48 protein-coding genes (2 of these 48 running past the window's edge) are annotated in these 53,974 nt (G+C 41.7%); 43 read left to right on the forward strand and 5 right to left on the reverse strand.

The features are described 5' to 3' along the window. The 5 genes from glyA to DWW33_RS06795 all read left to right on the forward strand — a co-directional run. Window positions 1–324, forward strand: the 3' portion of a protein-coding gene (gene glyA, locus DWW33_RS06775; RefSeq protein ID WP_117697555.1) for a serine hydroxymethyltransferase. It extends 915 nt beyond the left edge of the window; 324 of the gene's 1,239 nt are visible here — the last part of the coding sequence; its start codon lies beyond the left edge, outside the window; its stop codon occupies window positions 322–324. A gap of 210 nt (window positions 325–534) precedes the next feature. Beyond that, on the forward strand, window positions 535–1,926 hold the full coding sequence (locus DWW33_RS06780) for an efflux RND transporter periplasmic adaptor subunit (RefSeq protein ID WP_118639128.1): 1,392 nt from the start codon (window positions 535–537) through the stop codon (window positions 1,924–1,926). Beyond that, window positions 1,923–2,609, forward strand: a complete 687-nt coding sequence (locus tag DWW33_RS06785; RefSeq protein ID WP_117697558.1) for an ABC transporter ATP-binding protein — start codon at window positions 1,923–1,925, stop codon at window positions 2,607–2,609. The genes DWW33_RS06780 and DWW33_RS06785 overlap by 4 nt, the downstream gene beginning before the upstream one ends. Then, a complete protein-coding gene (locus DWW33_RS06790) occupies window positions 2,606–4,222 on the forward strand; it encodes a biotin/lipoyl-binding protein (protein WP_118639129.1) in 1,617 nt (538 codons plus the stop codon). Before DWW33_RS06785 ends, DWW33_RS06790 begins: the two co-directional genes overlap by 4 nt. A 14-nt stretch (window positions 4,223–4,236) precedes the next feature. Beyond that, on the forward strand, window positions 4,237–5,490 hold the full coding sequence (locus tag DWW33_RS06795; RefSeq protein WP_118639130.1) for an ABC transporter permease: 1,254 nt from the start codon (window positions 4,237–4,239) through the stop codon (window positions 5,488–5,490). A 58-nt stretch (window positions 5,491–5,548) separates the two neighbouring features. On the opposite strand, the gene DWW33_RS06800 is transcribed toward DWW33_RS06795, so the two are convergent. After that, window positions 5,549–5,785: a helix-turn-helix domain-containing protein gene (locus tag DWW33_RS06800; protein ID WP_118639131.1), complete on the reverse strand. Its 237-nt coding sequence runs from the start codon at window positions 5,783–5,785 to the stop codon at window positions 5,549–5,551. Window positions 5,786–6,004: 219 nt separating this feature from the next. Between DWW33_RS06800 and DWW33_RS06805 the strand changes: the two genes are divergently transcribed. From DWW33_RS06805 to DWW33_RS06865, 13 genes are all read left to right on the forward strand, one after another. Then, window positions 6,005–6,469 carry a hypothetical protein gene (locus DWW33_RS06805; RefSeq protein ID WP_118639132.1) on the forward strand — a complete coding sequence of 155 codons (465 nt, stop codon included), beginning with the start codon at window positions 6,005–6,007 and terminating at the stop codon, window positions 6,467–6,469. 280 nt (window positions 6,470–6,749) lie between these two features. Next, on the forward strand, window positions 6,750–7,028 hold the full coding sequence (locus tag DWW33_RS06810; RefSeq protein WP_022243932.1) for a type II toxin-antitoxin system Phd/YefM family antitoxin: 279 nt from the start codon (window positions 6,750–6,752) through the stop codon (window positions 7,026–7,028). A 5-nt stretch (window positions 7,029–7,033) separates the two neighbouring features. After that, a complete protein-coding gene (locus tag DWW33_RS06815) occupies window positions 7,034–7,351 on the forward strand; it encodes a type II toxin-antitoxin system RelE/ParE family toxin (RefSeq protein ID WP_117840596.1) in 318 nt (105 codons plus the stop codon). A gap of 405 nt (window positions 7,352–7,756) precedes the next feature. Then, on the forward strand, window positions 7,757–9,046 hold the full coding sequence (gene serS, locus DWW33_RS06820; RefSeq protein WP_022243934.1) for a serine--tRNA ligase: 1,290 nt from the start codon (window positions 7,757–7,759) through the stop codon (window positions 9,044–9,046). Between the two features lie 259 nt (window positions 9,047–9,305). Further along, a complete protein-coding gene (locus DWW33_RS06825) occupies window positions 9,306–12,005 on the forward strand; it encodes an FAD-dependent oxidoreductase (protein WP_118639133.1) in 2,700 nt (899 codons plus the stop codon). Window positions 12,006–12,023: 18 nt separating this feature from the next. Beyond that, window positions 12,024–12,368, forward strand: a complete 345-nt coding sequence (locus tag DWW33_RS06830) for a hydrogenase maturation nickel metallochaperone HypA (protein WP_117697576.1) — start codon at window positions 12,024–12,026, stop codon at window positions 12,366–12,368. 47 nt (window positions 12,369–12,415) lie between these two features. Beyond that, window positions 12,416–13,465, forward strand: a complete 1,050-nt coding sequence (locus DWW33_RS06835; RefSeq protein WP_117840600.1) for a DUF5692 family protein — start codon at window positions 12,416–12,418, stop codon at window positions 13,463–13,465. 21 nt (window positions 13,466–13,486) lie between these two features. Continuing rightward, a complete protein-coding gene (hypB, locus tag DWW33_RS06840) occupies window positions 13,487–14,149 on the forward strand; it encodes a hydrogenase nickel incorporation protein HypB (protein ID WP_117840602.1) in 663 nt (220 codons plus the stop codon). Between the two features lie 355 nt (window positions 14,150–14,504). Next, complete coding sequence (locus DWW33_RS06845; RefSeq protein ID WP_118639134.1) at window positions 14,505–15,746, forward strand: ammonium transporter; 1,242 nt, start codon at window positions 14,505–14,507, stop codon at window positions 15,744–15,746. A 23-nt stretch (window positions 15,747–15,769) separates the two neighbouring features. Further along, window positions 15,770–16,126, forward strand: coding sequence for a P-II family nitrogen regulator (locus DWW33_RS06850; RefSeq protein WP_022243940.1), 357 nt, complete (start codon window positions 15,770–15,772; stop codon window positions 16,124–16,126). A 114-nt stretch (window positions 16,127–16,240) separates the two neighbouring features. After that, window positions 16,241–17,938 carry a carbon starvation CstA family protein gene (locus DWW33_RS06855; RefSeq protein WP_118639135.1) on the forward strand — a complete coding sequence of 566 codons (1,698 nt, stop codon included), beginning with the start codon at window positions 16,241–16,243 and terminating at the stop codon, window positions 17,936–17,938. A gap of 113 nt (window positions 17,939–18,051) precedes the next feature. Next, window positions 18,052–19,371 carry an aspartate kinase gene (locus DWW33_RS06860; protein WP_118639136.1) on the forward strand — a complete coding sequence of 440 codons (1,320 nt, stop codon included), beginning with the start codon at window positions 18,052–18,054 and terminating at the stop codon, window positions 19,369–19,371. Window positions 19,372–19,646: 275 nt separating this feature from the next. Next, on the forward strand, window positions 19,647–21,545 hold the full coding sequence (locus tag DWW33_RS06865) for a diguanylate cyclase (protein WP_118639137.1): 1,899 nt from the start codon (window positions 19,647–19,649) through the stop codon (window positions 21,543–21,545). An 87-nt stretch (window positions 21,546–21,632) separates the two neighbouring features. Here the strand turns inward: DWW33_RS06865 and DWW33_RS06870 are convergent, their stop codons facing one another. Next, window positions 21,633–22,085 carry a ferritin-like domain-containing protein gene (locus DWW33_RS06870; RefSeq protein WP_117840611.1) on the reverse strand — a complete coding sequence of 151 codons (453 nt, stop codon included), beginning with the start codon at window positions 22,083–22,085 and terminating at the stop codon, window positions 21,633–21,635. A 159-nt stretch (window positions 22,086–22,244) separates the two neighbouring features. Here DWW33_RS06870 and DWW33_RS06875 point away from each other — a divergent pair, with 159 nt between their 5' ends. The 3 genes from DWW33_RS06875 to DWW33_RS06885 are packed head-to-tail and all read left to right on the forward strand — an operon-like array spanning window position 22,245 to window position 27,198. Further along, entirely contained in the window at window positions 22,245–23,666 is a 1,422-nt protein-coding gene (locus tag DWW33_RS06875; protein WP_117840613.1) for an alanine/glycine:cation symporter family protein, read from the forward strand. Between the two features lie 51 nt (window positions 23,667–23,717). Further along, the gene (locus tag DWW33_RS06880) at window positions 23,718–25,445 is read left to right on the forward strand and encodes an ABC transporter ATP-binding protein (RefSeq protein ID WP_022243946.1); all 1,728 of its coding nucleotides are present in this window, start codon (window positions 23,718–23,720) and stop codon (window positions 25,443–25,445) included. 1 nt (window position 25,446) lies between these two features. After that, window positions 25,447–27,198 (forward strand): ABC transporter ATP-binding protein, encoded by a 1,752-nt coding sequence (locus tag DWW33_RS06885; protein ID WP_117697594.1) that lies wholly within the window; start codon window positions 25,447–25,449, stop codon window positions 27,196–27,198. Between the two features lie 7 nt (window positions 27,199–27,205). On the opposite strand, the gene DWW33_RS06890 is transcribed toward DWW33_RS06885, so the two are convergent. Then, on the reverse strand, window positions 27,206–28,027 hold the full coding sequence (locus DWW33_RS06890) for a hypothetical protein (protein ID WP_118639138.1): 822 nt from the start codon (window positions 28,025–28,027) through the stop codon (window positions 27,206–27,208). 103 nt (window positions 28,028–28,130) lie between these two features. Beyond that, window positions 28,131–28,307 (reverse strand): DUF4250 domain-containing protein, encoded by a 177-nt coding sequence (locus DWW33_RS06895; RefSeq protein ID WP_117840619.1) that lies wholly within the window; start codon window positions 28,305–28,307, stop codon window positions 28,131–28,133. Between the two features lie 724 nt (window positions 28,308–29,031). On the opposite strand from DWW33_RS06895, the gene DWW33_RS06905 reads away from it, so the two are divergent. From DWW33_RS06905 to DWW33_RS06950, 10 genes are all read left to right on the forward strand, one after another. Next, complete coding sequence (locus DWW33_RS06905) at window positions 29,032–29,895, forward strand: amino acid ABC transporter substrate-binding protein (RefSeq protein WP_022243951.1); 864 nt, start codon at window positions 29,032–29,034, stop codon at window positions 29,893–29,895. A gap of 2 nt (window positions 29,896–29,897) precedes the next feature. Beyond that, window positions 29,898–30,548 carry an amino acid ABC transporter permease gene (locus DWW33_RS06910; protein ID WP_022243952.1) on the forward strand — a complete coding sequence of 217 codons (651 nt, stop codon included), beginning with the start codon at window positions 29,898–29,900 and terminating at the stop codon, window positions 30,546–30,548. A gap of 13 nt (window positions 30,549–30,561) precedes the next feature. Further along, window positions 30,562–31,326 carry an amino acid ABC transporter ATP-binding protein gene (locus DWW33_RS06915; RefSeq protein WP_022243953.1) on the forward strand — a complete coding sequence of 255 codons (765 nt, stop codon included), beginning with the start codon at window positions 30,562–30,564 and terminating at the stop codon, window positions 31,324–31,326. A gap of 108 nt (window positions 31,327–31,434) precedes the next feature. After that, window positions 31,435–32,790 carry a Trk system potassium transporter TrkA gene (gene trkA, locus DWW33_RS06920; protein ID WP_118639140.1) on the forward strand — a complete coding sequence of 452 codons (1,356 nt, stop codon included), beginning with the start codon at window positions 31,435–31,437 and terminating at the stop codon, window positions 32,788–32,790. A 10-nt stretch (window positions 32,791–32,800) separates the two neighbouring features. Beyond that, window positions 32,801–34,267: a TrkH family potassium uptake protein gene (locus DWW33_RS06925; protein ID WP_118639141.1), complete on the forward strand. Its 1,467-nt coding sequence runs from the start codon at window positions 32,801–32,803 to the stop codon at window positions 34,265–34,267. An 82-nt stretch (window positions 34,268–34,349) separates the two neighbouring features. After that, a complete protein-coding gene (locus DWW33_RS15950; protein WP_117840626.1) occupies window positions 34,350–35,153 on the forward strand; it encodes a response regulator transcription factor in 804 nt (267 codons plus the stop codon). Next, on the forward strand, window positions 35,143–36,291 hold the full coding sequence (locus DWW33_RS06935) for a sensor histidine kinase (RefSeq protein WP_242994317.1): 1,149 nt from the start codon (window positions 35,143–35,145) through the stop codon (window positions 36,289–36,291). The genes DWW33_RS15950 and DWW33_RS06935 overlap by 11 nt, the downstream gene beginning before the upstream one ends. A gap of 45 nt (window positions 36,292–36,336) precedes the next feature. Beyond that, on the forward strand, window positions 36,337–37,830 hold the full coding sequence (locus tag DWW33_RS06940) for a cell envelope integrity protein TolA (RefSeq protein ID WP_243088574.1): 1,494 nt from the start codon (window positions 36,337–36,339) through the stop codon (window positions 37,828–37,830). After that, the gene (locus DWW33_RS06945) at window positions 37,823–38,488 is read left to right on the forward strand and encodes a DUF6320 domain-containing protein (RefSeq protein WP_117841230.1); all 666 of its coding nucleotides are present in this window, start codon (window positions 37,823–37,825) and stop codon (window positions 38,486–38,488) included. The genes DWW33_RS06940 and DWW33_RS06945 overlap by 8 nt, the downstream gene beginning before the upstream one ends. A gap of 2 nt (window positions 38,489–38,490) precedes the next feature. After that, window positions 38,491–39,408 carry an alpha/beta hydrolase gene (locus DWW33_RS06950; protein WP_117840628.1) on the forward strand — a complete coding sequence of 306 codons (918 nt, stop codon included), beginning with the start codon at window positions 38,491–38,493 and terminating at the stop codon, window positions 39,406–39,408. Between the two features lie 71 nt (window positions 39,409–39,479). Here DWW33_RS06950 and DWW33_RS06955 read toward each other — a convergent pair whose 3' ends face one another. Then, window positions 39,480–40,721: a 6-phosphofructokinase gene (locus DWW33_RS06955; RefSeq protein WP_118088284.1), complete on the reverse strand. Its 1,242-nt coding sequence runs from the start codon at window positions 40,719–40,721 to the stop codon at window positions 39,480–39,482. 173 nt (window positions 40,722–40,894) lie between these two features. Here DWW33_RS06955 and DWW33_RS06960 point away from each other — a divergent pair, with 173 nt between their 5' ends. From DWW33_RS06960 to DWW33_RS07015, 12 genes are all read left to right on the forward strand, one after another. Then, the gene (locus DWW33_RS06960; protein ID WP_118639162.1) at window positions 40,895–41,932 is read left to right on the forward strand and encodes a radical SAM protein; all 1,038 of its coding nucleotides are present in this window, start codon (window positions 40,895–40,897) and stop codon (window positions 41,930–41,932) included. A gap of 561 nt (window positions 41,933–42,493) precedes the next feature. Then, complete coding sequence (locus DWW33_RS06965; protein ID WP_158565964.1) at window positions 42,494–43,519, forward strand: acyltransferase family protein; 1,026 nt, start codon at window positions 42,494–42,496, stop codon at window positions 43,517–43,519. A 50-nt stretch (window positions 43,520–43,569) separates the two neighbouring features. Then, a complete protein-coding gene (locus tag DWW33_RS06970) occupies window positions 43,570–43,854 on the forward strand; it encodes an acylphosphatase (RefSeq protein ID WP_118639163.1) in 285 nt (94 codons plus the stop codon). A 214-nt stretch (window positions 43,855–44,068) separates the two neighbouring features. After that, window positions 44,069–44,839, forward strand: coding sequence for a lysophospholipid acyltransferase family protein (locus tag DWW33_RS06975; RefSeq protein ID WP_117697619.1), 771 nt, complete (start codon window positions 44,069–44,071; stop codon window positions 44,837–44,839). Beyond that, window positions 44,836–45,672, forward strand: coding sequence for a glycosyltransferase (locus tag DWW33_RS06980; RefSeq protein ID WP_118639143.1), 837 nt, complete (start codon window positions 44,836–44,838; stop codon window positions 45,670–45,672). Before DWW33_RS06975 ends, DWW33_RS06980 begins: the two co-directional genes overlap by 4 nt. An 11-nt stretch (window positions 45,673–45,683) precedes the next feature. Beyond that, complete coding sequence (locus DWW33_RS06985) at window positions 45,684–47,504, forward strand: glycosyltransferase (RefSeq protein ID WP_118639144.1); 1,821 nt, start codon at window positions 45,684–45,686, stop codon at window positions 47,502–47,504. A 52-nt stretch (window positions 47,505–47,556) separates the two neighbouring features. Next, window positions 47,557–48,147: a hypothetical protein gene (locus tag DWW33_RS06990; protein ID WP_118639145.1), complete on the forward strand. Its 591-nt coding sequence runs from the start codon at window positions 47,557–47,559 to the stop codon at window positions 48,145–48,147. A 16-nt stretch (window positions 48,148–48,163) separates the two neighbouring features. After that, window positions 48,164–48,889 (forward strand): prolipoprotein diacylglyceryl transferase family protein, encoded by a 726-nt coding sequence (locus tag DWW33_RS06995; protein ID WP_118088287.1) that lies wholly within the window; start codon window positions 48,164–48,166, stop codon window positions 48,887–48,889. Between the two features lie 306 nt (window positions 48,890–49,195). After that, complete coding sequence (locus DWW33_RS07000) at window positions 49,196–49,423, forward strand: hypothetical protein (protein WP_022243971.1); 228 nt, start codon at window positions 49,196–49,198, stop codon at window positions 49,421–49,423. Between the two features lie 153 nt (window positions 49,424–49,576). Next, window positions 49,577–51,127, forward strand: coding sequence for a cadherin-like beta sandwich domain-containing protein (locus tag DWW33_RS07005; protein ID WP_118639146.1), 1,551 nt, complete (start codon window positions 49,577–49,579; stop codon window positions 51,125–51,127). A 31-nt stretch (window positions 51,128–51,158) separates the two neighbouring features. Beyond that, the gene (locus tag DWW33_RS07010; RefSeq protein WP_118173716.1) at window positions 51,159–53,618 is read left to right on the forward strand and encodes an ATP-dependent Clp protease ATP-binding subunit; all 2,460 of its coding nucleotides are present in this window, start codon (window positions 51,159–51,161) and stop codon (window positions 53,616–53,618) included. Between the two features lie 89 nt (window positions 53,619–53,707). Next, window positions 53,708–53,974: the 5' portion of an endosialidase gene (locus DWW33_RS07015; protein ID WP_117697630.1), read on the forward strand. It continues 147 nt past the right edge of the window; the window shows 267 of its 414 coding nt (coding positions 1–267); it begins with the start codon at window positions 53,708–53,710; the stop codon falls past the right edge of the window.

Here is a 53,974-nt window from a genome sequence, read left to right on the forward strand (position 1 = left end):
AGGATTGTATCCGGTGGAACCGACAATCATCTGATGTTAGTAGATCTTACCAACTATGATCTGACAGGTAAGGCAGTAGAGAAATTATTAGACTCTGTAAATATCACCTGTAATAAGAATACCATTCCGAATGATCCGAAGTCTCCATTTGTAACCAGTGGCGTCCGTCTCGGTACTGCAGCTGTTACATCAAGAGGCATGAATACAGAGGATATGGATAAGATTGCAGAAGCAATTGCCATGATGATTAAAGAGGGTGAAACAGCTTCTGAAAAAGCAAGAGCAATCGTATCAGAGTTAACTGCAAAATATCCTTTGAAATAAATCACAAAAAATTTCGTCAGGAAATTAATGATTTCTTAAGAAATCTTAGGAATTATCCACGCTGTATTTCGAATAAGAAAATGATAAAATAGTCGTAAAGTATGAAAGCTTTACGGCTATTTTTTTCGAAGTCAGGCACCCATAAAAAGCTGCCAACGGCAGTTTCTACAGGTAAAAGGCAGGAAAAAGGAATTATTCAGGAGGAGACAGATGAGCAAAAAGAAGGTAGGCATTATTATTGGAGTTATTGCAGCGGCAGTAGTTGCAGCCGGAGTAGGATTCTATTTCCTAAAGGGAAGAAGCAGCGGTGGAAATTCGGCAGACAAGGTATATGTAGAAAAAGTATCTGCAATCATGAATCAGTCAGCAGGAGTCAATAACCGTTACAGTGGTGTGGTAGAACCACAGGAGACCTTAGAGATAAATAGGGATTCCGAACGTAAGGTAAAGGAAGTATACGTTTCCGTTGGCGATGAAGTAGAAGAGGGAACCGTATTATTTTCCTATGATACAGAAGATTTGCAGATGCAGATAGACCAGGCAAAGCTTGAGATGGAAGGCATTGCAAATGACATTTCTAATTCAAATGCACAGATTGCCGAATTACAGAAAGAAAAAGCAAGTGCACCGGAAGACCAGCAGTTTGAATATACCACACAGATTCAGACACTGCAGACTTCCATTAAGCAGTCAGAATATAATAAGAAAAGCAAACAGGCAGAGATTGACAAATACCAGAAATCCATCGACAACTCAGAAGTAACCAGTAAGATGGCTGGTGTTGTAAAAGAAATCAATGAAAACGGGGTGGATTCCAATGGAAATACTGCAGCATATATGAAAATATTAGCTACAGGCGAGTACCGTGTAAAAGGAACGATTGATGAGACTTCTGTAGGAACAATATCCGAGGGAACACCGGTTATTTTACGTTCCAGATTAGACGATACGCAGACCTGGACAGGAAGTATTTCCAAGATTGATACTGAAAGCACTCAGACAGACAGTAATTCTGCTTATATGTATGATGGAAGCAGCTCCGGAGATTCTGCGTCCAAGTATTCATTCTATGTTACTTTGGACAGTACAGATGGACTGATGTTAGGACAGCATTTATATATAGAGCCGGATTACGGACAGGGTACAGCAGAGGAAAAAGAAGGACTCTGGCTGTATGACTATTATATTGTGCAGGATGATGGAGATCCATATGTGTGGGCAGCAGATAAGAAGAACCGTCTAGAAAAACGTAAAGTGGAATTAGGCGAGTATGATGAAAATCTGGGTGAATATGAGATTAAATCCGGACTTTCTGAAGATGACCTGATTGCATTCCCAATGCAGGGACTGTATGAGGGTGTAGCTGCAGTTACCAATATGGAAGAAGTAGATTATTCTTCTCCATTATATAATCAGGAATCTACAGATGATTCCGGTATGGATGAGGGAATGTATGATGAAGCCGGAACTGAGTACATGGATGAAGGTATGTATAATACTGACGGAACCGAATACATGGACGAAGGAATGTATGATGAAGCCGGAACTGAATTTACAGATAGCGGCGAGTCAGGTGCGACAGATTCGGAGGTGGTTGAATGATTCTGAATCTGCAGCATATCTATAAAGATTACAATCAGGATAAACTGGTAGTTCCGGTATTGAAGGATGTATCTTTACAGGTAGAAGAAGGAGAATATGTTGCTATCATGGGACCGTCCGGTTCCGGAAAGACAACATTGATGAATATTATCGGATGTCTGGACAGACCGACTTCCGGAACCTATGAACTGGCAGAAAAGGATGTCTTAAACTTAAAAGACCGTGAGATGTCGGCTGTCCGACTGAACAGTATTGGATTTGTATTCCAGAGTTTTCAGCTGATGCCAAGGGAAAGTGCACTGGATAACGTATCACTTCCGCTGAGCTATGCCGGTGTAAAGAAGAAAGAACGGAAAGAAAGAGCACAGAAGGCATTGGAGCGTGTAGGCTTAGGAGACCGTTCCGGATTCCGCCCGACACAGCTTTCCGGTGGACAGAAGCAGAGAGTGGCAATTGCCCGTGCCATGGTAAATAATCCGAAGATTTTACTGGCGGATGAGCCGACCGGAGCATTGGACCAGAAATCCGGTAAACAGATTATGGAACTGTTCCAGAGCCTGAATGATGAGGGCGTTACCATTGTCATGATTACCCACGATATTAATATTGCAAAGCAGGCAAAGAGAATCCTCCATATAGTAGACGGAGAAATATTTACAGACGATGAGGAGGGCAAGGCATGAAAAAGAAAGTTATAATTGCAATTCTAATCGTAGTTTTAACCGGAGGTGGAATCACCGGAGGAGTAGTAGGATACCGGGCATACCAGAACAGTAAGCTGGTAGCAGAGGTACAGTCAGTATCCATGTTAAATACCGGTTTCTGGGGTGACAGCATGGAAAGTGACGGAACCGTGACCAATGGACAGCAGCAGGATGTTTATGTCAGCACAGAGCAGACCGTTCAGAAAGTATTTGTAACAGAAGGACAGGAAGTATCCGAAGGTGACCCACTGTTACAGTATGATATGACCAATATTGACCTTGCAATTGAGATGAAGAAATTAGACATCCAGACGACCGAAAATAATATTGCTGTAGCACAGAAGGAATTGGAAAAGCTTAAAAATACCAAGCCGGTCAGCAATACCACAACAAGTACACCGTCTGTAGACAGTGTGACACCATCAGCACCGGAAACACCATCTACGGATACTTCTGTAACCACACCGGATACGGTAGAAGAGAAGAACGGAGATGCCTATAATTATATTTCAACAACGGCGCAGCCATATACCGGAGATGGAAGCCAGGAGAATCCATACCGCTTCTTATGTACAAAGGAAGCATATGTCTATGGAAGCTATCTGAATACATTGAAAAGTGAGGGGAAGGTTGCGGTATTTGAAATTCATGACGGAAATACCGTAGCCGGAACCTTAATCAGTGCATGGACAAAAGTCGGTGCAGCTTTAGAGGAAGCAGACCCGGATGCAAAATGGTATGTTATTGATGGAAGTAAAGTAATTAATGAGCCGGATATCCCGGATACCCCGGTCGAACCGGTTGTACCGGATACACCATCTGTACCGGATGATAACCAGCAGAGCGGATATACGGCAGATGAACTGGCAAAAGAGATTGCGGATAAAGAAAAAGAACTGACTAAGCTTGATCTGGATAAAAGAAAAGCGGAGCTTGCGTTGAAACAGATGGAAAGCCAGTCAGAAGATGGAATGGTTTATGCTGAGTTTAATGGTACCGTAAAGAAAGCAGGAGATCCGGATAATCTTCCAAATGATGGAAATGCATTTTTGACACTTTCCGGTTCAGATGGTCTATATGTAAAAGGAATACTAAATGAGCTTGCATTGGAACAGGTGAAGGTGGGACAGAGTGTTACAGCAACCTCCTGGAGCACCGGAATGGTATTTGATGCAACGATAACAGAGATTAATGATTACCCGGAAGATGCAAATGGATATTATGGCAGTGGTAATCCAAATGCTTCCTATTATGGCTATACTGCATATATTGAAGACAGTACCGGACTTAGCAATGGAGATAACTTAAGTCTTTCCATCAATCTTGGCGGAGATGAAGATGCTTCTGATAAGATTTATCTGGATAAAGCGTATGTGCGTAAGGAAGATGGTAAGAGCTATGTCATGAAGGATGATGGAACCGGTCATCTGGTAAAGCAGTATGTGAAGACAGGAAAGACCATATACGGATATGCAGTAGAAATCAAATCCGGAGTTACAATGGATGATTATCTTGCTTTTCCATATGGCAAGACAGCAAAAGAAGGAGTCAAAACCAATAAGGATGAAGATTCCGGAACTGTAATGTATTAGTAGGAGGGACGAACATGTTAGAAAATTTAAGATTATCTTTTCAGGGTATCTGGTCACACAAGATGCGTTCCTTCTTAACTATGCTGGGTATTATTATTGGTATTGCAGCAATTATTGCAATTGTATCTACGATTAAAGGAACGAATGAACAGATTGAGCAGAACCTGATTGGCGCAGGCGATAACAATGTTACAGTGCAGTTGTACCAGGGAGATTATTCCATGGATTTTTCCTATGAAAGTGTACCGGGTGGAATTCCGGTAATTACAAATGAAGCACTGGAGCAGATTAAAGATCTGGATGAAGTAGAGGATGCATCTTTATTCCTTTCCAGACAGGATTATGATGGAGCATACTATAAAAATACTTCTCTTTCCGGCGGTTATATTATGGGAGTAGACAATGGCTACTTTAATACTGCGGGAATGATTATGAAGAGCGGACGCTGCTTTACCGAAGAGGACTATAGTGATTTTGCAAAGGTCGCAATCTTAGATGAAGATTCTGCAGAAGCATTATTTCAGGGTGAGAATCCAATTGGAAAGACCATTGAGATTAAGCAGCAGCCATATATTGTTGTAGGAATTGCAACCAAGAGCGAGCAGTTCGAGCCGGTTATCAATTCCATTGATGATTATTATACTTATTCCCAGGACAGCAGTGGTAAGATTTATGTACCATCTGTAACCTGGCCGATTATCTATCGTTATGACGAACCACAGCAGGTTCTCATTAAAGCAAAGAGCACCAGCGATATGACCAATGCAGGAAAGAAGAGTGCCGATATTTTAAATGGCTATCTTGCAACATCGGATGATACCATTAAGTACAAATCCGAAGACTTACTGGAGCAGGCAAAACAAATTCAGCAGTTGAGCCAGTCCACCAATACCATGTTAATCTGGATTGCTGGAATTTCCCTTCTGGTTGGCGGTATCGGTGTAATGAATATCATGCTGGTATCCGTAACGGAGCGTACCAGTGAGATTGGTCTGAAGAAAGCAATCGGAGCAAGAAAGTCTGTTATCTTAGGACAGTTCTTAACCGAGGCAGCAGTACTTACCAGTTTAGGCGGATTGATTGGAGTTCTGGTGGGAATCATATTAGCTGAGATTATCTCAAAACTTAGTACCACACCGGTTGCCATCAGTGCACCGGCAGCCGTAGGCGGCGTGGTATTCTCCATGATTATCGGAATTATTTTCGGTCTTCTGCCATCCTATAAGGCAGCAAACTTAGACCCAATCGAGGCATTGCGTCACGAGTAAAAAATAGAAAACGTGTAAAATAAGAGGAAAATTCAGATTTCATTGAATTTTCCTCTTTTTAGGTTTTACTGTCATGGTGTAAATGAGCTGTTTTTATATCAGAAAGACCAAGAAAATAATCGGAAGAAACACTATAGTAATGGCAAAGCTTCAGAAGATGACGGATAGGAAGCTCGTTAGCACCACGTTCGTAACGGGCATACATGGTCTGGGAAGTTCCGAGAACGTCGGCAATTTCCTGCTGGGTTTTGTCATGGTCTTCGCGTAAATTACGCATTCGCTGTATATAATCCATATAATCTCCAAATCTAAAAATAAATCCGGAATTTTTCAAAAATAAATTTATATAATTCTCAAAAAATCCAGAATATATCCTAAAAATAGTATGTCTTGCAGAGGACTTTTTTAATTTATCATAATAAAGATGTTTACTATTGATTTTAGTAAATATATGTACTAAAATAGAGAGCAGTTCAAATGATAAAAGGAAGATAAACAGGAAAGGCGGACATTTATGAAAAACAGAAAGATTTCAACAGCAATAGCGGAAAAAGTTATGACAGGAGTATTAACGATACTTATGGCAATATCAGTTACAGCCTGTGGCAGCACGAAAGAGCAGGCAAATCCAGCTGCCACAGAAGTGACCGAAGCAGTTGTCACAACTGAGACAGAGAGCGAGGCAGCAACGGAGGCAAAGGTAGAAAATGAGGACGTGACAGAGACCGAGGCTATGACGGAGACAGAAACAGAGGAGCCGGTGCTGTTTCGGGTGAAGGTTACGAATTCAAATGGAGCATATTTAACAGACCAGCCAAGTGACAAAGAGTATCACGATTTTATTTTGACGGATTATGGAACCGAGTTTGATGTATTAGAAGTTTTTAATAATGAGGCAGAAGGATATACCTTTTATAGGGTTAATTGGAATGGACATAGAGAGTTTTTGTGGGATAGAGATGCAACAGTTATCGACTAACCATACATTCATCACATTTTTCAGCAACACAGTATTTTAGATATAAAGAACTGCAAAAATTTTGTTAAAAGAAAAATCGCTTAGACCGTGAATGTGCCAAGGCACATTCTTTTTCCAGAAATGAACATGGATATAGTAAAAAGTAACAAAAATCCCTTCCGAATTTTGTTATGGGTTTTATGGTTTTACGATGGTTTACGATGGGTTTACGAATGGAAAACTTGATAACATAGTCAAATCATGATATGATGTGACTATAATATAGGCGGAGGTGTTTTTTATGCATGCATTACAGGAAACAATACGACCATCTGCAGATTTAAGAAATCATTATAGTGAAATTTCAAAACAATGCAGAGAAGAAAATGAAGCGGTTATAATCACAGTAAACGGTCGGGGTGATACAGTCTCTCTTTCGTATGAGGAATATAAAAGAATGAAGTCAAGAATAGAACTTTTGGAAATTCTTACAGAAGCGGAAGATGATGTAAAGAATGGTAGAGTAGCACCGGTTCGTGAAACATTTGATGATTTAAGACAAATGCTTGGGGAGGAATAGAATTATTGAAATATGAAGTTGTTCGTACAGAAACGGCAGATGCGCAGATTAGAAAAATCGTATTGTATATAGCCGAAAATTTTGGTAATAAGGTTGCACTGGAAAAATTAGAAGAACTGGAACAGAATATTCTTGATTTGGCGGTTCATCCATTAAAGGGGGGAGAACCGCATTATCTTGTATTGAAAAGACAAGGGCATCGGGTGTTGATATTGGAAAAAAATCTGGTTTTCTATAAGATAAATGAAGAAAATAAAAGAGTTATAATCTATGCTGTTGTTGATCAGCGCCAGGATTACTTAAATATAATCAGAGGATTGTAGAATCCCCTTGCGTAAATCCAATCCCCGCGCTATAATAGGGAACAGAGTAAAAACAGCGTTTGACGAAAGCTAAGATTGACGGAATAATTCAGAGAGCCGGCGGCTGGTGTGAGCCGGTATTAGGAAGCAATTGGTCCACTTTCGGAGGCTGGTGGTGAAAGCCACGGGTTCGTACCCCTTATGATACGCAATGAAGTGGTCGCAGGCAAAGAAGAGAAGACGTAAAAAGAGATGCGGCAAAATGGGTGGCAACGCGGAACGGTAGATAAGCCTTTCGTCCCATGTATGAAAATGCATGGGATGGAAGGCATTTTTTATGCGAGTAGCGAGAAAAATCGCATGCTTACGAATCAATCCTATAAAATTTTCAAAAAAAGCACATGATATCAAAGAAGGAGAACAAAGATGATTGATTTAAAATTCTTACGGGAAAATCCGGACATCGTAAAAGAGAACATTAAGAAGAAATTCCAGGATCACAAATTGCCACTGGTAGACGAGGTAATTGAGTTAGATGAGCAGGCAAGAAGTGCACAGCAGGAAGCAGATGCATTACGTGCAAACCGTAACAGTATTTCCAAGCAGATTGGTGCATTGATGGGACAGGGCAAGAAAGACGAAGCTATGGCATTAAAAGAGCAGGTAAGCAAAGATGCAGCCCGCCTTGCAGAGTTAGAAGAGCAGGAAAAAGATTTACAGGAAAAGATTACCAGGATTATGATGACAATTCCAAACATCATAGACCCATCCGTTCCGATTGGAAAAGATGATTCCTGTAACGTAGAAATTGAAAAATTTGGTGAGCCGGTTGTTCCGGATTTTGAAATCCCATATCATACCGATATCATGGATCGTTTCCATGGTATTGATTTGGACGCAGCAGGAAAAGTTGCGGGAAATGGCTTCTACTATCTGATGGGAGACATTGCAAGAGTACATTCTGCAGTTATTTCTTATGCAAGAGATTTTATGATTGACCGTGGATTCACATACTGTGTACCACCATTTATGATTCGGAGCAATGTTGTAACCGGTGTTATGAGTTTTGATGAAATGGATGCCATGATGTATAAAATCGAAGGCGAGGATTTGTATCTGATTGGTACTTCTGAGCATTCCATGATTGGTAAATTCATTGATACCATCAATGATGAAGAAAAACTTCCATATACCCTGACCAGCTACTCTCCATGTTTCCGTAAAGAAAAAGGAGCACATGGTATTGAAGAACGTGGTGTATATCGTATCCACCAGTTTGAGAAGCAGGAAATGATTGTTGTATGTAAGCCAGAAGAGTCCAAAGAGTGGTATGACAAGCTCTGGAAGAATACCGTAGATTTGTTCCGCAGCTTAGATATTCCGGTACGTACCCTTGAGTGCTGTTCCGGAGACTTAGCAGACTTGAAAGTGAAATCCTGTGACGTAGAAGCATGGTCTCCACGTCAGAAGAAATACTTCGAAGTAGGAAGCTGCTCTAACTTAGGCGATGCACAGGCAAGAAGACTGAAAATCCGTGTCAAAGGCAAGGATGGAAATAAATATTTCGCACATACCTTAAATAATACTGTAGTTGCACCACCTCGTATGCTGATTGCGTTCTTAGAGAACAACCTCAATGCGGACGGAAGCGTAAATATTCCAAAGGCATTGCAGCCATATATGGGTGGAAAAGAAAAACTGATTCCACTGGATTAATAGAAAATAAGAATTTTGGAAACTGATTTTAGAAAATGAGTTTCAAACAGTGAGAAAATCAAAAGAAACAGGAAACTGTGTTTTGTGTATAAAATTCACAAGACACAGTTTCTTTTTTATGAAGAACTATTGTGAAAAGTGTGATAATTATTGATAAAAATAACCGGATATTGTATAATATATACAAATACTGTGATGAATCACGACAAAAAACAACCTGTGAGGGGAGCAATACAGGTATCATACAAAGGAGGGGCACATGGCAGAACCAAGAGAATTGATTCTGAAACTCGGTCAGAAAATTACAGACCGAATCGGAGTGAAAGTTACGGAAAATGACCCGGAATACTGGGGACTTGCCGGAGTGGTAACGGATGAGATGGCAGAAGTTGCACTGGCAATGAAAGTCAGAGTACCGGCTACCGCAGCAGAAGTAGCAAAGAAATGTAAGAAGAGCGTAGAACGGACCGAAGAACTGTTAGAGCAGATGAGTGTCATCGGACTGATTGAATACAACCGGGAAAATGAAGACCATCATAAGCAGTACATACTGCCAATGTTTGTTCCGGGCTGTGCAGAATTCATGGTAATGAATAAAGAGCAGGTGGAAACACATCCGGAGATTGCAGATTTCTTTGAACAGATGTCAAAACTTCCGCTGGAGAAAGTTACACCTATGGTTCCGCTGGGTGGAGCAGGAATCGGAATGCATGTTATTCCGGTAGAAAAAGCAATCCCGGCAAACCAGCAGTCGGCAAGCGTGGAGCATATTTCCCACTGGCTCAATAAATATGATAAATATTCCGTTGGTGCATGTTCCTGCAGACGTCAGCAGCGAATCCGTGGGGAGGGAACCGGAGACTTAGAGGATGATTTATGTATTGGTGTCGGTGACATGGCAGATTACTGTGTAGAGACCGGAAAGGGCCGTTACATTGATTATGATGAGGTAATGGAGATTCTGCAGCGTGCAGAGGATAATGGCTATGTCCATCAGATTACGAATATTGACGGAGAAGATAAAATCTTTGCAATCTGTAACTGTGCAGTTGGTGTATGTAATGCACTGCGAACATCCCAGCTTTTTAACACACCAAACATGTCACGGTCCGCATACCGTGCCAGTGTAGAACCGGAGAAATGTGTAGCCTGCGGAAGATGCGTAGAGTACTGTCCGGCCGGAGCAGCAAAGCTTGGACAGAAATTATGTACCAGAGATGGCGGACATATCACTTATCCACAGCAGGAACTTCCGGATACTACGAAGTGGGGACCGGAGAAATGGAATCCGAATTATAAGGATGATAACCAGATTAACTGCTATGATACCGGTACTGCACCATGTAAGACAGCATGTCCGGCACATCTTCCGGTACAGGGCTATATTAAGATGGCATCCCAGGGAAGATATCTGGATGCATTAAAGCTGATTAAGACGGAGAATCCGTTCCCGGCAGTCTGTGGTGCAATCTGTAACCGCCGGTGCGAGGACGCCTGCACCAGAGGAACTATTGACCAGGCAGTTGCTATTGATGAAATCAAGAAATTTATTGCGGAACAGGAACTTCATGCTGAAAAACGCTATATTCCGCCAATGTTAAATTATTCCGGCAAGCCTTTTGAGGAGAAGGTAGCGGTAATCGGGGCAGGTCCGGCAGGAATGTCAGCAGCCTTTTATTTAAAGAAGATGGGATATCCGGTAACTGTATTTGAAAAAGAAAAGAGACCGGGTGGTATGCTGATGAATGGTATTCCGTCTTTCCGTCTGGAAAAAGATGTGATCAATGCAGAAATCGATGTGCTGCGCGAGATGGGGGTAGAATTCAGGTGCGGCGTAGAAGTTGGCGAGGACATTACCATAGCACAGCTGCGTGAACAGGGGTATAAAGCATTTTACATAGCAATTGGTGCACAGGGTGGACGTATGACCGGAGTACCGGGAGAAGACGCAGTAGGCGTAGAAACCGGAGTAGACTTCTTACGTCGTGTCAACTTAAATGAAGAAGGCGTGAAATTATCCGGCAAGACCGTAGTAATCGGTGGAGGAAATGTAGCAGTAGATGTTGCAAGAACAGCACTCCGTACAGGCTCTTCTGAAGTATCCATGTTCTGCCTGGAATCCAGGGATATCATGCCGGCAGCAGATGATGAAGTGGCAGAAGCAGAAGAGGAAGGCATTACAGTTAATAATTCCTGGGGACCAAAGGAAATCCTTACCGAGAATGGCAAAGTAACCGCAGTGGTATTCAAAAAATGTATCTCTGTACTGGATGAGAATAAACGGTTTGCACCAAAATATGACGAAGAAGAATTATTAACGGTTCCTTGTGACCAGGTATTATTATCCATTGGACAGTCTATTAAGTGGGGGGCTTTATTAGAAGGAACCAGAGTGGAGTTTAATCCGAACGGAACCTTAAAGGCAGACCCGGTAACATATCAGACCGCAGAACCGGATATTTTTACCGGTGGAGATAACTATACCGGACCAAGATTTGCCATTGATGCCATTGCAGCAGGAAAAGAAGGCTGTGTATCTATTCACCGTTTTGTTCATGAAGGACAGAGCCTTACTTTGGGACGTAACAGAAGACAGTTCATTGAGCTGGATAAAGACAATATTAAAGTTGAGACCTTTGACAATGCAAAACGTCAGGTGCCGGGACATAAGGCTGGAGATGCAAAGCATACTTTCCGTGATTTACGAAGCACCTTTACCGAGGAGCAGGTACAGAAGGAAGCAAACCGCTGCCTGGGCTGTGGTGCTACCGTAGTAGACCCGAATAAGTGTATCGGCTGTGGAATCTGTACAACGAAGTGCGAATTTGACGCCATCCACTTAAGCCGTGACCTGCCGGATGCAAGCCGCATGGTAAAATCAGAAGACAAGTTAAAGGCAATCTTCCCATATATGTTAAAGCGTGAGATTAAGATTAAATTCAAAGGCAGGAAGAAATAAAAAGCAGGATGTGAGTGTATGCATGAACTGGGAATTATCATTCATATTTCCAAAACATTAAAGGAAGTAGCAGAAGAAAATGAAGTGACGAAGATAGGTTCTGTTACTTTGGAAATTGGAGAAGTCAGCGGAATTGTCCCGGAATACCTTTTAGACTGCTGGGACTATTACCGGAAGAAATCGGACCTGTTATCGGAATCGGAACTGCGTATCGAGACGCTTCCGGCGGTAACCATGTGCGAGAATTGCAAAAAGACTTATCCGACTGTAAAATTCGGCAGACAATGTCCGTACTGTAAGAGTGATGACACCTATCTGCTGACGGGAAATGAATGCAGTATCAAAGAAATGGAGGCCTGCTGAGGCAGGCTTTCGGATAAAATATTTATCAAAGAAAGAAGGGGTTAAAAATGTTGTTTCATGTTTATGGAGGAAATGGAATTTATCAGTGGATTGCCATGCTGGCAGTCTTAGCCGGACTTATTTTATTAAATGAGTTTGCAAGAAGAACCAAGTTTGGTGGACTTATGATGTTTGGAATTATTCCGCTGGCACTTACCGTTTACTTTGTTGTAATTGCAGTATGCGCAGGACAGGGCGTAGAATGGGCAGTAAATAACCAGACACATCTTTATATGAATGGATGGTTCCATTACGCAAAACTGTATGCAGCACTTGCCGGATGTATCGGCTTTATGATGATTAAGTATGAATGGGGTATTGGAAAGAAACAGTGGTTCCGCGCATTCCCGTTTGTAATTGTAGCAATTAATATTTTGATTGCAGTAGCCAGCGATTTCGAATCCGCAATCAACGGCTGGTATTCCTGGTGGTTATCTTCCGAAGATGTATGGCTCTATGGTGGCTGGCACAACGTAATGAACGGAATCGCAGGAATCTTAAATATCCTTTGCATGACAGGCTGGTGGAAAGTATATTCCTCCAAAGACAAGAAGGATATGATCTGGCCGGATATGATCTGGGTTTACATTGTAGTATATGATATCTGGAACTTTGCTTATACCTACAATTGTCTGCCAACCCACTCCTGGTTCTGTGGTGTAGCACTGCTTTTAGCACCTACTATTGCAGCATTAATCTGGAACAAGGGTGGCTGGATTATGAACCGTGCAAATACACTGGCAATTTGGTGTATGTTTGCCCAGATTTTTCCACTGTTTCAGGAGACTGCTGCCGATGGAACAACCTATTATCCATGGGCAACCATTTCCAGACAGTATGCAGACGGAACGGTAAATGGCATTGTAGCAGGAACTTCGAACAATGCAGATCCGACCGCAATGACAATCGTCAGCGCACTGGCACTGATTGTAAATGCCATTGCTTTAGGATACATCATTTACAAATCTGTAAAGAATAAGAAGAATCCGTATACCAACGAAGTATTTACAGACTTCAAGTATTATAAAGATGCACTGGCAAGAGCAGATGTAAAATAGGGTATAATTGAGGAACTGGAAATGAAAGTAATTGAAGTAAAAAGAAGTATATTTGAAAATAATGATAAGGATGCTGCCAGCTTAAGAGAACGGTTAAAGGGAGAGAAAACATTTCTCTTAAATCTGATGTCTTCACCGGGAAGTGGCAAGACTTCTACCCTGGTGCCAACGGTCAATGAACTATTAAAGGACTACCGGGTAGGAGTCATGGAAGCGGATATTGATTCCGATGTAGATGCATGGACGATTGCTGATAAGACAAAGGCAAAGGTTGTGCAGCTTCATACCGGCGGTATGTGCCATCTGGATGCAGACATGACCAGACAGGGCTTGAAGGAACTTGGCACTGAGGATGTAGATATTGCTATCCTTGAAAATGTGGGGAACCTTGTCTGCCCGGCAGAATTTGATACCGGAGCAGTGAAGAATGCAATGATTTTATCCGTACCGGAAGGACACGACAAGCCATTGAAATATCCATTAATCTTTACCGTATGCGATGCACTTATTATTAATAAAATTGATGTGCTGCCATATTTTGACTTTGATATGGATAAGGTAAAGGAGTATGCATGGAAACGGAATCCGAATCTTAAGATATTCCCAATCTCCGCAAAGACCGGAGAGGGAATGGAAGTATGGTACTCCTGGCTGAAAGAAGAAGCAGATAAATGGATGAAATAAAGTATCCTTTTGGGTGAGAAAACAGCCGGAAATATCGCAAAAAAACTAATAAAAGAACAAAAAATAATTAATTGATTAAAAAATGCCCTTGCAATAGGGATAGAAAAGTGCTATAGTCCTAGCTGTAGACGAAGATGTCAAAAACACGAAAACGTGTTTTTGGCATCTTTTTTTTACTTTACAGGAAATTGCTTTCCTGTAAAGTAAAAAACGCTCCGCGAGGATGCACACTGCGGCGTATAAGGCAGATATCGCAAGCGACCGCCGCAGGCACGAGAATGTGCCAAGGCACATGCTTTGCTCCGTGCGCTACTCGCATAAAGAGTTTCTCAAGTGAAAAGAAGGAGGATTAGATATGAATACTGGAGATACAGCCTTTATGCTGATTGCAACAGCACTTGTGTTTTTTATGACACCGGGACTTGCATTTTTCTATGGAGGTCTTGTACGAAGAAAGAATGTATGTAACACGATGATGGCATGTGTGGCAATCATGGGATTGTCAGTAGTGCTCTGGACACTGTTTGGTTATTCCCTTGCATTTGGTGGCAATCACGGAGGTATCATCGGAGATTTCCGTTGGATAGCCTTGAATGGTGTAGACTGGGAAGCAGGTCCTTATGCAGATACCATTCCACATCTTGTATTCTGTGCATTTCAGATGATGTTTGCCATGATTACACCGGCACTGATTACCGGTTCCTTAGTAGGAAGAATGAAGTTTAAGGCACTGTTTCTCTTTGTGACATTATGGTCCTTTGTTGTATATTATCCACTGGCACATATGGTCTGGGGAGAAGGTGGACTTTTAGCAGCCATTGGTTCTGTTGATTTCGCCGGAGGAGATGTGGTACATATCAGCTCCGGAGTCAGTGCATTGGTTCTGGCAATCATACTTGGTAGAAGACGTGGTTATGAGCAGGTAACTTATCGGATTCATAATATCCCGTTTGTTGTATTAGGAGCATCTCTTTTATGGTTTGGCTGGTTTGGATTTAATGCAGGAAGTGCACTGGCAGCCGATGGACTGGCAGCCCATGCATTTATGACATCTGCAATTTCTGCAGCAGCAGCCTTATTATCCTGGATGCTTATTGATGTTGTAAAAGAAGGAAAGCCAACTCTGGTAGGTGCATCCACCGGGCTTGTGGTAGGGCTTGTGGCAATTACACCGGGTGCAGGATTTGTTCCAATCTGGTCAGCATTTATTATCGGAGCTTTGGTCAGCCCGATTTGCTACTTCGGAGTTGCACTTATTAAGAAGAAACTGAAAATTGATGATGCGCTGGATGCATTTGGATGCCATGGAATCGGCGGTATCTGGGGTGGAATTGCTACCGGAATTTTTGCACAGAAATCCATTAACAGTACTGCAAAATGGGATGGTCTGGTGTTTGGAGATTACCGTCTTTTCCTGGCACAGATGGAAGGAATTTTAATTACCATTGTAATTGCAGTGGTTGGTACCCTGTTTTGTGTAGCAGTGGTAAGAATCTTTACTCCGCTTCGTGTGAGCTTAAAAGAAGAACAGCTTGGACTGGATATAACACAGCATGGAGAAAATGCTTACCCAAGCTTCAACGGATTAGACCAGTAGGATAGAAAAGGAGATAATCAGATATGATGATTAAAATAGATGCAATTGTGCGGGAAGAAAAATTCGAAGATGTAAAAGCAGCATTAAATGCCATCGGAGTCAACGGTATTACAGTATCGCAGGTTATGGGATGCGGTGTGCAGAGAGGATATAAAGAAATTGTCCGGGGCATGGAAGTGGCAGTGCAGATGCTTCCGAAAATCAAATTTGAAATCGTAGTATCTTCCGAAGAATGGGAACAAAAAACCATCGAAGCCATACAGAAGGCAGCCTTTACCGGGGAGGTCGGCGATGGCAAAATCTTCAGCTATGAGATTCGCTCCGCCCAGAAAATTCGTACCGGGGAGACCGGCTATGACGCATTGCAGAGCAACGATTGAAGGAAGGATAGATTAAAAAAGTAATATAAAATTGATTAAATTTAGACCTTGACATTAAATTTAAAAGGGAGTAAAAACAATAATTAAATAATTCATATGAGGAGGAATTTGAAAATGAATGGTTTAGTTATTGTATTAATAGCCATCGTATTGTTGGCTGCCGGTTATTTACTTTATGGACGCTGGCTGGCTAACAAATGGGGAATCGACCCGAAAGCTGAAACCCCTGCAGTAAAATATGAAGACGGAGAGGACTTTGTTCCTTCATCCAGATTTACCGTATTCTCACATCAGTTCTCATCTATTGCTGGTGCAGGCCCTGTTACGGGACCAATCCTTGCCAGTGTATTCGGATGGGTACCTGTATTCTTATGGATAGTAGTTGGTGGATTGTTCTTCGGAGCAGTACAGGACTTTGGTGCTCTGTATGCATCTGTTAAGAATGAAGGAAAATCCATGGGTATGATTATTGAAAAGTACATCGGTAAGATGGGAAGAAAGCTTTTCATGTTATTCTGCTGGTTATTTACCCTTTTGGTAATCGCAGCATTTACAGATATGGTTGCCGGAACCTTCAATGCATATCCGGCAGGTGATGGTAATGCTGTATATGCTAACGGTGCAGCAGCAACCGTTTCCATGTTATTTATTGGTGTTGCAGTTATCCTTGGTATTATCTTAAAGAAAGCACCAAAGATGAACGAAATCGTAAAAGGTATCGTTGCAATTGCATTAATCGTAGTAATGTTTGCAGTAGGCATGAAACTTCCAATCTATACCAATAAGACCATGTGGATCTACATTATCATGATTTACTTATTCTTGGCATCGGTACTTCCAATGTGGCTTTTGATGCAGCCAAGAGATTATATGACAACCTTTATGCTTCTTGGTATGATTATCGGCGCAGTTGTTGGTGTAGTAGTTGCACATCCTGCAATGCAGTTAAATGCATTTAACGGATTCGTTTTAACCGGAGCAGACGGAAGTAAATCCTATCTGTTCCCGACCTTATTTGTAACCATTGCCTGCGGTGCTGTTTCCGGATTCCACAGTCTGGTATCTTCTGAGACATCATCTAAGACCATCCGCAATGAAAAAGATATGCCTATGGTTGGTTATGGCGCAATGGTAGTAGAGTCATTACTTGGAATTATCGTATTGGTCGTTGTTGGTGCAGTAGCTGTAAATGGTACAAAACCAGATGGAACACCATTTGCAATCTTCTCATCCGGTGTTGCAGGCTTCCTTGAGATGTTAGGGGTACCAAATGATGTGGCAACTGTATTTATGACCATGTGTGTATCTGCATTAGCACTTACTTCACTGGATTCTGTAGCACGTATCGGAAGAATGTCCTTTCAGGAATTATTCTATGAGGATACAACAGACCCTGCAAAAATGGGTGGTGTCCGCAGAGTATTAACCAATAAATATTTCGCAACAATCGTGACCTTATTCTTTGGATACTTATTAACACTGGGCGGATACAACAATGTATGGCCGCTGTTTGGTTCTGCAAACCAGTTACTTGCAGCACTTGTTCTGATTGCACTGGCTGTATTCTTAAAGACTACCGGACGTACCGGCTGGACACTGTATGTACCAATGGTAAGCATGCTGGCAGTAACCTTTACTGCACTGGTTCAGAAATTCATTGCACTGGTAAGCAATGTAATGAATGGAACTGCAGTATTCTTAGTAGATGGATTGCAGCTCATTGTTGCAGTACTTCTGATGGTATTAGGTGTTATGGTAGCAGCAAGCTGCTTTACCAAACTGTTAAAGACCAAAAAACAGGAAGAAGCATAAATTGAATAGAAATTAAATTGAAATTTTTAAATGGAAATTACATTTACTTCTTTTCAAATGGGGAAAAATAAGATACAATCTTGAGTTATGAGATAGTAAAGGAGCAAATGACGATGATTAAGGTAGTTAAATTTGGTGGAAGTTCACTTGCAAGTGCAACGCAGTTTGCAAAAGTAGGCAGGATTATCACATCAGACCCGGAACGCCGCTATGTTGTACCAAGTGCACCGGGAAAACGAAATTCCAAAGATACCAAGGTAACAGATATGTTATATGCATGTTATGCTCTGGCGGAAAATGATGAGGATTTCGATAAGGATTTAAAAAAGATTGCAGAACGTTATGATTCCATTATTAACGGATTGAACTTAAAGCTTTCTCTGAAAGATGAGTTTGAAGTAATTGAGAAGAACTTTGCAGCTAAGGCAGGTTCTGATTACGCAGCTTCCAGAGGCGAATATTTAAATGGTATTGTAATGGCGAACTATTTAGGCTATGAATTTGTGGATGCAGCAGAAGTAATTTTCTTTGATAAAGATGGTAACTTTGATGCAGACAAGACAGATAAAGTGTTGAGCAAACGTCTTTCCAAGGTTGAACGTGCTGTAGTTCCTGGATTTTATGGTTCCATGCCGGACGGAAGTGTTAAGACCTTCTCCAGAGGCGGCTCTGACATTACAGGATCTATTGTTGCAAAGGCTGTTCATGCTACAGCATATGAGAACTGGACTGATGTTTCCGGTTTCCTGATTGCAGACCCAAGAATTATTGACAATCCGGAACCAATTAAAGTAATTACATACCGTGAGTTAAGAGAGCTTTCCTACATGGGAGCAAGCGTATTACATGAAGATGCAGTATTCCCGGTTCGTAAAGCCGGTATTCCAATCAACATCCGTAATACCAATGCACCGGAAGATGAGGGAACATGGATTGTGGAAACAACCTGTCACCAGTCCAAATATACCATTACCGGTATTGCCGGAAAGAAAGGCTTCGTATCTGTAAATATTGATAAAGATATGATGAATTCAGAAGTTGGTTTTGGACGTAAAGTGCTTTCTGCATTTGAAGAAAACGGTATTAATTTTGAACATATGCCATCTGGTATTGATACCATGACCGTATTTGTACATCAGCCGGAATTTGAAGGCAAGGAACAGGCAGTTGTATCTGCAATTCACCGCCTTGCAAAGCCGGACAGCGTAGAATTAGAGTCTAACATCGCCCTGATTGCAGTTGTAGGACGCGGTATGCGTTCCACCAGAGGAACATCCGGAAGAATCTTCTCAGCACTGGCACATGCAAATGTCAATGTAAAGATGATTGACCAGGGGTCATCTGAGTTAAATATTATCATTGGAGTAAGTAATTCTGATTTTGAAAATGCCATCAAGGCAATTTACGATATTTTCGTAACAACGCAGTTATAAGAAAACTGAAGAAAATATATAAAGAAGATGTAGAAAAAGAGACCTGTTATTTTGCAGGTCTTTTTTGCTTTACAGGAAATTGCTTTCCTGTAAAGTAAAAAACGCTCCGTGAGGATGCACACTGCGGCGTATAAGGTAGATGCCGCAAGCGACCGTCGCAGGCACGAGAATGTGGGATAAATGTCTGGTAAATAAATTTAAAGAGTTTCATAAAAAGCAGGTGGAAAGTCGGAATATTTGTGGTAAAATAAAAGAAATATGCTGGAGGGAACATAATGGAAGAACTGGGTAATATTGCAGTCTTTTTAGCTGGATGGAATAGTGAATATCAGACCAGATTAATTAATGGTATTATTCGTAAGGCAAAGGAAGCAAACTATGCAATCTCTATTTTTACCTGTCAGGCAGGAAGTGAGATTTCGGACAAGCATGTGCTTGGAGAAAATAAAATATATTCGCTGGCTAATCTTTCACGTTTTGATGGCGTAATTTTTGCGACAAATACAATTTGGGAGAAACCAACAAAAGAGGAAATTATTCGAAGAATACGTCACGCTGGCATTCCTGCAGTAAGCTTTGAGGAAAAGGTAGAAGGCTTAAGCCTGATTGGAATAGATAATTATAAGGCAATGCGGGAGATGGTAGAACATGTTGACAGTCATGGCTATCATCCGATTCATTTTGTAGCTGCAAATGCAACAAATGAAGAGAGTAATATCCGCCAGAAGGCATTTGAAGATTTTGTGAAAGAAAAGAACTATTCTGCAGAAGATTATGCGGTATGGCATGGGGATTTTTCCTTTGACAGTGGCGTACAGGTAGTGGATGCCATGGAAGAGGCTGGAAGGATGCCACGGGCACTTTGCTGTGCCAATGATGAGATGGCATTAGGTGCCTGCAACCGTTTGAAACAGTTGGGATATCAGGTGCCACAGGACATAGCAGTAACAGGATTTGATGGCTCTTATGATACCCGGCGCTATATTCCGGGAATTACTACGGTAGACAGACCAAAGGAGACACTGGGATATACCGCTATGCAGTTGCTTTTGCAGGAAATTGAGACAGGGAAGAAACAGGAACTGATTTTGACATCCCGTGTTGCAGTGGATGAAAGCTGTGGCTGTGTTTTAGAGGATAAAAAGCGCGTGGTATCTGCGATAGAAACGTTATACCTTGAAAAAAAAGAAAATGAAAAATATACTTATCAGATACACAATATGGAAGATGAGATGATGGAGTGCGAATCATTGGAAGAATTAATCTTCTGTATCCGCCAGAATATTGGAAAGTTTACGACAGAGGATGTATATCTGTGCCTGAATAAGAGTATTTATTATGAGATGACCGGCCGTGGTAACAGCATTTTACGCAACCGCACAATTACCCGGGATTATGAAAACAAGATATACATAACCAAATTAAATAATGAGGACGGCATGCCGGAATTTTATTCTTTTACCAGTGAGCAGATGTTCCCGGCAATGTGGAATGGCAGAGGTTCAGGGGAATATCTCTATATGCCGGTTCATTTCAGGGATAATTGCCTGGGATATATGATACTGACCGGTACATTGGATACAAAACATATTCCGAATTATTATGTCTGGATTCGTAATATCAGTAATGCATTGGAAAAGTTAAAGAATGTATCAGAACTTCGGAATGCTGCCCGTAACATTGATAATATGGCAGTCCGCGACAGCCTGACAGGAGTTTATAACCGGATGGGAATCAACCGTTTTGTGGTAGATATGGTAAAACAGGCAAATACCAGCAGACGTCGATTGTTATTTATCTTTGCTGATATGGACGGGTTAAAGAAAATCAATGATGAGTTTGGTCATGAAGCGGGTGACCAGGCAATCTGCCTTGCAGCAGAGGCATTGCAGGAGGCGTTCTGTGAAAAGGAACTGATTATCCGTTATGGAGGGGACGAATTCTTAGTGGTTTCTGATGCTTTAAGCTGGGAACAGGCTGAAGAAAAGAAAGCTCAGATAACAGCCTTGTTAAAGCAGTGGCAGAGGGATGAGAAGCTGCCGTACCGTCTGTCTATGAGTATCGGTTATTACCAGAAGGAGCCGGATACCGAGGCATCCATGGAACAGTATATTAACTGGGCAGATGAGCGAATGTATGAGATGAAATGTAAGAACCGTGAGCAGCGAAAATAAATAATAAGTATAAAAAGCATGAAAGGCATTGGAACAGTAAAATTTCCTGTTCCGATGCCTTTTTGACAGTTGCAATGCATCTGCAGGTTAAGCCATCTGATTTGCAGTTTTATAACGGTAAATCATTTCTGCATGCTGCTGCTCCTCTGTCTGGATATGGTTTAAAATCTGACGGACTTTTGGAGAAGCAAAGCTGAATAAATCGTTGTTGTATGCGGAAGATACATACTTTTCACTGGAAATGGAATCGCTGCACAATAATGCATCGTGCTTCTTGTCGGCATTTTCGCTGGATGCATGGTAGGCAGCGTTTGGCTGATAGTTCTTCGGGGCAGCTATACCAACATCAGGCGTATCACCGGAAAGCAGACTGCTGATGGTGTCATAGTGTTCCGCTTCTTCTTTCTGAATGACCTCGAATAACTGTTTTAATTCAGGGTCTTTTGCTTCACTGCTGTAAAAGGCATATTTGTCGCGGCAAAGCTCTTCCTGCTGCTTTAAATCATTTAACAGCATAGTCTCTTGTTCGGTTAAAATCATTTTGTCATCACCTCATCCGTAATATAACCCGAAAGGAGTATTTTTATACAAATTATGCGAAAAAAAGATAGAATTATTGATTGCACTTGATAACTATGCTATGCTAAAGTGTATTTAACCATTTAAATTGGAATCAAAAGAGAATAGGAGCGAACAAAAATGTTAGACCAGATTAACAGCATTCTTGGTAAAATTGATAATTTTGTCTGGGGTGTACCACTTATTGTATTGATCCTTCTGGTGGGAATTTTTCTTACCATCCGCCTGAAGGGACTTCAGATTAGAAAATTACCATTAGCAGTAAAATATTTGTTTGAAAATGAAAAGAGTGGCGAATCCGGCGAAGTATCCAGTTTTGCAGCACTTTGCACTGCATTATCAGCAACCATAGGAACCGGAAATATTGTCGGAGTAGCAACTGCATTGGTAGAAGGTGGTCCGGGTGCGTTATTCTGGATGTGGATAGCAGCACTGGTTGGAACTGCCACAAAATATAGTGAGTGTCTACTGGCAATCAAGTACCGTGTGGTGGCAGAAGATGGTCATATCATCGGCGGACCATTCTATTATATTGAAAATGGAATGGGATCAAAGTGGAAATGGCTTGGAAAATTATTTGCCTTCTTTGGTGTAGGTGTAGGCTTATTTGGAATCGGAACCTTTACACAGATTAATGGTATTACCAGTGCAGTAAAGGGTTTCTTTGACCCGGATACCACCTGGACAGTTGACCTCTTTGGAAGAACTTATTCCTGGACTGTAATTATTGCAGGTATTATTCTTACCATCTGTGTGGCGCTTGTTATCATCGGTGGAATTAAGAGAATCTCTACAGTATCACAGGTCATTGTACCATTTATGGCACTGACTTATGTGGTTGTTGTATTAATTATTATTGTGATGCATATTACAGAGGTTCCAGCAGCATTTGCAACCATTATAAAGAGTGCCTTTGGATTTAAGGCGGTAGCCGGTGGTGCAATGGGAAGTATTATTGTAGCAATGCAGAAAGGTATTGCCCGTGGTATTTTCTCAAATGAAGCAGGACTTGGTAGTGCACCAATCGCGGCTGCAGCAGCCCAGACCGATTATCCGGTAAAACAGGGACTGGTTTCCATGCTTGGAACTGTAATTGATACACTGATTATCTGTACCATGACAGGTCTTGCAATCGTACTTACCGGTGCATGGGACATGGGCTTGGAAGGTGTTGCTGTTACAACCAAGGCATTCCAGCTCGGACTTCCGTTCCCAAATCAGGTAGCATCCTTTATCCTGATGGTATGTCTGGTATTCTTTGCATTTACCACAATCTTAGGATGGGATTATTACAGTGAGCGCTGTCTGGAGTATCTGACCGGACATAAGAAGGCTGTTGTAAAAGCATACCGCTGGTTATACATCTTAGCGGTATTTATCGGACCGTTTATGACAGTATCTGCTGTATGGACCATTGCAGATATTTTCAACGGACTGATGGCTCTGCCGAACCTGATTGCAGTTACTGCATTGAGCGGTGTGGTTGTGGCTGAAACCAAAGTTTATATGGATGGATTAAAAAAAGATAAGATTCAACCATAGAAAGATAGGAAAAAGGGAATATTAGATGATCACTAATTAGGAGCAGGTACAGTGAGAAAGTTATTGCGTTTTTTAAAGGATTACAAAAAAGAGAGCATTTTAAGTCCATTATTTAAATTATTAGAGGCATCCTTTGAATTGTTTGTGCCTTTGGTTATGGCAGCAATCATTGATACCGGTATTGGCAATAAAGATGGCGGATTCATCTTGAAAATGTGTGGAATCTTGATTTTGCTGGCATTAGTGGGACTGACCTGTTCCATTACTGCACAGTATTTTGCAGCAAAAGCGGCAGTAGGTTTTGCAACTAAGGTACGTCATGCATTATTTGACCATATTCAGAAATTGTCCTATACAGAGATGGATACCGCAGGAACGGATACCATGATTACCAGAATGACCAGTGATATCAATCAGGCACAGTCCGGTGTCAATATGGTACTCCGTCTGTTTTTGCGTTCTCCTTTTATTGTATTTGGTGCCATGATTATGGCATTTACCATTGACGTAAAGGCAGCGCTTATCTTTGTGGTAACGATTCCTGTTTTATCCGTTGTGGTATTTGGAATTATGATAATTACAATTCCGTTGTTCCGCCGGGTGCAGGCATCTTTAGATAAAGTCCTTGGAGTAACAAGGGAGAATCTGACCGGAAGCCGTGTTATCCGTGCCTTTAATAAAGAGCAGGAAGAAATTGCAGATTTTGATGAGAGTAATGAGAGGCTGACGGATGTACAGCTCTTCGTAGGAAAAATTTCAGCATTGATGAATCCGCTTACCTATATTATCATCAACGTGGCACTGGTTATTCTTATCTGGACAGGTGCAATTCAGGTAAATATCGGAAAGATTTCACAGGGTGAAGTAGTAGCACTGGTAAACTATATGTCCCAGATTCTGGTGGAATTAGTAAAGCTTGCAAACCTGATTATTACGGTAACCAAGGCAATTGCCTGTGGAAACCGTGTGCAGAGTATTTTTGAGATGGAGACTTCCATGGTGGATGGAAATGGAAGCAAAAAGGAAGATACCGGATATACCGTAGAATTCCGCAATGTTTCCATGCGTTATAAAGGTGCCGGAGCAGATACCTTAACCGGCATTGATTTTAAAGCAAAGCCAGGAGATACCATTGGTATTATCGGTGGAACCGGTTCCGGGAAGTCCTCTGTGGTCAATCTGATTCCTCGTTTCTATGATGTCACGGAGGGACAGGTTATGGTAGATGGCATGGATGTCCGGGAATATAAGATTACGGATTTAAGAGATAAGATTGGTATTGTGCCGCAGAAAGCAGTGCTGTTTGCGGGAACCGTCCGAAGCAATCTTGCCTGGGGCAAAGAGGATGCGACGGAAGAAGAGATGCAGCAGGCACTTTCCGTTGCACAGGCAGCAGAAGTTGTAGATAAGAAAGACGGTAAGCTGGATGCGGAAGTAGAACAGGGTGGAAAGAATTTCTCCGGTGGACAAAAGCAGCGTCTTACAATTGCCAGAGCACTGGTAAAACAGCCGGAAATCCTTATCATGGACGACAGCTCATCTGCACTGGATTATGCTACCGATGCTAAACTGCGTCAGGCAATTCATAATATGCCAAACCGTCCGACCGTATTTATCGTATCACAGCGTGCCGCATCCATTATGTATGCTGATAAGATTATCGTATTAGATGATGGAACTGTTGCAGGAACCGGCACCCATGAAGAATTGTTAAAGGATTGCAGCGTATATCAGGAAATCTATTATTCGCAGTTTAAGAGGACGGAAGGAGGACACTGATATGAAAAAGGAATCAAGACAGAAGGAAACCCTTGGAAGAATCCTTAAGTATATGAAAAAGTACTGGTTATTCTTAGGTTTGTCCATTGCATTAGCGGTGCTCAGTGTAATTTTAACCTTATACATTCCGATTCTTACCGGAGATGCCATTGATTATATCGTAGACAAAGGAAAAGTGGATTTTACTTATATTACACCGATCCTTAAGAAAATGGTGGTAGTCATTCTGATTACGGCAGCTGCCCAGTGGATTATGAATGTCTGCAACAATAAGATGACTTATAATATTGTCCGGGATATCCGTAAGGATGCTATCCGCAAAATAGAGATTCTTCCACTGAAATATTTAGACGCTCATTCCTACGGTGAAATAGTCAGCCGCGTAATTGCGGATGTAGACCAGTTCGCAGACGGACTTCTGATGGGTTTTACCCAGTTGTTTACCGGTGTGGTAACAATTGTCGGAACATTAGGCTTTATGTTGAGCGTCAATGTAAAGATTACGGCAGTGGTAGTATTTTTAACACCGTTGTCTTTTGTGGTAGCAGGATTCATTGCAAAGAAAACATTCTCCATGTTTAAGCTGCAGTCGGAAACAAGAGGAGAGCAGACTGCTTTAATCGATGAAATGATTGGAAACCAGAAAATTGTCCAGGCATTTTCCCATGAAGATGAGGCGTTGGAAAGTTTCGATGAAATTAATGGAAGACTGGAAAAATATTCCCTTCGTGCCTTATTCTTTTCCAGCATTACCAATCCGAGTACCCGTTTTATCAATGCGTTAGTTTATGCAGGTGTTGGCGTGTTTGGCGCAGTTTCAGCTATCCATGGTGGAATCAGTGTTGGGCAGTTATCCTGTTTCTTAAGTTATGCAAATCAGTATACGAAGCCTTTTAATGAGATTTCCGGTGTCGTAACTGAGTTACAGAATGCACTGGCTTGTGCAGCAAGAGTATTTGAGCTGATTGATGAAGAGGCACAGGTACCGGATGCAGAAGATGCAGTGGTATTAGAGGAAGTAAAGGGAGATGTGGATTTAGAGCATGTTTACTTCTCTTATGAGCCGGGGCAGAAGCTGATTGAGGATTTTAATCTCCATGTCAATCCGGGTGAGCGTGTGGCAATTGTCGGACCGACCGGATGCGGTAAGACAACATTGATTAATCTTCTGATGCGGTTCTATGATGTCAACAGCGGAATCATCCGTGTCAGCGGCGTGCCGGTTAAAGATATGACAAGAAGCAGCCTGCGCAGCAGCTATGGTATGGTATTGCAGGAAACCTGGTTAAAGGAGGGAACCATTCGTGAGAACATCTGTATGGGAAAACCGGATGCTACCGATGAAGAAATCATGGAGGCAGCAAAAGCTTCCCATGCCCATAATTTTATCAAACGTCTGCCCAAGGGCTATGATACGGTAATTGCAGAGGACGGTGGCAATCTTTCCCAGGGACAGAAACAGCTTCTTTGCATTGCCAGAGTTATGCTTTGCCTGCCGCCAATGCTGATTTTGGATGAAGCAACTTCATCGATTGACACACGAACTGAGATGAAGATTCAGGAAGCTTTTGGCCGGATGATGAAGGGAAGAACCAGTTTTATCGTTGCCCATCGTCTGTCTACCATTGAAGAGGCAGACATTATTCTGGTTATGAAAGACGGACATATTATCGAACAGGGCAATCATGAAGAACTGCTTCGGAAGAACGGCTTCTATGCAGCCCTTTATAACAGCCAGTTCGTACAGTCATAGAATTGATTTATAGTGTTACATGTTGTAACAGCATTTCGTACGTTACCCCAAGTTCCGGATTAAAATTCCATGGAACGAGAGCTGCCTGGCAGCCGGGGTAACGTTTTTTGATGTCTAAAATGCATTCCATGGCGCCGCTTACGGGAGAATCGTTAAGGGAAGAAGTCCGTTCATTTCCAAAGAAAGCATTTTTCCCGGTAGAAAGCAAAATGGTATCATTAACCCGTTTTACAATCTCATCGGTCTGGGAGGCAATATATTCCGTTACCCGTTCGTCCTGCCAGTGACAGGCTTCTGCAATGGTATCCCAGATCCACGCAGCCATATTATTAAGCTGGCTGTGAAGACCAAAAGCCACAGAATAATCAAAAGCATGGCTGCCATAGCGTATGACATGCTTTTTGGCTTTCTCATAAGTCTGATGCAGAAATGCCAGTGCCGTACTGACCGGAAGCTCCGTATCGATGGAAGCACCAAAGAGCTTTTTCTGCTCAAAGAGTGTATCACAGAATTTTTCGTAATCACTGTCGTATAAACCGGTAAGATTGCATTCGTCAAGGTGAATGGTAGGATAAGATTCCAACTGATAGCGTTTAAGAGCCTGTTTCATGGCAGGAAGATTATTATCAATTAAAGTAATCGATGAAAAGTGTCCGGCAAGGAGCGATAAATCCCAGTCGTTACAACCGCCGGCACCAAAGATGGCAAGGGAGCTGTCAGCAGCAGTAGAGGCAATCAGATAATTGCTGATGGCATTGCGATAATCTGTCCAGTCTTCGTAGGCGTGGGGCAGAAACTGTTTTTGCAAGAGGTCTTCGTAAAGTGACATGGGATACTCCTTTCATTATGTGTATCGGAACGGTTGGTATAAATGTGGTTATTTTTGATGCTGAGAGGGAAAATGTCCTCCCTACCGCCACAACAGACCATATTTATACAAACTGGTTTGTCTTCTCGTCATATTCATAGTCGATGGCGGAAAGCTTATTGCAAAGCTCGTTCCTCGAAAGATTTAAGGCAGAGCAGAGTTCATCCAAGGTAGGGTAGAAATCCCGAAGCTGTGTATTGATGTAACTTAATAACATGACTGGGTCATTTGGTATATTCATGGTGTAATATCTCCTTTTATCATTGATTGCATAGGTGCTTGCGAAAGGGGGAGAGGATTTCCTGATAAAAAAAGTTTTAAGGCATTCGCTGCACATTTGATTTTAAGATAATGAAATGCCACAGTTCTAAGTAGTCCATTTTTCTTTTTTGGATAAAAACAGTCTTTTCCATGTTTAACAGAATATTGGTACTGTCCGTCAAAGTACGGATGCCTTTTAAGGGCTGTTAGGGGCACTTGGAATTTCGTCTGGCAACAGGCAACACTGGTGCAGGGATGTACCAGCGAGGCACATTTGAACATGGATGTGAATATGTGCCGGTTGCCAGATGAAATCAGAATTATGCCGAAATTCCTAGTGCCCCTTGCAGACATTATGTGGCATCCGCTTTTGACAGACAGTGCCGATATTCTGTCAAAGCAAGTGAAAAGACAGTTTATAATAAAGAAAAATGGACTACTAAGAACAGTTGGCATTTCACATCCAAAAAAATCAAACGTACATCGAATGCCACAAAATTTCTTTATTCTTAAAAACTCTCCCCATTCGCAAGTACCTATGGATTATTCAGGTATATGCCCAATTTTAGTCTAAAATTTATCGGCTGACAACCTGAAATTAATATAGAAAATGATTTACATTACTGATTTATCATGGTAGTATACTAAAGTGATAGAAAAAGAACTTAATAAAAAGATATTACAAAAAGAGGAGGAACTCTATTATGAAGAAGAAAATGTTGACTGTTTTACTGGCAGCTGCAATGACCGTGTCACTGGCTGGCTGTGGAAGTAAGGATGCAGATAAAAAAGACAATGCATCTGTCCAGAATACTGAAAATGCAAAGAGCGACAATGGTTCAGACCGTACCCAGTTTGTTGTAGGATTTGACGCAGAATTTCCACCATATGGCTATATGGATGAGGATGGAGATTATACCGGATTTGACCTTGAACTGGCACAGGAAGTATGTGACCGTAACGGATGGGAACTGGTAAAGAAACCAATTAACTGGGATTCAAAAGATATGGAATTAGAGTCAGGTTCCATTGACTGTATCTGGAACGGATTTACCATGAATGGAAGAGAAGATGATTATACATTCTCTGATCCATATGTAGACAACAGTATTGTTGTAGTTGTTGCAAAAGATTCGGATATTAATAAATTATCAGATCTGGCAGGAAAAGTAGTAGACGTCCAGGCTGATTCTTCAGGACTTGCAGCATTACAGGGAGATGATGCAACCGATGAAAATAAAGAGCTGACTGCATCTTTTGCTGAACTTCAGCAGGTAGCTGATTACAATACTGCATTTATGAACTTGGAGTCTGGTGCTGTAGATGCAGTAGTATTGGATATCGGAGTAGCAAAATACCAGATGTCATCCAGAGGAGATGCTTTCCGTATGTTGGATGAGCAGGTATCCAGCGAGCAGTATGCAATCGGATTTAAAAAAGGTAATACAGAGTTAAAAGACCAGGTTCAGAAGACCTTGGATGAGATGGTAAAAGATGGAACATTTACTACTATCGTAAATAACTACACAGATTATAATTTACCAGAAATGGTTTGCTTAGGAGAATAGATATGTCATTTATTGCTGTAGCACAGCAGCTGGGTTCCGGTATGCTGGCATCACTTTCTATATTTGTATTAACATTGGTATTTTCACTGCCGTTAGGACTTTTAGTGGCATTTGGAAGAAAGTCACGGATTAAGCCGGTGCAGTGGCTTGTAAAATTATACATATCCATTATGCGTGGAACTCCGCTGATGCTTCAGCTTTTGGTGGTGTATTTCGGACCATATTACTTATTTGGAATCCGAATCTCCAAAGAGTATAGCTTTTATGCAACAATCATTGGTTTCTCCATTAATTATGCGGCATATTTCGCAGAGATTTATCGTGCAGGAATCGAAGGAATCCCGGTAGGACAGTATGAAGCAGCCAAAGTATTAGGATACTCTAAGGCACAGACCTTCTGTAAAATCATTTTCCCGCAGATGGTAAAACGCGTGGTGCCGCCGGTAACCAATGAAGTTATTACACTGGTAAAAGATACTTCCATGGCATTTGTACTGGCTTATGCAGAAATGTTTACCATTGCAAAACAGATTGCAGCCCGTGTCAGCAGCATCATGCCATTGTTTGTAGCAGGACTTTTCTACTACATCTTTAACTTTGTAGTGGCATTTATCATGGAACGAATTGAAAAGAAACTGAGTTATTATAAGTAAGGAGAGGAAAAGAATGAAGCTGTTAGAGATAAAGAATGTAAAGAAAAGCTTTGGGGCTGTAGATGTACTTCATGATATTTCACTCTCCGTGGAACAGGGGGAGGTTGTAGCAATTATCGGTCCTTCCGGTTCCGGTAAATCAACACTGCTGCGTTGTGCCACACTTCTTGAGACAATGGATGAAGGAGAACTGGTTTATCTCGGTGAGCATGCGGTGTCAACCGGTGCGGATGGAAAATCCCAGTATGTGGGAAACGCAGAATTAAAAAAGATTCAGGGATATTTCGGACTGGTATTTCAGAACTTTAATCTGTTTCCACATTATTCCGTGTTAAAGAATCTGATGGATGCACCGGTACATGTGCAGAAGCGGAATAAAGAAGAAGTAAAGAAAGAAGCAATGGAGCTTCTTGAAAAAATGGGGTTATCCGATAAGGCAGACTGCTATCCATGCCAGCTTTCTGGTGGACAGCAGCAGAGAGTTGCCATTGCAAGAGCGTTAGCACTTCATCCACAGATTTTATTCTTCGATGAGCCGACCTCCGCATTAGATCCGGAGCTTACCGGAGAAATCTTAAAAGTAATCCGTCAGCTGGCAAGTGAGCATATGACCATGGTAATTGTAACTCATGAGATGGCATTTGCCAGAGATGTGGCTGACCGTGTCATTTTTATGGATGGCGGTTATATTATTGAACAGGGTGACCCGAAGGAAGTAATCGAGCATCCGAAAGAAGAGAGAACAAAGCAGTTCCTGGCAAGATTTGCCCAGAATTAGGATTGGGTAAAGCCGGGATTGCATTATTTATAAAGTCTGCTATAATTCGTCATAGGTATTTGCTTCAACGACCAATAAATATGTATGAGAACAAGCATAGGAGAAGCTATGAAGATAATTATAGTGGGCTGTGGTAATGTAGGTGCAACACTTGCAGAACAGCTTAGTAAAGAAAAACATGATATTACAGTAATTGATACCAGACAGCAGGCTGTAGAGGCGGTGACCAATGTCTGTGATGTAATGGGAATTATTGGAAATGGTGCAAGTTTTAATGCACAGACAGATGCAGGGATTGCAGATGCAGACCTTATGATTGCAGTGACAGGTTCAGATGAACTGAATCTTTTATGCTGTCTGATCGCAAAAAAAGCAGGAGGCTGCCATACGATTGCAAGAGTCAGCAATCCTGTATACAGTAGAGAAATAGGTTTTATTAAAGAGGAATTAGGGTTGTCCATGATTATCAATCCACAGCTTGCAGCAGCACGCGAAATGGCGAGACTGCTGAAATTCCCTTCCGCGCTCAAAGTGGATTCATTTGCCAAGAGCCGGGTGGAATTAGTCAACTACCGGATTGAGGAGGACAACCCTCTTTGTAATATGCAGCTTAAGGATATGGGAAGCAGACTGCATTGTGACGTACTGATAGCAGTGGTTGAGCGTGGAGATGAAGTATATATTCCGGATGGTAATTTTGAGTTGAAAGCCAGGGATGAGATTTCCATTGTAGGAACACAGGCTAAGACGATTGAATTCTTTAAAAAGTTAGGAGTACCTACTTCTTCTGCGAGAGATGCACTGATTGTCGGTGGAGGAAGAACTTCTGTTTATCTTGCAAAGCAGCTTTTGGAAATGGGTATCCGTGTCAAAATTGTAGAACGTGACGAAGAACGCTGCGAAGAATTAAATGAAATGGTTCCAAAGGCGATGATTATCTGTGGCGATGCAACAGATAAAGACCTTTTAATCGAAGAGGGATTGTTAGAGACAGAAGCCTTTGTAGCGACCACTAATTTTGATGAAGAGAATATCATGCTGGCATTGTTTGCAAAGAGTTTATCTTCTGCAAAACTGATTACTAAAGTTCATCGTATTTCTTATGATGATATTATTGACCAGTTAGATGTAGGAAGTATTATTTATCCGAAATTTATTACTTCCGAGAGTATTATCAAGTATGTACGTGCCATGAAAAACTCCATGGGAAGTAATATTGAGACATTGTACAAGCTGAATGATAACCGGGTAGAAGCACTGGAATTTTTAATTAAAGAGGGTTCTCCGGTGGTTGGAATTCCACTGCAGGATCTTCGCTTGAAACCTAAGATGCTGATTGGATGTATCACCCATAAAGGAAAAGTGACCATTCCAAAAGGACAGAGTGTAATTGAAGTGGGAGATACGGTAATTCTTGTTACCACGACGACAGGGTTACATGATATCCGGGATGCATTAAGGTAGGAGGCTTGTCATGAATTATTCCATGATTCGATACATATTAAGCAGTGTTATATGCTTCGAGGGAATCTTTCTTCTGCTTCCGGCAGCAACAGCAGGTATTTATCAGGAAAAGGAAGGCTTTTTATATCTGATTATCGGACTTGCCTGTATGCTGATTGGGTTTTGGGGCAGAAGAAGAAAACCGAAGAGCAGTGTATTTTATTCAAAAGAAGGATTTGCAGCAGTTGCATTAAGCTGGATAATCCTCAGTCTGATTGGCGCATTGCCCATGTATTTAACCGGAGAATTTCCATCTTATATTGATGCGTTATTTGAGACAATTTCCGGCTTTACGACAACAGGTTCAAGTATCTTAAGTGATGTAGAGACACTTTCCCGTGGAACAGCTTTCTGGCGTTGCTTTACCCACTGGATTGGTGGTATGGGTGTGCTGGTATTTATTATGGCAGTCATGCCCCTTTCCGACAGCTCCAGTATGCATCTGATGCGTGCAGAAAGCCCGGGACCATCTGTTGGAAAACTGGTTCCAAAGGTAAAGACTACTGCAATGATTCTCTATGGAATCTATGTAATCTTTACGGTGATTGAGATTATTGCGCTGTTAATAGCAGGAATGCCACTCTTTGATTCCATGACATTGACCTTTGGTACCGTGGGAACCGGTGGATTTGGACTATTGAACAGTAGTATAGCATCTTATAGTACAGCGGTGCAGATTATCATTACGGTATTTATGATTATCTGTTCCATTAATTTTACTGTATATTATATGTTTTTGATTAAGCGGCCGAAGGAAGCACTGATGTGTGAGGAAATGCGTTACTATCTTTTGATCGTATTCGGTTCGGCACTGCTTATTGCATTTAATATCAGAGCCAGCTTTGCTTCTTTTGGAAAAGCATTCCAGCAGGCAATCTTTCAGGTGGCATCTGTTATCAGTACTACAGGATTTGCCACGGCAGATTTTAATCTCTGGCCGGAATTTTCAAGAATGATTCTGGTGCTTTTAATGTTTGTCGGAGCCTGTGCCGGAAGTACCGGCGGTGGATTTAAGGTTTCCCGTCTCATTATTATGGTAAAATCTGTCCGTAATGAAATTATGTCTGTGACCCATCCGAGAAGTGTGCAGAAGGTACATATGGACGGAAGACGAATACCGGATAATGTGGTAAAGACTGTGTTATGCTATCTGGCAGGCTATGTTGTTATTCTTATCGTATCAGTGTTGTTAATCAGTCTTGATAATTTTGATATGACAACGAACTTTACAGCAGTTATGGCAACCTTTAATAATGTCGGACCGGGACTTAACAGGGTAGGACCGACCGGTAACTTTGGTGGGTTCAGTGTTTTATCCAAGCTGGTATTGATGTTTGACATGCTGGTTGGTCGATTGGAATTATACCCGATGTTAGTGATTTTTGCACCGGGTTTATGGCGGATTCATCCTCACCGCCATGTTGGCAAAGTTCAGTAAATCTTAATAAATAATAAGGAATCCCTCCTTTGCCTGTATGCTATAATGTGTTTGGAATAGCAGACAGGCAGGAGGGATTTTTATGAAAAACCGTATTCTTGTGGTGGATGATGAGAAGGAGATTGCAGACTTAGTAGAGATATATCTGGTAAGTGAGAAGTTTGACGTAATCAAGTGTTACGATGGAGATACAGCAATAGATGCAATAGAGCATGAGAAAATTGACCTTGCAATTTTGGATATTATGCTGCCGGGGATTAGTGGACTGGAGCTGTGCCGCCGGATTCGAAAAAAAGAGAATTATCCGGTTATTATGTTAACTGCAAAAGATTCCGAAGTGGATAAAGTAACCGGACTTACCATAGGAGCAGATGATTATGTGACAAAACCGTTTCTTCCGCTGGAACTGGTTGCAAGAGTGAAGGCACAGTTACGCCGTTATGAGCGCTATGGAGCAAGGACGGACCAGCCGGCAGAGAATATGTCTTTTGACGGTAATATAATAGAAAATACATCTGCAAATGGTTCATATGATGCGGCAGATGGAACGTATGCATCAAATCATGCAGGAACGGAATCGGATGATACTATTATATGCCGTGGAATTTTGTTAAAGAAATGTGCACATGAATGCTATCTGGATGGAGATGAGATTTCACTTACACCGACAGAATTTACGATTTTGCAGGCGTTGTGTGAAGCAAAAGGCAGGGTACTCAGTGCGGAAGAGCTGTTTCATATTATCTGGAAAGACGAATATTATAGCAAAAGCAACAATACCATAACCGTTCACATCCGGCATCTGCGGGAGAAACTTAAGGATACCGGTGAACGTCCAAAATACATTAAGACAATATGGGGAGTGGGATATAAGATTGAAAGATGACAATAATAAGAAAAAACTGGATTTTGCACCGGTAAGACGAAAAATATTTTCCCGGATTGTATTACTGATGGCAGGAGCTTTCTTTGGCATCTGGTTTCTCTACCAGTATGTGCTGCAGGGCAGATTTGCGGATGGAATTGTAAGGTTTCTTTATGATTTTACCAGCATGACTTATGAAGATGCGAGAGATTTCTATTGGCATAATATCGGAAATCACTTCGAACTGATTTTCTTTGGGGCAATTGCACTGGTATTCTGTCTGATGTTTTATTTCTTTTTAAATTCATTTACAAAATATTTTCAGGAAATTGATAATGGAATCAATGCATTGGTGCATCATGATGGCAGACAGATCCGCATGTCGAAGGAAATGGCTGCCATGGAAGAAAAGTTAAACAGCGTGAATGCAACTTTAAACCGGCAGCTTTATGATATTCAGATGGCAGAGAAGAAGAAGGATGAGTTGGTATTGTATCTTGCCCACGATATCCGGACGCCGCTTACCTCTGTGATTGGGTATCTGAAATTATTAGAGGAGATGCCGGATATTTCAAAAGAGCAGCAGGATAAATTTATCCATGTCACCCTGGACAAAGCACTGAGACTGGAAGTTCTGGTGAATGAATTTTTTGACATCACCCGTTTTAACCGGCAGGATATTGAACTAGCAACGACAGAGATAGATCTTTATTATATGCTGATGCAGCTGTCGGATGAAGTGTACCCGCTTCTTGCACCGGAACATAAGAAAGTGGAAATACAGGCTGATGAAAACTGCAAAGTATATGGGGATGCAGATAAGCTGGCGCGTATTTTTAATAACATATTAAAAAATGCCATTGCCTACAGCAACCCGGACAGTACCATTGTCATTTCCGCATGGGAGGAGCCACCGGGAACCGTTATCCTGTTCAGTAATCAGGGGCAGACAATATCACCGGAAGAACAGCAGCGTATTTTTGATAAATTCTATCGGCGGGATGAAGCGAGACAGACCAACAGCGGAGGAGCGGGTCTGGGACTTGCCATCGCAAAAGAACTGGTGGATCTGCATGGAGGAACCATCCGTGTAATGAGTGAAAACGGCCGGACAACATTTAAGGTCTGCCTGCCGAGACGAAAAATGCCGACAGCTTAGAAACGCCGGTTGTATTTTTAGGTGTATTATTTTATAATATTCGTTATGAGTAAAGAAGAAAAAAAGCAGAGACAACAACATAAAGAGAAGATAAAGCAGGAGAAAGCTTTCGCTAAAGCAGAAAGCAAACAGGAGAAAGCCGCTGCCAAAGCAGAAAGCAAACAGGAAAAGCAGGCTGTCAAAGAGCAGAGCCGGCAGCAGAAAGCCGCTTCAAAGGAATTGGAAAAGCAGGAGAAGCAGCAGCGGAAAGCAGAAGATAATAAGCGCCGTCATACCGATATCAAATGGGACCGGCTGGATAATACGGCACATCTTTTTCCGGTCATTGCAGGAGAAGCAATGAGCAATGTGTACCGGATTGCAGTTACTTTAAATGAAGAGGTACAGCCGGAGTATCTGCAGCAGGCACTGGATATCGTACTTCCGAAATTTCCGGGCTTTAACTTGAGACTGCGTCAGGGAATTTTCTGGTATTATTTTGAAGAGAATGGCAAGAGTGCTCCAAGAGTACAGGAAGAAAGACATTTTCCATGCCGTTTTATCAGACAGAATAAGAACCACAGCTATCTTTTCCGGGTAACTTATTATAAATGCCGGATTAACCTTGAGGTCTTTCATGTACTGACAGATGGTATGGGCGGAATCAATTTCTTAAAGGAGCTGACCTATCAGTATTTAAGACTGGTGCATCCGGAACTGAGGGAGAAGCTGGGAGATAAGTTAAGCAGCGACACATCCATGAACCGTGAGGACAGCTTCCTTAAAAATTACAAGCACAGCCATGCCAAGGGATATAAGACAAAGAAAGCATATCTTATCAAAGGGGAAAAATTACGAACCGATGAATTTGGAGTAATTCATGGATTTGTAAAGATTCCGGCATTGAAAGGGGTATGTCATAAATATGGTGTCAGCATCAATGAGTATCTGGTTGCGGCATTTGCTTACAGCGTATACCGGGAATATCTGCATGGTATGCCGGACAAACGTCCGATTCGTGTAGCGGTTCCGGTGAATTTAAGACCATATTTTAATTCCATTACCACCAAGAACTTTTTTACGGTAGTATCTGCAGAGTTTGAACCGGTGGAGGATTCCTATACGTTTGAAGAAGTATTGAAGATTACTACAGAGAGTCTTCATCAACAGATTAATAAAGAGCATTTAGAGGAACTGTTTTCCTATAATGTTTCCAATGAAAAATTATTGGTTGCAAGAGCAGTACCGCTGTTTTTGAAAAATATTGCCATGCGTTATGTGTATACATCGGCAGCACTGGCAAATACATCCACTGTAACCAACATTGGAAATGTGAAAGTGGAAGAGGATTACCAGCCATATATCAAGATGTTTTATGCATTCCTTGCCATGTCAAAGGGACAGAATATCAAGGGAACGATTTGTTCCTATCAGGATACGCTGGCATTTACCTTTAGTTCTGTTTTAAAAGATACATCCCTGCAGCGTGGATTTTTCCGGAAACTGTCAGAGGATGGTCTGAATGTGGAAATAGAAAGTAATGGTGTGTATTATGAGTAAATGTAAGAATTGTAATGTGGAAATCTTAGATGACAGCCAGATCTGTCCGCTGTGCCACAGTGTATTAGAAGAGGGAGAAGAAGGACACAATACCTATCCGGATGCATGGATTCCAACCAGAAGATTAAAATTTGTGACAAATATTATATTCTTTCTGGTGTTATTAGGCAGTGTGGCAGCAGGCTATCTCAATTATATCTGGTATCAGGGAAAGCTCTGGAGCCTGATTGCAATTGCAGGACTTTGGTATCTGTTCCTGATTTTCCGGTTGGATATTTTAAGCAATAATGGATATCGGACGAAAATCATAGCAACCACATTATCCGGAATTTTATATGTGATTCTGATTGACTGGATAGTGGGATTCCATGGCTGGTCGGTTAATTATGTGCTTCCAGCAGGCATTATGCTGTTAGATGCAGGTATTGTTCTGCTCATGATTATCAATTCCAGAAACTGGCAGAGTTATCTGATGTTCCAGTTGTTTGGAATTGTATGCAGCCTGATACCGCTGCTTTTGATAGCACTTCACATCGTGACCCATCCGGGCTTAAGTGAACTGGCATTTGGAATATCGGTATTTTTATTCCTCGGAACGCTGATTATCGGTGACCGCAGAGCCAGACTAGAGTTAAAGAGAAGATTTCATGTAAGGTGATTATGGAAGAAAGTAAGACGAGTGTACAGGGCAGAGTCATCCGTGACCTAATTGCCCGTTTTGCAAGTGATAACTTGATAGGAAGAAAATTAAAGACCGGAGAGCTTCGTAAGAAAATGGTGGAACCGGCGTGGAAATGCCCGGACTGTTTTCTGATGCAGAAAATTAAGATGCCACAGTTTGAAATGGAGCTTTTAACCTCCATGCAGAATCCAAGGGAAGATAAAGTAGTTCTGCAGCTGCATGGTGGCGGGTATATTGGAAAAATGCGAAATGCCTACCGTACCTTTGCCGGACTTTACAGTGAGGTGGGAAAAGGAATCAGTGTGCTGACCATCGATTACCGCGTGGCACCAGAGCATCCTTTCCCGGCAGCATTGGAAGATACGGTGGAAGCCTATGAATGGCTGCTAAGCTGTGGATTTAAGCCGGAACAGATTATTGTGGCAGGTGATTCTGCCGGAGGTGGACTGGCATTGGCACTTTGCATGTACTTAAAGGATCATGGGAAAGCACTTCCCTGCGGACTGATTGCCATGTCTCCCTGGACAGATCTGACTGCCAGCGGTGAATCCTATGATACGAATTATGAGCGTGACCCGTTATTTGGAAATACAAGGGACAGTCTCATTTATAATAAGGATTATGTGGGAGACGCAGACGAAACGAATCCTTATATTTCACCGTTGTTTGGTGACTTCATAGGATTTCCACCAATGCTGATTCAGGTTGGTTCTTATGAGATGCTTTTAAGTGATTCCACATCCGTAGCAGAGAAGGCAAAGAAGCAGGGCGTAAAAGTCCGCTTAAGCATTTACGAAGGAATGTTTCATGTGTTCCAGATGGCAATGCTTATGATGCCGGAATCCAAGCGGGCATGGGCTGAAGTCGGCAAATTCATTGAGATGATTTCGGAGTAAAAATCCGCTGTATCGGAAAAGACTGATTAAAATGTCTTAACCGGGACAGCGGATTTTGAATATGCGGGTAACTAACGTTTGTTAGTCAGGTGTGACACGTTCATATAATTTGGCAGTCCATTTTCGTAGGAAATGGAAGTCTCGCCCTGAATCAGTGGGAGAAGATATTCAACCATTTCTTCAGTAACATCATTTCCGCGCTCGTTAATCCATGCTCTCGGAACGGATTTTGCTTCATTCGCAATGTTCTTGATTTCTGCATAACCATATTCGATGGTATATGGTGCATTGGAAGTACGGTTCATGGTTACCATGGAAGCGGTAATGCCCTGTTTTGCAAACGCAACAGCATGTTCACCGGAAGCAACAGCTTCATTTAAATCGGTGGCAGAAGAAAGGTGGGCAGCGCAGCGCTGTAATACATTTACTTCTACAGAACGGACTTTTACGTTGATATTGTCTTTAATCAGATATTCCAACGCTTTACCGGCACCGCTTAACTGGCTGTGACCGAAGGTATCTTCCATGCTTTCTCCAGCACAGATGTAATTGCCCTCTGCATCATGAATTCCCTCAGATACTGCAATGATAATATTGTTGTGTTCCTCTAAGAGAGCACGCACATCCGTTAAGAACTCCTCTTTATCAAAATTGCATTCCGGAAGATAAATAAGATGCGGCGCATCGCTGTATTCGTTTCTGGCAAGGGCGGAAGCGGCGGTCAGCCAGCCGGCATCGCGTCCCATAATTTCTACGATTGTTACACTCTTTACGGCATAGATAAATGTATCATGTGCAATTTCAAGTAAAGAAGATGCAATATATTTGGCGGCGGAGCCAAATCCCGGAGTGTGGTCTGTTACCATCAGGTCATTATCGATGGTCTTTGGAATACCAATAATGCGGACATTGCTTCCGATACGCTCGGCATATTCGGAAAGCTTTAATACGGTATCCATGGAATCATTTCCGCCGATATAGAAGAATGCACCGATATTCAGCTTTTCAAACTGCTTGAAAATATAGTTATAAGAAGAATCATCATCCATAAAATCCGGCAGCTTAAAACGGCAGGAACCAAGGTACATTGCCGGTGTGTGAATCAGACGCTCTAATGCATTTTCGTCCGCTTCCATAATTTCGGAAAGGTTAAGATAATGTTCATTTAAAATACCTAAGATTCCATTTACGGAACCGTAAACAGTGCCATAGCAGCCGGCAGCACCTTTAATGACACCGGCAAGGCTTGCATTTATTGCAACGGTTGGTCCACCGGACTGGGCAACCATGCAGTTTTGAATCGATGTATTCATAGTCAGACTCCTTTGTGATTTCAAAGATTTGTGTTAGGATATATAAAAAAGTTATAGTTATTATAAGAAAATATCCTACAAGAATAACTATATATGATAGAATCGGAAAAGGCAAGACTAATCCGGCGGGAGTGGGAAGAACCGCAAGAAAAAATAAAGGAAAGGCAAAAGAGATGGAAAATTGTATGCTCTGCCCAAGAGAATGTGGCGTAAATCGTAAAAAAGGTGAAATGGGAGTCTGCGGTCAGACAGCAGTTATAAAGGCTGCAAGAGCAGCACTTCATATGTGGGAAGAACCGTGTATTTCCGGGCAGAATGGCTCCGGAACGGTATTTTTCAGCGGCTGTAATTTAGGCTGTATCTTCTGCCAGAATCACAATATTGCCACAGGAAAAGCTGGAATTGAAATAAGTATAGAGCGGCTGGCAGAAATTTTCCTGGAATTGCAGGAAAAGGGTGCAAATAATATCAATCTGGTAACGGCAGGACATTTTGTGCCACAGGTGGTTGAGGCATTGAAGCAGGCAAAGCAGCAGGGACTTTATCTTCCGATTGTTTATAATACCAGCTCCTATGAAAAGGTGGAAACACTTCGCCTGTTAGAGGGCTATGTGGATATTTATCTTCCTGATTTAAAATATGTTGACAGCGCAATCAGCAGCAGGTATTCCCATGCAGCGGACTATTTTACTTGTGCCAGTGCAGCGATTGCAGAAATGGTGCGGCAGGTAGGCAAACCGGAATTTGTTTTCGAACGGGCAGCAGGCAAAGAAGGCAGCAGTGCGGAATTTCCGGCAGATGAGAAAAAGAAAATTTCGGAACAGCAGAATAATATGATATTTGACGCAGCAGAATATCAGGAGCGCAGCGAAGCCGGGGAGTTCCTTTTGATGAGAAAAGGCGTCATTGTGCGCCATCTTGTTATGCCGGACTGTGTGGAAGATTCCAAGCGTGTGATATCTTATCTTCTTAAGACCTATGGCGGTCAGATTTTTATCAGCATTATGAATCAGTATACGCCGCTGCCACAGTGCAGGGAGTATCCGGAATTAAGCCGCCGGGTAACGGAAGCGGAATATGATGCGGTGGTGGATTATGCGATTGAACTTGGCATTGAAAATGGCTTCATCCAGGAAGGAGATGTGGCAGAGGAGAGCTTTATCCCGGAGTTTGATGGAGAAGGGATTGTACGGAAAGATGAAGATAGATAATTAAAAACAAACTTATTGAACATATGTTCTTCACATGGTATAATATTAATGTATAATTGAAAAAGAAAGCAGGATGTGTTTTCCGATTATTAGATGCCCTCTAGTTGGTAAAGGAGGGTGATGCCCTATGAACACAATAGAAGTTCTTACTTTGTTGCTAGTAATATTCGCGGCGCTATCTTACATAGATAATCATAATAATAAAAAGAAATAGCATCCCACTCGTCCAAAAGTAGATGCTATTTCAAAAATAGTTTTCACTGAGGGCAAATCGGAGCATATCCGATTACCTTTCTAAGTAAATTATACACTAGGGTACTTGGCTTTTCAAGTACCCTTTTTTACTTTACAGGAAATTGCTTTCCTGTAAAGTAAAAAACGCTCCGCGAGGATGCGCACTGCGGCGTATAAGGTAGATGCCGCAAGCGACCGCCGCAGGCGCGAGAATGTGCCAAGGCACATTCTTTATTCTCGGGCAGATTCTCCCTAAATGATAAAAAATCTTGACATCTCCCGCAAAAGTTCTATAATACATTTTCGGTAATGCGAGGATGTAAAAGGATGAATAAAGAAAGAGACTATTTTTTTGATAATTTAAAAGCGGTATTGATATTCTTAGTTGTGCTGGGACATTTCCTGCTCCCTATCCGTGGAGACAATCCATTGGTGGTGGTGAAACGGCTCATCTATGTATTTCATATGCCGCTTTTTGTATTTATCTCCGGCTATTTTGCCAAGAAAATTTATAAAAATGGACAGTATAATTTTAAGAAAATATTGTATCTGCTGAAAGCATATGTTGTGTTCGTTGTGGCAATTCAGATAGTATATGCCATTGCGGGATTTGAAAAATTTACGGAGATAGATTTCTTTTCCCAAAGTGGTGCACCGTGGTATTTATTTGCAATGATTGTATGGTATCTGACGATACCACTTGTCCGTAAATGTAAAGCGGTGCCGGTTCTTTTGCTTACGGTAGTGCTGGCATTAACAGCTGGCTATTTTAAAAATGTGGGGGACTTTTTATGTCTGTCACGAATTCTGGTATTTGGACCGTTTTTCTATCTGGGCTATTTTCTGGAGCAGAAGACACTGGAAAAAGCATTGCAGCCAAAGTTTCAGAGACTGGTGGTTCCATGCGCGGAGGCAATCTGTATCTTTATTCTGGCATATGGAGCAAGGTTGAAAGATTCCCTGGGAATGGTATATGAAAATATATCCTATTATGAACTGGAAGAAGTGTGGAAAGGACCGATGGTCCGCCTTTCCCTGATGATTGCAGCATTTCTTATTTCCTGGGCAATTATGTTTTGCATTCCGAGAGGAAAGACAAGGTTGTCAGCAATCGGACAGAATACCATGCCGGTATATATGCTGCACCGGATTTTACGGGATATTCTGATGTTTGCCGGAATCTATGATTATCTAGGTGACTGGGGCTGGATAGCATTTTTTATCCTGTTAGGATTAAGTGCTGGAATCGTATATGTGTTAAATAATTCACATGTTGTCAATCAGGTCAACCGGATACTGGCATTACATACGCCGCAGTTAATCAGAAACTTAAAAAGGCAACGGGCACGTTAGTCTGGATGGAAGAGATTGATACCATTGGAATGATAAAGAGAGGTGGTCGTATGTCAGAAAATAGAAAAATTCGTGTTTTTTATCAGTTTAACGGATATGTCCAGGGTGTGGGATTCCGCTATCGCATGTCGCATCTGGCGGGGTATTTTGGTGTGACTGGTTGGGTGCGCAATGAATATGACGGCTCGGTACAGGCAGAATTGCAGGGACTGCCGGAAGAAATTGATATGATAATTCAAAGACTCTGCCAGGACCGTTACATCGAAATCTGCAGCATGGACAGAAAAGAACTTCCACTGGATGAGACGGAACGGGGCTTCCATGTAAAATATTAAAATGCAAAAAGCAGCTTCTGGCATACTTTGTCAGGAGCGTTTTTACTTTACAGAAAATTGCTTTCCTGTAAAGTAAAAACGCTCTGCGAGGATGCGCACTGCGGCGTATAAGGTAGATGTCGTAAGCGACCGCCGCAGGCGCGAGAATGTGCCAAGGCACATTCTTTGTTCAGAAAAGTTGCAAAAAATAGCAAGAAATAGTAAACTGTGGGATATGCGAGTATACTACTATGAAAATGAATTAGAGGATGAATTTTCGGAAGCAAAGATAACTGCGAAGAAAATTGATGGAACATATCAGTACAGCCAGGACAGCTTGGGAAGGAAATTATTACATTTTATCTGTTATAATCTCATTGCAAAACCGGTGGCATGGTGCTTTTTAAAGATAAAATACCGTCATAAGATAGTGGGATGGGAAAAAATAAAAGCGTTAAAGGGACAGGGATTTTTCCTCTACGGAAATCATACCAATGCAGGAGCAGATGCATTGATTCCCACAATGCTGGCACATCCGACGGATGTATATGTGATTGTGCATCCGAATAATGTTTCTATGCCCTTTTTCGGAAAAGTAACGCCATATCTTGGGGCGTTGCCGCTGCCGGATGATAAGGATGCCATGAAACATTTCTTAGAAGAAATCGGAAAGAAAATCACTGCGAAAAAATGCGTGATGATATATCCGGAGGCACATATCTGGCCTTATTATACGAAGATACGTCCTTTTAAGGATTCTTCCTTCCGTTATCCGGTGCAGTATCAATGCCCGGTAATCTGTTTTACCAATACATATCAGAAACGGAAGCATAGTAAAAAGCCGCAGATAGTAACCTATGTGGATGGTCCGTTTTATCCGGATGCGAAATTGCGTGGAAAAGAGCAGAAAGCAGACCTTAGAAACAGGGTTTATGAACAGATGAAAGAAAGAAGCAGCAGGAACACCCTTGTACTTGCTACTTATATCAAAAAAGGTGATGTATGAGAAATATTCTATTTTCGGGGAATGTCAAAGTATTTGATGGAATACTGACCGGGATGCTGTCCATTTTTATGCGGACGAAATCGACAGAGCCATACCGCATCTACATTTTTACAATGGATGTATCACATTTAAGAGAGGATTTTCTGCCGGTGAGTGATGAGCAGATTGCATTTTTAAATGAGGTAGCAAAGTCCTATAACAAAGAAAATATTGTAATCAAGATTGATGTGACAGATATTTATAAAGAAGAATTTGCAGGCTGTCCGAACGAAGGTGCGTATTGTTCACCATATACCCTGCTTCGTCTGTTTGCAGATAAGATTCCGGAAATCCCGGATAAGCTTCTTTATCTGGATGCAGATATTTTATTTAACCGGGAGCCGGAGCTTTTATATGACATTGATGTAAAGGGGTATGAGTATGCTGCAGCAAGAGACCACTATGGAAAATATTTAATCAATCCAAACTATATCAATGCGGGAGTATTGCTTTTTAATATGGCAGAGATTAAGAAAACAGGCCTTTTTGAAAAAGCAAGACATCTCATTAAGACAAAAAAATTACTGTTTGCGGATCAGGATGCAGTATACAGAAGTACCACGGCAAAGAAAATGCTGCCGCAGAAATATAATGACCAGAAGTTCTTACATAAGAGTACAATAATCAGACATTTTTCCAAACGGCTTTTTTATCTGCCATATCCGCATACGGCAAATATTAAGCAGTGGAATGTCAGTGCAATTCACAGAATTTTTAAGTATGAAGCGTTTGATGATATTCTGTTCGAATATATTTATCTGAAAAAGAAATTTGAACAGGACACTAAGAGGTAAGGAGTTAATTTATGGAAATGAAGAGTTTATCACAGTATGGGAAGAAAGCGGAGATACCGATTTTCTTTGCCTGCGATGAAGGATTTGTAAAATATACGATGGTTTCCATGAAGTCCATCATGGAAAATGCAGACCGCAGCCGGAAATATCATATTTACATTTTACATATGGGAATTACGGAAGCAACCCAGGCAAAAGTGCTTGCCATGGCAGATGAAGAATTTGCAATTGATTTTGTGGATGTTACAGACAAGATGAGGAGCATTGCAGATAAGCTTCCGATTCGTGACTATTATTCCAACACAACATATTTCCGGCTTTTTATTCCGGATATGTTTCCACAGTACCGCAAGGCACTTTATATTGACAGCGATACCATCGTAGTGGGAAATGTTGCAGAATTATATGACCATAAGCTTGGTAAATTATATGCCGGAGTCTGTCCGGACCGTGTGGTAGCACAGACAGATATCTTAGGTGATTATGTAGAAAAGGTATTAGGCGTAAAGCGTGCCAGATATTTCAACGCCGGAGTAATGCTGATGAACTGCAGTCAGTTCCGTGAAAATCATCTTTTAGATGAATTCTTAGAGATGCTTCACATCTATCTTTTTGTGGTAGCGCAGGATCAGGATTACCTGAATCTGATTTGCAAGAATCAGGTGCTTTATATGGAACCGAAGTGGAATGCACAGGTATTTGGAGAACTTGCCTGCCCGGAAGAAGAGGTGGGATTATTCCATTTTAATATGGCAGCCAAACCATGGCATTATGAAGACTGCCGTCTGGCAGAGTATTTCTGGAAATATGCGAAGATGACAGCGGATTATGATGCCATAAAAGAAGGACTTGCTAATTATACCGATGAGCAGCGCCGCAATGACAGTGTGTCTGGTGAGAAATTAATCCAGCTTGCGGTATCTGAGATTAACAGAGAAGATAATTATCTTCGCAAGATGGAAAAAGCCGGAAAATCAGAAAGTAAGCTTGCGCTGCTTGCTCACATAGAGGAACTGGAGCGGGAAGGAAGATTTTCAGAAGATGCAGAAGAAAATCCACCGGCACCGGTTCTGATGCCGGAAGATATTAATTATCTTCCAAGAAGTTTAAAGAGCAAGACACAGACCAAATATGCATTTAAAGTAGCAAGATGGTTTGTCAATATGCTGATAAAGAAAAAGCAGTTGATAATCAAAGAATACAAAGGCATTGAAAATCTTGAAAAAGTAGCAGACGGAGCAGTCATTACCTGTAACCATTTCAATGCATTTGACAGCTTTGCCATCCAGCTTGCCTTCGAGCAGGGTAAATTGAAAAAGAAAAAAATGTACCGTGTAATCCGGGAAGGCAATTATACCGGATTTCCGGGATTTTACGGAGTGTTAATGCGCCATTGCAACACACTGCCGTTAAGCTCTAATTTTAAGACCATGGAGAAATTTATTGCTGCCGTAGACAGGGTATTAGAGAAAAATCAGTTTGTACTTGTCTATCCGGAGCAGGGAATGTGGTGGAATTACCGGAAACCAAGACCGTTGCAGAAGGGCGCATTTACCTTCGCTGCCAGAAATAATAAGCCGGTACTTCCGGTATTTATTACCATGGAAGACAGTGATGTTTTAGATGATGACGGATTCTATGTGCAGGAATATACGGTGCATTTCTGTGAACCGATTTATCCGGATCCGAATAAAAAGCGTGCACAGAATTCCTGTGAGATGCGGGATAAGAATTATGAAGCGTGGAAAGCTGTTTACGAGCAGACCTATGGAGAGAAACTGACCTATAGTTGTGATGAAAAACAGCCGATTAAAGAGAAGAAAGCACTCTAATAAAAGTTGCAGGAAATGTAATATGTATTGAGAAAGGGTAAAGGGATAAATTATGAATAATCAGTGGAACCAGATGCCACCAAACATGCCGTCACAGCAGAGACCGCCGATGCCACCGAATATGCCGCCGCAGCAAGGTGGACCAATGCCGCCGAATATGCAGATGCAACAGGGCAGACCGATGCCATCAAACATGCAGATGCAGCAGAGACCGCCGATGCCAACGAATATGCCGCCACGACAGGGAAAAATGCCACGACCGGAGCTCTCTCCGGAAGATAAGAAGCAGGCAGACAAATTATGTATTATTTCCATGATTTTGATGTTTGCACCGATGGCAGTAATTTTTATTAAGAATATTATTCTGGGACTGTTGTTTGATGCAGGAAAAGAAGAAATTTATTATAATATCGCAAGCAGCTATGTATTAGGTTCAATTCTGACTTTTCTTATGGCTGGCTGTGGAATTGCAGCACTGGTACTTATGATTTTGGTCCGTGTAAAATATCCGCAGAGTGTATTTGGTAAAGTGCTGATGTGGCTTTATATTGCACTTGCCATTCTTGTAGTAGTATTTATAGCAGTAACAATTATTGCCTGTGGGCTGGCATTCATAAGCTGTGTCCGAAACTGTCCGGGCTGATGAGGCAGGAAAATAAATGATAGATATTACGATTTTGCACTGGAGAATTTCGCCGTATTTTATCTGTTTTCTCTTAAGCTTTGTACTGGCATATCTTTATGTCACATGGTATTTGAAAAAAGCAGGAGTAAGGGGCAGTCATATCTTTTATTCAGAGCTTTTGAATACAGTCCTGGCATTATATTTTGGAGCATTTTATACCTTTATTGTGCAGCTGGCAGAACAGGGTAAAGTAGAAACATTTGGTTTTTCCAGTCTTGGCGGTATGGCGGGCATCCTGCTCGGTGTGTGGATTTTTACAAAAATCAGTAAGGAACATAAGATAGAGCTATGGACTGCATATGTGCTGGCATTGGGACTGATGTATGCGGTTTCAAAGCTAGGCTGCTTTTTTGCAGGCTGTTGTGTTGGCATGAGATATCAGGGACCTGGCAGTATCCGCTATCTTGATAATGGAGCAGCGGGGGAATACCTTTTTCCGGTCCAGCTGGCAGAGACGATCTTATTTCTGCTGGCGTTTTTGTTGCTTCACAGGATGGCAGAACGAAGAAGGAATGGTATAATTCCAAAGAGTCTGTTGCTGTATGCGATATTAAAATTCGTACTGGATTATCTGAGGTATTATGAAGACAGAAAGATTTTCAGTGCGAACCAGTGGGGATGTCTGCTGGTAGCTGTAAGCGTATTGCTCTATGAGGCAGTACGGCAAATTAGACAAAGAGCGAATAATAAAGTAATATAACGGATATGAGAAAAGAGTTTTGTGGGTGTTGTGCCGGCAGAACTCTTTTGCATTGTTATGCATCCAAAGAAGCTGACGGACAGGTTATGGTGTTTATCAAGCGTTATATTTATTGTAAAAGGTTGGATTCGGAACAAAGTATTTAGAAAAAATTTGGAAATAAGTTTACATAATATAGGTACGAAATATGGGACACATCCTGTTGTAACATGATCTTATCAGAGAGCAAAGCCACTGAAAAATACCAGAAAAGTGGCAGAAAAGCGAAGGAAAAGATAAGAAAAAAGACACAGGGAGGTCACAATTATGCGTGATAATACAGTACATGTAAGAAGAGGAAAGAAACATCCGTCAAGAATGGAAATGATAGTGCTTGCAGCTCTTGCAGCCCTTATGGTAAGCGGCGGAACATTATTACTGCTGGCAGCTTTGCTGGGACAGGATATTACAGACTGGAACCACAGAGCAGCAATTACAGCAGGTCTTTCTCTTGCCGGAGTTGTGTGGGGATGGTTAATCAGGGCAAACCGTTAGACATATCCGTGGGATAAGTACGACATGGTTTTTCGAATTGAGGTTGACGCATTCCCGATAGTTTTCTATAATGAAACTGATTATATTGTACAGGAAAATCAAAAGAAGATTTTCTGTTGTTTTGGAGAAAAAGGGAATTGAAGGAGACGGAAAATGAAGAAAACAATTCGTAAGATAGAGATACTTTTCATGACATTGATTTGCATTTTTGCCATGTCAGGAATGCCGATGCAGGTATATGCAGGTCCTGCGGATAATTCGCTGGAGACACTGACAGTAGCCGAGGGTTCATTATCACCTGCATTTGAAGGAAGCCGTATGTACTATACGGTACAGGTAGGACAGGATGTAAGCAGCGTGACGGTAAGTGCAAAAACGGTAAATCCGGCAGCAACGATTCAGTCCGGGGTGGGAACCACTACCTTAAAAACAGATGGAGATACAAAGATTGACGTAGTAGTGCAGGCAGAGAATGGAAATCTTGCAACTTATCATCTGACCATAACCAAGTCTGCAACAGGTGCTACAACAAATACAGATACTACAACAAGCACAGACACAGGCAATACTCCGGCGGACAATAATACCGGAGCAGATAATGGCACAGATACAGCCACACCGGACGATACTGTATCTGCCTATACCGTGTCAGAAGATTTCGCAGCAGAACAGATTCCGGCAGATTTTACAGAAGCACAGGTGCCTTATCAGGGAGCTGAATACCGTGGTGCTGCTTTTAACAATGGTAATTTATCTCTTTTATATATGACAGATGCAGCAGGAAATGCAGGCTTTTATGTGGTAAATGGCACCGATGGCAGTGTGTGCCCATATATTCGTATCGATAATGGGGATAATTATCTGATTTTAATGACACCTTCGGCAGTGACTTCCTTTGTACCGGGCGAAGCAACCACGCCTATTCAGGTTGGGGACAGTACATTTGAAGATGCATACGCAACAGATACAGAAAATATTTATACCGTATATGGAATGACAAATGATGGACAGGAAGGCTGGTATAATTACAATACCAGTGATGGAACCTTCAGCGAATACCAGTACAGTGACAGCACGGAGGAGGATACCGATACCACCTATCTTCAGAATGCATTAAATGACTTAAATGACAAATATACCGCTAGAAAAGACCGGGATTTAAAAATTATTGCCGGATTAATTGTAGTAATCGTAATTCTTATTTTTATCATTATTAATCTGTTGCTTCGTGGAAGAAGAGGTTATGAAGAAGAGGACGATGATGAAATCGAAGAAGCAGTAGATATCTTTGAAGAAGAAAAACGCAGAAAGGCAAAGAAGAAACAGAAATTCGTAGAAGATGCCGGTAAAGTCGAAGAAGAACCGGTCGAAGAAAAAGAGACCAGTGCAGTGAAGGATTTACCGGAGAAAGCAGAGTCAGAAGAAAAAGAAGAAGCGGATTCCGCCGCTCAGTTACCGGAAGAAGTGGCAGAACGGTTAGGCGAAACTGACTTTATGGAAGAATTTGAAGAAGAACCGGAATTTATGTCCGGCAGAAAGAAACGTGAAAAGGAAAAGAGAGAAAAAAAAGAGAAGAAACGGCGGAGCAAAGATATTTTTGATGACGATGATGAAGATAATGGAATCTTTGCAAGCCATGATGACTTTATTGAAAAAGAATCATCAGATGATGATATTGAAGTAATGGATTTAAATGATTTATAAGAGAATTGGCGCGTAGTGACAGGAGGATTTTATGCATAAACCATATACAAAACAAGCGCAAAAAGTAATAGAACTGACGACAAAGGCAGCCAGAAGCATGCATCATAATTATATTGGAACAGAGCACCTTTTACTGGGATTGCTAAAAGAAGGCAGTGGAGTAGCTGCCTGTGTTCTGATGGATGCGGGAGTAGAAGAAACCCGTCTGGTAGAACTGATAGAAGATTTAATCGCTCCATCTTCGGATGTGGCAGTATTAGACCGGAAAGGTTATTCTCCAAGGATTCAGCATATCATTGAGACCGCTGACCAGGAGGCAGAGCGTTTTGACAATGAGAATATCGGAACAGAACACCTTTTAATTGCATTATTGAAAGAGGCAGACTGTGCCGGTGTACGTCTGTTGAATACACTGGGTGTGAATATCCAGAAGATTTATATCGAGACTCTGGTAGCCATGGGAGAAGACGTAAACCACTATAAAGAGGAGATTGCGGCAAGCAAATCCGGAAAAAAGAAAGCAGTAGAAGTAACGCCAACCTTAGATCAGTATTCCAGGGATTTAACTGCTATGGCAGCCTATGGTGAGATAGACCCGGTGATTGGCAGAGAGGCAGAGATTGCCCGCGTGATTCAGATTTTAAGCCGCAGGACGAAAAATAATCCATGCCTGATTGGAGAGCCGGGAGTTGGAAAGACAGCTATTGCAGAAGGACTTGCCCAGCGTATTGCATCCGGACTGGTTCCGGATACAGTCCGGGGAAAACGAGTGGTAACACTGGATTTATCCGGAATGGTAGCAGGCTCTAAATACCGTGGAGAATTTGAAGAGCGGATTAAGAAAGTCATTCGTGAAGTGACAGAAGCAGGAAATGTACTTCTTTTCATAGATGAACTTCATACCATTATCGGAGCAGGTGGAGCGGAAGGTGCTATTGATGCATCCAATATTTTAAAGCCATCCCTTGCCCGTGGAGAAATACAATTAATCGGAGCAACCACATTAGAAGAATACCGTAAATATATTGAAAAAGATGCAGCCCTGGAACGTCGTTTCCAGCCGGTAACGGTGGAAGAACCGACGGAAGAGCAGGCAATAGAAATATTAAAGGGATTAAGAGAACGCTATGAGAAACATCATCATGTACAGATTACAGATGCCGGAATTGAAGCCGCAGTGAAGCTGTCTGCCCGTTATATTGCAGACCGTTATCTGCCGGATAAGGCCATTGATTTGATGGATGAGGCTTCCTCGAAGGTTCGCCTTGGCGGATTTAAAATGCCGGAGAAGATTAGTGAACTGGAGCGTAAGATTGCTCAGTTAGAGGACGATATGGAGACGGCATTGATGGAACAGCGGTTTGAAGATGCCGGGGCAATCCGCAAGGAGAAGGAAGCTGCCCGGAAGAAATACGAAAAGCAGGTGGAAAAATACCATCGGGATGCAGACAAGAAGAAACTGGTTGTCGGAGAAAATGAAATTGCAGAAATTGTATCTGACTGGACAAAGATACCGGTGAAGAGACTGGCAGAGGGCGAGGCTGCACGTCTCAACCGTCTGGAAAAGACACTGCATAAGCGTGTAGTAGGACAGGAAGAGGCAGTCAGTGCAGTGGCAAGAGCAGTCAGAAGAGGACGGGTAGGATTAAAAGATCCGCATCGTCCGATAGGTTCCTTCCTTTTCTTAGGACCGACCGGAGTTGGTAAAACAGAGATAACAAAGGCACTGGCAGAGGCTGTCTTTGGCGATGAGCAGGCAATGATTCGTGTTGATATGTCAGAGTACATGGAGAAGCACAGTGTTTCTAAAATGATTGGTTCACCGCCAGGTTATGTAGGTTATGAAGAAGGCGGCCAGCTCAGCGAAAAGGTCAGAAGAAAACCATATTCTGTTATTCTTTTTGATGAAATTGAAAAGGCACACCCGGATGTATTTAATGTATTGCTTCAGGTACTGGATGATGGACAGATTACAGATGCCCAGGGCAGACGGGTAGATTTTAAGAATACGATTATTATTATGACTTCCAATGCAGGGGCGCAGTCTATCATTGCACCGAAGAAGCTTGGATTTGCTGCAGGCGAAGATGAAAAGAAGAATTATGAATACATGAAAAATGGTGTAATGGAAGAAGTCCAGAGAATCTTTAAGCCGGAGTTCTTAAACCGAATTGACGAGACCATTGTATTCCGGGCTCTCAATAAAGAGGACATGAAGAAGATTGTCACCATTTTAAGCAAATCTTTAATTGACCGGTGTGAAAAACAGATGGGTATCCATCTGACCATAACCGGCAGCGTAAAAGGATACATTGCTGAGAAGGCATACAATCCGAAATATGGAGCAAGACCATTGCGGCGTATGATACAGACACAGATAGAAGATATGCTGGCAGAAGAGATTTTATCCGGTAAAATCAAGCCGGGAGATGATGTGGAAATCCGCATGGTAAAAAAGGAAATAAAAACCGTTGTGAATTCATCAAAATAACTGGAAAAATGTGTCGAGATAAGCTATAATATTTTCATAAAATTTACGAAAAAGCCATCGTGGGATAGTGGCTTATAGGAGGATAAAAAATGGCTGTAGTTGCAGAATTAATTCGTTCAGAAGCAAACGGAACAATCAGTTTTGGAGATTATACACTGGGAGCAAAATCCAAACTGGACAATTTTGAACATGCGGGAGATTTGTACAAAGTTAAGACATTTCGTGAGATTACCAAATTAGAGAGAAATGGAATGTTTGTATATGAATCTGTTCCAGGAACTGCAGTTACAAATATGGTAGCATCCGAAAACGGTGTGGAATTTGAAGTAGAAGGACCGGAAGATGCAGAGATTACA

This window comes from Roseburia sp. AF15-21 (genome assembly GCF_003479505.1).
GTDB lineage: Bacteria > Bacillota > Clostridia > Lachnospirales > Lachnospiraceae > Roseburia_C > Roseburia_C amylophila.

Excerpts from the sequence above, each read along its gene's own strand:
- DWW33_RS06780 (WP_118639128.1), top strand. The coding sequence starts at position 535 with ATGAGCAAAAAGAAGGTAGGCATTATTATTGGAGTTATTGCAGCGGCA.
- DWW33_RS06785 (WP_117697558.1), top strand. The coding sequence starts at position 1,923 with ATGATTCTGAATCTGCAGCATATCTATAAAGATTACAATCAGGATAAA.
- DWW33_RS06790 (WP_118639129.1), top strand. The coding sequence starts at position 2,606 with ATGAAAAAGAAAGTTATAATTGCAATTCTAATCGTAGTTTTAACCGGA.
- DWW33_RS06795 (WP_118639130.1), top strand. The coding sequence starts at position 4,237 with ATGTTAGAAAATTTAAGATTATCTTTTCAGGGTATCTGGTCACACAAG.
- DWW33_RS06800 (WP_118639131.1), bottom strand. The coding sequence starts at position 5,785 with ATGGATTATATACAGCGAATGCGTAATTTACGCGAAGACCATGACAAA.
- DWW33_RS06805 (WP_118639132.1), top strand. The coding sequence starts at position 6,005 with ATGAAAAACAGAAAGATTTCAACAGCAATAGCGGAAAAAGTTATGACA.
- DWW33_RS06810 (WP_022243932.1), top strand. The coding sequence starts at position 6,750 with ATGCATGCATTACAGGAAACAATACGACCATCTGCAGATTTAAGAAAT.
- serS (WP_022243934.1), top strand. The coding sequence starts at position 7,757 with ATGATTGATTTAAAATTCTTACGGGAAAATCCGGACATCGTAAAAGAG.
- DWW33_RS06825 (WP_118639133.1), top strand. The coding sequence starts at position 9,306 with ATGGCAGAACCAAGAGAATTGATTCTGAAACTCGGTCAGAAAATTACA.
- DWW33_RS06830 (WP_117697576.1), top strand. The coding sequence starts at position 12,024 with ATGCATGAACTGGGAATTATCATTCATATTTCCAAAACATTAAAGGAA.
- DWW33_RS06835 (WP_117840600.1), top strand. The coding sequence starts at position 12,416 with ATGTTGTTTCATGTTTATGGAGGAAATGGAATTTATCAGTGGATTGCC.
- hypB (WP_117840602.1), top strand. The coding sequence starts at position 13,487 with ATGAAAGTAATTGAAGTAAAAAGAAGTATATTTGAAAATAATGATAAG.
- DWW33_RS06845 (WP_118639134.1), top strand. The coding sequence starts at position 14,505 with ATGAATACTGGAGATACAGCCTTTATGCTGATTGCAACAGCACTTGTG.
- DWW33_RS06850 (WP_022243940.1), top strand. The coding sequence starts at position 15,770 with ATGATGATTAAAATAGATGCAATTGTGCGGGAAGAAAAATTCGAAGAT.
- DWW33_RS06855 (WP_118639135.1), top strand. The coding sequence starts at position 16,241 with ATGAATGGTTTAGTTATTGTATTAATAGCCATCGTATTGTTGGCTGCC.
- DWW33_RS06860 (WP_118639136.1), top strand. The coding sequence starts at position 18,052 with ATGATTAAGGTAGTTAAATTTGGTGGAAGTTCACTTGCAAGTGCAACG.
- DWW33_RS06865 (WP_118639137.1), top strand. The coding sequence starts at position 19,647 with ATGGAAGAACTGGGTAATATTGCAGTCTTTTTAGCTGGATGGAATAGT.
- DWW33_RS06870 (WP_117840611.1), bottom strand. The coding sequence starts at position 22,085 with ATGATTTTAACCGAACAAGAGACTATGCTGTTAAATGATTTAAAGCAG.
- DWW33_RS06875 (WP_117840613.1), top strand. The coding sequence starts at position 22,245 with ATGTTAGACCAGATTAACAGCATTCTTGGTAAAATTGATAATTTTGTC.
- DWW33_RS06885 (WP_117697594.1), top strand. The coding sequence starts at position 25,447 with ATGAAAAAGGAATCAAGACAGAAGGAAACCCTTGGAAGAATCCTTAAG.
- DWW33_RS06890 (WP_118639138.1), bottom strand. The coding sequence starts at position 28,027 with ATGTCACTTTACGAAGACCTCTTGCAAAAACAGTTTCTGCCCCACGCC.
- DWW33_RS06895 (WP_117840619.1), bottom strand. The coding sequence starts at position 28,307 with ATGAATATACCAAATGACCCAGTCATGTTATTAAGTTACATCAATACA.
- DWW33_RS06905 (WP_022243951.1), top strand. The coding sequence starts at position 29,032 with ATGAAGAAGAAAATGTTGACTGTTTTACTGGCAGCTGCAATGACCGTG.
- DWW33_RS06910 (WP_022243952.1), top strand. The coding sequence starts at position 29,898 with ATGTCATTTATTGCTGTAGCACAGCAGCTGGGTTCCGGTATGCTGGCA.
- DWW33_RS06915 (WP_022243953.1), top strand. The coding sequence starts at position 30,562 with ATGAAGCTGTTAGAGATAAAGAATGTAAAGAAAAGCTTTGGGGCTGTA.
- trkA (WP_118639140.1), top strand. The coding sequence starts at position 31,435 with ATGAAGATAATTATAGTGGGCTGTGGTAATGTAGGTGCAACACTTGCA.
- DWW33_RS06925 (WP_118639141.1), top strand. The coding sequence starts at position 32,801 with ATGAATTATTCCATGATTCGATACATATTAAGCAGTGTTATATGCTTC.
- DWW33_RS15950 (WP_117840626.1), top strand. The coding sequence starts at position 34,350 with ATGAAAAACCGTATTCTTGTGGTGGATGATGAGAAGGAGATTGCAGAC.
- DWW33_RS06940 (WP_243088574.1), top strand. The coding sequence starts at position 36,337 with ATGAGTAAAGAAGAAAAAAAGCAGAGACAACAACATAAAGAGAAGATA.
- DWW33_RS06945 (WP_117841230.1), top strand. The coding sequence starts at position 37,823 with ATGAGTAAATGTAAGAATTGTAATGTGGAAATCTTAGATGACAGCCAG.
- DWW33_RS06950 (WP_117840628.1), top strand. The coding sequence starts at position 38,491 with ATGGAAGAAAGTAAGACGAGTGTACAGGGCAGAGTCATCCGTGACCTA.
- DWW33_RS06955 (WP_118088284.1), bottom strand. The coding sequence starts at position 40,721 with ATGAATACATCGATTCAAAACTGCATGGTTGCCCAGTCCGGTGGACCA.
- DWW33_RS06960 (WP_118639162.1), top strand. The coding sequence starts at position 40,895 with ATGGAAAATTGTATGCTCTGCCCAAGAGAATGTGGCGTAAATCGTAAA.
- DWW33_RS06965 (WP_158565964.1), top strand. The coding sequence starts at position 42,494 with ATGAATAAAGAAAGAGACTATTTTTTTGATAATTTAAAAGCGGTATTG.
- DWW33_RS06970 (WP_118639163.1), top strand. The coding sequence starts at position 43,570 with ATGTCAGAAAATAGAAAAATTCGTGTTTTTTATCAGTTTAACGGATAT.
- DWW33_RS06975 (WP_117697619.1), top strand. The coding sequence starts at position 44,069 with ATGCGAGTATACTACTATGAAAATGAATTAGAGGATGAATTTTCGGAA.
- DWW33_RS06980 (WP_118639143.1), top strand. The coding sequence starts at position 44,836 with ATGAGAAATATTCTATTTTCGGGGAATGTCAAAGTATTTGATGGAATA.
- DWW33_RS06985 (WP_118639144.1), top strand. The coding sequence starts at position 45,684 with ATGGAAATGAAGAGTTTATCACAGTATGGGAAGAAAGCGGAGATACCG.
- DWW33_RS06990 (WP_118639145.1), top strand. The coding sequence starts at position 47,557 with ATGAATAATCAGTGGAACCAGATGCCACCAAACATGCCGTCACAGCAG.
- DWW33_RS06995 (WP_118088287.1), top strand. The coding sequence starts at position 48,164 with ATGATAGATATTACGATTTTGCACTGGAGAATTTCGCCGTATTTTATC.
- DWW33_RS07000 (WP_022243971.1), top strand. The coding sequence starts at position 49,196 with ATGCGTGATAATACAGTACATGTAAGAAGAGGAAAGAAACATCCGTCA.
- DWW33_RS07005 (WP_118639146.1), top strand. The coding sequence starts at position 49,577 with ATGAAGAAAACAATTCGTAAGATAGAGATACTTTTCATGACATTGATT.
- DWW33_RS07010 (WP_118173716.1), top strand. The coding sequence starts at position 51,159 with ATGCATAAACCATATACAAAACAAGCGCAAAAAGTAATAGAACTGACG.